This is a genomic window from Paenibacillus sp. FSL R5-0623 (genome assembly GCF_037974265.1).
Classification (GTDB): domain Bacteria; phylum Bacillota; class Bacilli; order Paenibacillales; family Paenibacillaceae; genus Paenibacillus.
Map to the genome: position 1 here is coordinate 6,055,506 of NZ_CP150233.1, position 57,671 is coordinate 6,113,176.

General features: G+C 50.7%; 22 protein-coding genes, 13 tRNA genes and 4 rRNA genes (2 of these 39 cut by a window edge). 4 read left to right on the forward strand and 35 right to left on the reverse strand.

Annotated elements, in window-relative coordinates; translation table 11 throughout:
- From MKY92_RS26590 to MKY92_RS26610, 5 genes are all read right to left on the reverse strand, one after another.
- Positions 1-9,655: the 5' portion of a non-ribosomal peptide synthase/polyketide synthase gene (locus MKY92_RS26590; protein WP_339298223.1), read on the reverse strand. The gene continues 9,332 nt to the left of window position 1, outside the view; the window shows 9,655 of its 18,987 coding nt (coding positions 1-9,655); its start codon is at positions 9,653-9,655; its stop codon lies beyond the left edge, outside the window.
- An 82-nt stretch (positions 9,656-9,737) separates the two neighbouring features.
- On the reverse strand, positions 9,738-11,471 hold the full coding sequence (locus MKY92_RS26595) for an ABC transporter ATP-binding protein (protein WP_339298224.1): 1,734 nt from the start codon (positions 11,469-11,471) through the stop codon (positions 9,738-9,740).
- Complete coding sequence (locus MKY92_RS26600) at positions 11,468-13,294, reverse strand: ABC transporter ATP-binding protein (protein WP_339298225.1); 1,827 nt, start codon at positions 13,292-13,294, stop codon at positions 11,468-11,470. The genes MKY92_RS26595 and MKY92_RS26600 overlap by 4 nt, the downstream gene beginning before the upstream one ends.
- Positions 13,284-16,592, reverse strand: a complete 3,309-nt coding sequence (locus MKY92_RS26605; RefSeq protein WP_339298226.1) for an amino acid adenylation domain-containing protein — start codon at positions 16,590-16,592, stop codon at positions 13,284-13,286. The genes MKY92_RS26600 and MKY92_RS26605 overlap by 11 nt, the downstream gene beginning before the upstream one ends.
- Positions 16,593-16,758: 166 nt before the next feature.
- Positions 16,759-31,818, reverse strand: coding sequence for an amino acid adenylation domain-containing protein (locus MKY92_RS26610; protein ID WP_339298227.1), 15,060 nt, complete (start codon positions 31,816-31,818; stop codon positions 16,759-16,761).
- A gap of 100 nt (positions 31,819-31,918) precedes the next feature.
- Here MKY92_RS26610 and MKY92_RS26615 point away from each other — a divergent pair, with 100 nt between their 5' ends.
- On the forward strand, positions 31,919-32,146 hold the full coding sequence (locus MKY92_RS26615; RefSeq protein WP_339298228.1) for a hypothetical protein: 228 nt from the start codon (positions 31,919-31,921) through the stop codon (positions 32,144-32,146).
- A 347-nt stretch (positions 32,147-32,493) separates the two neighbouring features.
- Here the strand turns inward: MKY92_RS26615 and ectB are convergent, their stop codons facing one another.
- From ectB to ppc, 9 genes are all read right to left on the reverse strand, one after another.
- Positions 32,494-33,777 carry a diaminobutyrate--2-oxoglutarate transaminase gene (ectB, locus tag MKY92_RS26620; RefSeq protein ID WP_076217242.1) on the reverse strand — a complete coding sequence of 428 codons (1,284 nt, stop codon included), beginning with the start codon at positions 33,775-33,777 and terminating at the stop codon, positions 32,494-32,496.
- A gap of 1,302 nt (positions 33,778-35,079) precedes the next feature.
- A complete protein-coding gene (glmS, locus tag MKY92_RS26625) occupies positions 35,080-36,912 on the reverse strand; it encodes a glutamine--fructose-6-phosphate transaminase (isomerizing) (RefSeq protein ID WP_076217241.1) in 1,833 nt (610 codons plus the stop codon).
- Positions 36,913-37,157: 245 nt separating this feature from the next.
- Entirely contained in the window at positions 37,158-37,313 is a 156-nt protein-coding gene (locus tag MKY92_RS26630) for a hypothetical protein (protein WP_339298229.1), read from the reverse strand.
- 348 nt (positions 37,314-37,661) lie between these two features.
- The gene (gene glmM / locus MKY92_RS26635) at positions 37,662-39,002 is read right to left on the reverse strand and encodes a phosphoglucosamine mutase (protein WP_017692121.1); all 1,341 of its coding nucleotides are present in this window, start codon (positions 39,000-39,002) and stop codon (positions 37,662-37,664) included.
- A 72-nt stretch (positions 39,003-39,074) separates the two neighbouring features.
- Positions 39,075-40,568, reverse strand: coding sequence for a CdaR family protein (locus MKY92_RS26640; protein WP_339298230.1), 1,494 nt, complete (start codon positions 40,566-40,568; stop codon positions 39,075-39,077).
- Positions 40,561-41,397: a diadenylate cyclase CdaA gene (cdaA, locus tag MKY92_RS26645; RefSeq protein ID WP_047841664.1), complete on the reverse strand. Its 837-nt coding sequence runs from the start codon at positions 41,395-41,397 to the stop codon at positions 40,561-40,563. The genes MKY92_RS26640 and cdaA overlap by 8 nt, the downstream gene beginning before the upstream one ends.
- Positions 41,398-41,711: 314 nt before the next feature.
- Positions 41,712-42,326 (reverse strand): zf-HC2 domain-containing protein, encoded by a 615-nt coding sequence (locus MKY92_RS26650; RefSeq protein ID WP_339298231.1) that lies wholly within the window; start codon positions 42,324-42,326, stop codon positions 41,712-41,714.
- Positions 42,327-42,462: 136 nt separating this feature from the next.
- Complete coding sequence (sigW, locus tag MKY92_RS26655; protein WP_017692117.1) at positions 42,463-43,029, reverse strand: RNA polymerase sigma factor SigW; 567 nt, start codon at positions 43,027-43,029, stop codon at positions 42,463-42,465.
- 274 nt (positions 43,030-43,303) lie between these two features.
- The gene (gene ppc, locus MKY92_RS26660; protein ID WP_339298232.1) at positions 43,304-46,096 is read right to left on the reverse strand and encodes a phosphoenolpyruvate carboxylase; all 2,793 of its coding nucleotides are present in this window, start codon (positions 46,094-46,096) and stop codon (positions 43,304-43,306) included.
- 578 nt (positions 46,097-46,674) lie between these two features.
- On the opposite strand from ppc, the gene MKY92_RS26665 reads away from it, so the two are divergent.
- On the forward strand, positions 46,675-47,028 hold the full coding sequence (locus tag MKY92_RS26665; protein WP_339298233.1) for a WGxxGxxG family protein: 354 nt from the start codon (positions 46,675-46,677) through the stop codon (positions 47,026-47,028).
- Between the two features lie 225 nt (positions 47,029-47,253).
- On the opposite strand, the gene MKY92_RS26670 is transcribed toward MKY92_RS26665, so the two are convergent.
- From MKY92_RS26670 to MKY92_RS26760, 19 genes are all read right to left on the reverse strand, one after another.
- Positions 47,254-47,324: transfer RNA gene (locus MKY92_RS26670), tRNA-Gly, on the reverse strand.
- A 13-nt stretch (positions 47,325-47,337) separates the two neighbouring features.
- A tRNA-Pro gene (locus MKY92_RS26675) sits at positions 47,338-47,411 on the reverse strand.
- A gap of 15 nt (positions 47,412-47,426) precedes the next feature.
- Positions 47,427-47,503 (reverse strand) — tRNA-Arg (locus tag MKY92_RS26680).
- 7 nt (positions 47,504-47,510) lie between these two features.
- A tRNA-Gly gene (locus MKY92_RS26685) sits at positions 47,511-47,585 on the reverse strand.
- An 11-nt stretch (positions 47,586-47,596) separates the two neighbouring features.
- Positions 47,597-47,677: transfer RNA gene (locus MKY92_RS26690), tRNA-Leu, on the reverse strand.
- 6 nt (positions 47,678-47,683) lie between these two features.
- A tRNA-Lys gene (locus MKY92_RS26695) sits at positions 47,684-47,759 on the reverse strand.
- Between the two features lie 9 nt (positions 47,760-47,768).
- Positions 47,769-47,843 (reverse strand) — tRNA-Gln (locus MKY92_RS26700).
- Positions 47,844-47,852: 9 nt separating this feature from the next.
- Positions 47,853-47,928: transfer RNA gene (locus MKY92_RS26705), tRNA-Val, on the reverse strand.
- Positions 47,929-47,935: 7 nt separating this feature from the next.
- Positions 47,936-48,007, reverse strand: a tRNA-Glu gene (locus MKY92_RS26710).
- A gap of 10 nt (positions 48,008-48,017) precedes the next feature.
- A tRNA-Thr gene (locus MKY92_RS26715) sits at positions 48,018-48,090 on the reverse strand.
- A 3-nt stretch (positions 48,091-48,093) separates the two neighbouring features.
- A tRNA-Asn gene (locus MKY92_RS26720) sits at positions 48,094-48,169 on the reverse strand.
- A gap of 84 nt (positions 48,170-48,253) precedes the next feature.
- Positions 48,254-48,370: ribosomal RNA gene (rrf, locus tag MKY92_RS26725) — 5S ribosomal RNA — on the reverse strand.
- Between the two features lie 73 nt (positions 48,371-48,443).
- Positions 48,444-51,371, reverse strand: a 23S ribosomal RNA gene (locus tag MKY92_RS26730).
- 209 nt (positions 51,372-51,580) lie between these two features.
- A tRNA-Ala gene (locus MKY92_RS26735) sits at positions 51,581-51,656 on the reverse strand.
- Between the two features lie 22 nt (positions 51,657-51,678).
- A tRNA-Ile gene (locus MKY92_RS26740) sits at positions 51,679-51,755 on the reverse strand.
- 36 nt (positions 51,756-51,791) lie between these two features.
- Positions 51,792-51,908: ribosomal RNA gene (rrf, locus tag MKY92_RS26745) — 5S ribosomal RNA — on the reverse strand.
- Between the two features lie 118 nt (positions 51,909-52,026).
- Positions 52,027-53,579: ribosomal RNA gene (locus MKY92_RS26750) — 16S ribosomal RNA — on the reverse strand.
- Together the 16S, 23S and 5S rRNA genes with 13 tRNA genes alongside form the textbook arrangement of a ribosomal RNA operon.
- A gap of 481 nt (positions 53,580-54,060) precedes the next feature.
- Positions 54,061-54,291, reverse strand: a complete 231-nt coding sequence (locus tag MKY92_RS26755; RefSeq protein WP_339298234.1) for a hypothetical protein — start codon at positions 54,289-54,291, stop codon at positions 54,061-54,063.
- Between the two features lie 153 nt (positions 54,292-54,444).
- A complete protein-coding gene (locus tag MKY92_RS26760) occupies positions 54,445-55,062 on the reverse strand; it encodes a stage II sporulation protein M (RefSeq protein ID WP_339298235.1) in 618 nt (205 codons plus the stop codon).
- 123 nt (positions 55,063-55,185) lie between these two features.
- On the opposite strand from MKY92_RS26760, the gene pdaB reads away from it, so the two are divergent.
- Positions 55,186-55,962: a polysaccharide deacetylase family sporulation protein PdaB gene (pdaB, locus tag MKY92_RS26765; RefSeq protein ID WP_339298236.1), complete on the forward strand. Its 777-nt coding sequence runs from the start codon at positions 55,186-55,188 to the stop codon at positions 55,960-55,962.
- 99 nt (positions 55,963-56,061) lie between these two features.
- Here the strand turns inward: pdaB and MKY92_RS26770 are convergent, their stop codons facing one another.
- Positions 56,062-56,694 (reverse strand): KinB-signaling pathway activation protein, encoded by a 633-nt coding sequence (locus MKY92_RS26770; RefSeq protein ID WP_339298237.1) that lies wholly within the window; start codon positions 56,692-56,694, stop codon positions 56,062-56,064.
- Between the two features lie 125 nt (positions 56,695-56,819).
- Between MKY92_RS26770 and gerD the strand changes: the two genes are divergently transcribed.
- Entirely contained in the window at positions 56,820-57,575 is a 756-nt protein-coding gene (gene gerD, locus MKY92_RS26775) for a spore germination lipoprotein GerD (RefSeq protein WP_339298238.1), read from the forward strand.
- 86 nt (positions 57,576-57,661) lie between these two features.
- Here gerD and MKY92_RS26780 read toward each other — a convergent pair whose 3' ends face one another.
- Positions 57,662-57,671, reverse strand: partial view of an Mrp/NBP35 family ATP-binding protein gene (locus MKY92_RS26780; protein WP_339298239.1) — the final stretch only. Its footprint extends 1,091 nt past the window's final position; the window shows 10 of its 1,101 coding nt (coding positions 1,092-1,101); its start codon lies off the right edge, out of view; the stop codon is at positions 57,662-57,664.

The window sequence follows — 57,671 nt, forward strand, 5'->3', positions numbered from 1 at the left end:
TTCTCTCCGCTGTTTGCAACCGCAAACTAAGGGCGGAAATCGTCGGGTAATGGAACAAATCTTTCATGACCAGCTTGTACCCCGTTTGCAAAAGACGAGAAGATACCTGCAAAGCCTTGATTGAATCGCCACCGAGCGCAAAGAAATTGTCCATCGTGCCGACCTGATCCACGCCTAACACTGACTGCCAGACCAACGCGAGTGCTTTCTCGGCAGGAGTACGCGGCGCCGTGTATGCAGCCTCGGCACGAATGCTTCCTTCCGGCACAGGTAACGCTTTACGGTCGATCTTGCCGTTAGGTGTAAGCGGCAGTTGATCCAAGCGCATGATGCGCGAAGGCACCATATGAGAAGGCAGTACGGCGTCCAGATGGGCCACAAGCCCTTCCAGATCGAAGCTGGAATCCATCACGATATACCCGCACAAATATTTCTGCCCCCGCTCGTCCGTCCGGTCGATGACAAGCGCTTGACGCACCTCGGCAATATTTTTCATGGCCGCTTCAATCTCACCAAGCTCGATCCGATAACCGCGAATTTTCACCTGATTGTCGATTCGGCCGATGAAATCTACGTTGCCGTCAGTCATCCAGCGTGCCAGATCACCCGTCCGGTACAACCGCTCCCCAGCGGTGAATGGGCTATCTACGAATTTCTCCGCCGTTAAATCCGGGCGGTTCAAGTAACCGCGGGCAACACCCGCTCCGCCGATAACCAGCTCACCCAACACCCCGATCGGCACCGGCTTCAGATTTGCATCCACGATGTAGAACTTGGCGTTCAGCCACGCTTTCCCGATTGGCACGCTGCCAGTCTTCGGCAGCTTCTCCAGCGGCTCATCATAGAAGCTGGAGTCAATCGCCGCTTCTGTTACGCCATAGCTGTTAATAATACGGAACTGCGAGCCAAAGCGCTCCTGCAAGGTGCGGTAATCCGCTACGCTGCAAGCGTCCGAGCTTGTGATTAGCAGCTGCATCGAGCTGAGGTCCAGACCCTCGGCATACACATGCTCCATGAACGGCACAACCAGCGCAGGAGTTGATTCGAACACCGTCACGGCGTAATCACGAATCCAGCCATAGAGGCGGGTTGGATCAATCCGGTCTTCCTTTGGCACGATGACTATAGTTCCACCGTTGTACAGCGTCCGTGCAATGTCACCGACGAACACATCAAACGAGAAACTCGCAAGTTGCAGCAGCCGGATCGGGAACTGATCCAGACGGTAGTCCCGCCGGTAGCCCGCCGCCGTGTTCACCAAGCTGCGGTGTTCCACTGCCACGCCCTTCGGACGGCCCGTCGTACCGGAGGTGTAGATGACGTATGCCAGATCGCCCGGCTTGTTCACATTTGCCGGATTGGATGCGAGATTCGCCGCTTGTGTGCTCTGCTCAGCTTCTGCCGTGGCAGATGTTTCGGCAGAAGCCGTTGCCACTTGCGCCAAAGCCTCCGCCTCTGCGTCCGCTTCGCCCAAAGCTTGTACGCCTACAGCCGTTTCCACCGTGCCTAGGCTGTAGGCCGAGGCGTCATCAAGTGCAATCACCGTTTGCAGCGTTAAAGCTCCGTCGCTGCGCCAAGCTTCCACCTGCTCCAACAGGCAGGTCTGCGTAAGCAATACCGATGCCCCGCTGTCCGCGAGCATATATTCGATCCGCTCCGCTGGATAATCGGGGTCAAGCGGTACATAAGCGCCGCCAGCTTTCCATACGGCGAGTACCCCGATCAACAGCTCGGCCGAACGGCCGGCCAGAATGCCGACCACCTGTTCCGGCTTCACCCCGCGTGCCCGCAGTACATACGCCAGACGATTTGCTTTGGCGTTCAGCTCCGCGTATGTCAGCTTGCTGTCTTCATATACAACCGCCAGCGCTCCCGGAGTGCGTTCCGCCTGCTCTTCGAACAGCTCGTGGAACGTTCTCTCTCTCCACGACTCATCCGGTTCCAGACCTGTACCCTCTGCGGCGTATTGCTTCACAAGAGCCAAAGACGACACGTCAAACCCGACCAGTAAATTATCCTTTTCGCTGTCCGTCAATATATCCAAATCCGAAATCCGCGCATCCGGCTGAGCCAGGATCGACGCCAAAAGCTGCTCGTAATGACCCGCCAGCCGTACCATTGTTTCCTGTCTAAACAACGAGGTAGCGTACTCGATCTTGCAAACCAACTCGTTACCCTCTTCCACGATATCCAAGCTAAGATCAAACTTCGCCGTCTTTTCCTCGATGTCAAACAGTGACCATTGCAAACCTTCAAGAGTTAAATCCAGGCTTTCGTGCTTTTGCAAAGAAAACATGGTGTCAAACAGCGGATTCCGGCTTAAATCCCGGCTCACCTGAAGAGCTTCTACCAGCTCCTCAAACGGATAGTCCTGGTGCTCGTAGGCTCCAAGCGTCCTTTCCTTCACTTCCTGCAGGTAATCCATGAACGTCCGCTCTGCCGTCGGACCCAAGCGAAGGGCCAGCGTATTGACAAACATGCCGATTATCGGCTGCACATCGGCGTGAGAACGAGCGGCAATCGGAGTACCAACTACTATATCTTCCTGTCCCGCGTATTTATGAAGTAATACGGAGTACGCAGCCAGCAGAAGCATGTACAACGTGGCCCCCGAATCGCTGGCAAGCTGTTTGAGAGCTTCGCATTTCTCCGAATCTAGCGTAAACGTGAGCGTTTGACCGTCAAACTGCTGAACGGCTGGACGGGAGTAGTCGAGAGGCAGCTCAAGAACCGGAAGCTCGGAGCTGAATACCCCGTGCCAGTATTCCTCCTGTCGTTTGATGCGTTGACGCTGTTCCTCGGATTGCTGCCAAACGGCGTAATCCTTGTATTGAATCCGCAGCTCCGGCAATTCTTCACCATTGTATAGGCGCACGAATTCGCGCAGCAGCACATCCATGGAAAGGCCGTCGGAAGCAATATGATGCATATCCAGCGCGAGCAGGAATTTTTCTTTCTCCAATTCGATCAGCAGGGCGCGCAGTAAAGGCGGCTGGGTCAAGTCAAAAGGCTGAATGAAGCCTTCAAGAATGGCTGCAACCTGATCTTCGCTTGCTTGAATCTTCTCGACCTTGAAAGCGACGAGCGGGTGAATACGCTGAACTGGCTCCCCATTCATGATTTCAAAACCGGTGCGCAACATATCGTGCCGGGCCATCAAAGTAGTCAGTACATCTTCTATTTTGGCCTCGTTCAAAGCCCCTTCCAATTGCAAGGCACTTGGGAGATTATAATTCAGCTCCAAGCTATCCAGCTGGTGCAGGACGTATAGCCTTTTTTGTGCAGAGGAAACCGGATAGTATGCTTTCTCTTCCGCTTTTGGAATCGAGCTATGCTCTGATTCATTCAAGCTGGCAATAGCCCCGGCTATTGACTCTACCGTCATATAGCGGAACACATCGCGCAGCGGAAGTTCAACGTTCATTTCCTTCCGAATCTTGCTGACAAGGTTTGTCGCCCGCAAGGAATGCCCTCCCAGTTCGAAGAAATTGTCCATGACTCCAATGCCGGAGTAACCCAGCACTTCCTCCCAGATCTTCACAAGCCGGGACTCCGTAAGGTTACGCGGCGCTACGTATTCAACGCCCGTTTGCAAACCGCCTTGCGGCTCCGGCAATGCTTTGCGGTCCACTTTGCCGTTGGACGTCAGCGGCATATGTTCCAGCTGCACGAAGTACGACGGGATCATGTATCCCGGCATTCCCTGGGCCAGCAAGTTCCTCATTTCGCTGACCGCCAGCGTCCGGTCCGCCACAAAGTAGGCAACAAGCGCCTTCTCGCCCCCGCTGTCCTGACAGGCGAGCACCACCGCTTCTTCCACACCCTCCACGTTCAGAAGCTGCGTCTCAATTTCGTCCAGCTCGATCCGGTACCCGCGGATTTTGACCTGATGGTCGATCCGACCCAGATATTCAATGTTGCCGTCCGGCAGCCAAGCTGCCAAGTCTCCCGAACGGTACAGTTTCTCCCCATCTGCAAACGGAGAATCAATGAACTTTTCCGCCGTCAAATCCGGGCGATTCAGGTATCCTCTTGCCAATCCTTCCCCGGCTACGTACATTTCGCCTGCTACGCCGATCGGAACAGGACGACGATTTTCATCCAGAACGTACACGCTCAGCGTTGGGATCGGCTTGCCGATATTACTTTTCGCCGCCTCCATCTCCATCCATGTGATTTCCTTATACGTCACGTGAACCGTCGTTTCGGTAATACCGTACATATTGACCAGCCTTGTCTCCGGGTACTTCGTCTTAAAACCCTTGAGCAACAGCGGGCTGAGCGCTTCGCCGCCGAAGATGATGTTGTGAATCTGCAGATCGTACGGATGGTCCGCTAAAACCTCACGCAGCAGTTGGTAGAAATATGTTGGCGTCTGGTTCAAAATCGTGACCCGTTCGCGGCTCAGCAGTGCCAGGAACTCAGCCGGATTTTTCGCCGTAAGCGGCGGTACGATAACCAGCTTGCCTCCGTACAGCAACGCTCCGTACATCTCCCAGACGGAGAAGTCGAAGCAGAACGAGTGGAACAACGTCCACGTGTCAGACGGCCCAAAGTCGAACAGGTTCTTGTCGTTGAACAAAAGGCGCACGACGTTTTTATGCTCGATCAACGTGCCTTTGGGTTTGCCGGTCGTTCCCGATGTGTAGATGACATAAGCCAAGTTACCCGGCCCGGAAATCGGCTCCAGATTCGAAGCGTCCAGCTCACCAGCTGATTCCGCCCCTTTGTCGCCCCAAACGAAATCGTTCAATTCAAGGCGCGTTCCTACGAAGTCGGTCTTCTCATGCAAGTGCTTTTGAATCAGCAATAACGGTGCGCCCGAATCCTCAATCATGAAGCGGATGCGTTCCTCCGGGTAGTCGGGATCAACAGGCACGTAGGCTCCGCCCGCTTTGAGAATCGCCAGAATGCCGACGACCATATCAAGCGAACGTTCGGCCAGAATCGCTACCAGCTGGTCCGCTTCGACTCCCGTCTCCCGAAGCTTGCGCGCAAGCCGGTTGGACCGCTCGTTCAGTTCGCGGTAGGACAACTGCCGCTCATTCATGACAGCGGCCACGTTATCCGGGTATAGCTTCGCCTGCTCTTCGAACAAGCCATGAATCGTCTGCTGCCGCGGGTAGTCTGCCTCCGAATCATTAAAACCGTGCACCAGTTCACGGATTTCCTGCTCCGTTAGCATTTCCAGCGAAGCAATATCCCCTTCCGGTGCTGTTGCAATAGTTTCGAGTAGCTTGTCGTAATGTCTGGCGAACCGCTCCGCGGTCTCCTGTTTATACAAAGCAGTAGCGTACTCTAACCGGCATTCGAGCTGACCATCCAGCTCCGAAATGTCCAGAAGCAGCTCGAACTTGGACGTTCGGTTTTCCAACGGATAAAACGATTGCTCCAGCCCCTCGATGACAATTTGCTCATTCTCCGTATTTTGCAGGGAGAAGAACGTATCAAAGAGCGGATTCCGGCCGGTCGCACGCGGAATGTGAAGACTTTCCACCAAATCTTCAAACAAATAATTTTGGTGTTCAAAAGCACCGAGTGTGATTTCCTTCATTTCTTCCAGGTACTTAAGGTACGGCTTGGAACGCTCCGGATGGCTGCGGATGGCAAGTGTGTTGATAAACATACCTACGATTGGCTGTACTTCTTCCTGCGTTCTTCCTGCAATCGGCGTTCCCACGATCAGATCTTCCTGACCCGAATATTTATGCATAAGAATCGAGTAAGCAGACAACAGCACCATGTACAGGGTCGTGCCCGTCCGTGCGGCCAGTTCTTTCAGCTTCTCCGTCCGTTCTTTCCCAATATCAAACTTCACGGTCCGGCCGTCAAAACTTTGCACCGCAGGCCGCGGAAAGTCCGTCGGCAGTTCCAATACAGGCAGCTCGCCCGACAGCTGTTCCAGCCAGTACTCCTTCTGTGGCTGGATCAACTGCCCGTAGGCTTCGGAATGCTGCCAAACGGCATAATCTTTGTATTGAATACTCAACGGAGCCAGCTCCTCACCCCGATACAGGCGGCTGAACTCGTCGAAAAGCAGCGCTGTCGAGATGCCATCCGAGACGATATGGTGCATATCGAACAGCAGAATGTGGCGATCCTCGCCGACTTCGATCAGGCCGATGCGCAGAAGTGGCGGCTTGGTCAGATCAAACGGGTGATAGTATGCTTCCACCACTTGGTCCACTTCTCGCTCGCTCACCTGGAAATAATCTACAGAAAACTCCACCTTGTCATAGATGCGCTGCACAAGCTCGCCTTGAACCTGCTCGATCCCGGTACGTAGCGTCTCATGGCGCTGAATCAGCGCCCGGAACGCGTACTCTACGCGCGTGCGGTCCAGCTTGCCTTCGAGAAGAAGCGCCGCTGACATATTGTAGCTACGCTCGGCCGCGTCAAGCTGGCGCAGGACATACAGACGCTTTTGCTCGGATGAAACCGGATAGTACTCGGCCTCTGCCGCCTTTGTAATCTCATACGTCTCCTGCTGCTTTAAACCGCTAATTCTTTGAGCAAGTTGTTCGATCGTGGTGTAGCGGAAAACGTCCCGCAGCGGAACCTCGACTTGCAGCTCTTTTCGAATCTTGGAAACCAGCGCGGAGGCTCGCAAGGAATGACCACCAAGGTCAAAGAAATCGTCATGGACTCCAACTCGCGCAATACCCAGCACCTGCTGCCAAATAAGTGCAAGTCTTGTTTCCAGCGTTGTACGAGGAGCCACATACTCACGGCCCACTTCTACCTCTCCGGTCGGTTCAGGCAGCGCTTTACGGTCAACTTTTCCATTCGGTGTGAGCGGAAGCTGATCAAGAGACACCAGCCGTGCCGGAACCATATGCGCAGGCAGCTCTTGTTTCAATTGGGACAACAGATCGCTCAGCTGCACGGAAGCATCCCCCGCCACGTAACCGCACAAATACTTTTGCCCCTGCTCATCCGTACGGTCAGTCACCACAGCCTGCTTGACACCCGGGAAACGCAACAGGGCCGATTCAATTTCGCCGAGTTCGATCCGGAACCCGCGAATTTTCACCTGATAGTCGATTCGGCCGATGAAGTCAACGTTACCGTCTTCCAGCCAGCGGGCCAAATCTCCTGTCCGATACAGACGTTCGCCAGGCACAAACGGGCTGTCTGCAAACTTCTCGGTGGTTAGGTCCGGACGGTTCCAATACCCGCGCGCCACCCCGGCGCCGCCGATGACAAGTTCACCCGGAATCCCTACAGGAACCGGCTTTAACCCGGCATCGACAATGTAAAACCGGGCGTTCAACCAGGCTTTGCCAATCGGCACATGACCCAACGATGGCAGCTTGTCCAGCGGCTCATCGTAAAAGCTGCTGTCAATGGCCGCTTCGGTAACGCCGTAGCTGTTGATGATGCGGAATTGTCCGCCGAATCTTTCCTGCAGCAATCGATAATCGGTGACACTGCAAGCATCCGAGCTGGTAATCAGCAACTGCATGGAGCTGACGTCCAGTCCTTCTTCATAAATATGCTGCATGAACGGCAGGATGAGTGCAGGTGTCGATTCAAATACCGTAATGTTTTGCTCCCGAATCCAGCCGTATAAACGGTTCGGATCAATCCGGTCATCCTTTGGCACAATTACCATTGTTCCTCCGTTATACAGCGTCCGCGCGATGTCTCCAACGAACACGTCAAACGAAAAGCTGGCCAGTTGCAGCAACCGCACCGGGAACTGATCCAACCGGTACTCGCGGCGGTACGCATCCGCCGTATTCATGAGACTACCATGCTCGATCATGACGCCTTTTGGGCGTCCCGTCGTACCCGAGGTGTAAATCACATAAGCCAAGTCTTGCGGGGCATTGTCAGCAGATTCATATTCCACAGCTGAGGTATCCCCGTTATACATCTGTTCATCATCCATGGCATAGACAGCTTGAAGCTTCAGTCGGTCATCGGCCAACCAACCTCCGGCCCCCTCCAACAGATGACGCTGCGTAAGCAGCACCGATGCTTCGCTATCGCTGAGCATGTACTCAATCCGTTCCGCCGGATAATCGGGGTCCAGCGGTACATAAGCTCCGCCGGCTTTCCATACGGCGAGCACACCGACCAGCAATTCCACCGAGCGCTCCGCCCAGATCCCCGTAATCGTCTCCCTTCCCACGCCCTGTTCACGAAGGAGCGAAGCCAGCCGCTCAGCGCGTTTGTTCAGTTCGCCGTAGGTCAGCTTTTTGTCCATGTAAACAACTGCCGGGTGATCCGGAATGTCTCGGGCAAACTTTTCAACATACCGATGAAACGCTATTCCCTCGCTCAGTGCTGCCACCGGCGGGTTAAACACGCCCAGAATACGGTGTCTCTCCTCATCGCTCAGTAGAGAAATCTCGCGTACCCGCAGTTCGGGAGTCTCAAGAAACTGGTCCAAAACAGTTACATACTGTTCCATAATGCGATCAATCTCGGCCATCTCGAACAGGCCGGTACGATAGGAAGCATGGAGAATGACATGGCCTTCATTCAGCATATGGTCGAAGCGAAGCAGTAGATCATCCATCTCGTGCCTGGCAAAGTGAGCCTCCAGACGTACCTTGATTTCTTCGTACTCCACGATTTTCAAAGGCAGATATTCCAGAGACGTGCGGAACAACTCCGAAAGATCGTTGCGACCGTGTTGTTCACGTAAATCCTGGATCAATTGGTTATAAGGATATTTCTGATGCCGCAGATCCGCCGTATTTTCCTTGGAAACCGTTTGGATCAAGGAGAGCACGGACCCATCTGGATTCAGACTAATCCGCGTAGCCACGGTGCTGACGAACATACCGATCGTTTCTTTTTCCTTCTTGCTGGTGCGATTGGCAAATACCGTGCCGACCGGCACATCGGTGCTGTCGGTCAGCTTATACAATAAGGCGTACATGGCGGACAAAAATAACGTATATAAACTGACCTGATATTGTTCGCTAAAAGCCAGAATGCGGTCATACCGGGAACCATCCAACGTGATGGAACGTTTATTCGATTCGCTGCCAATCGAGAATGGCGGAACCGATTTAATGCCGCTCGTTTCAGGCAGAGTATTGTACTTGGTCAGCCAATATTCCTTGCCTTTTTGATAACGCTGCGATTGTTCATATTCATGCTCAGTTGAAATATAATCCAGATAGGAAGGGGCCTGGTAACTGCTGAGGATGCCTTTGCGCAGTTCCAGGTATTTTTCCATCACCGCATGCAGCAAAGCAGTGACGGACAAGCCATCGGCAATGATATGATTTATAGTCAAATTAAGCCATACTTGGCCGTTCGCAAAATGGATCATCGTAAATTGATAGAGGTGTTCGTCGAACACACTGGCTGGTTTTTCGGTTACTTCTTTCACCCAGGCATAGAATTGTTCGGTTGTACCTATTTCGAGGTGGCTTATCTGGGCTTGGACATTCTCCGTCTCTTCGAACCACTGCGTTGGATTTTGCAAATCCCCGCTAATGCGGATTCGGAAAGCGTCATAGGTTTTGACAATCTCTGCGGCCGCTTGCTCCAGCAGCTTGGTGTCGATCTCGCCTGTAATCTGGTAGGTCGCGGAAAGCATCGTGATGGATGTGCCCGGATTCATAATTTCCATGAACCATATCCGGCGCTGGGCTTGCGTTAATCCATATTGCTTGTTCGTATTCTCTCTCACATCGACACACTCCCGTATTAGAGATTGTTTGTAGATAGGCTTTGTATCTAGATATCAGCAGGAAGACACTCGTTGTAATGGTCTAGCCATACAGCCGCGCGTAATACCCTCCGAGCGCCAGCAGGTCCTGATGGCGGCCCCGTTCGACGACCGTTCCTTGGTTCATGACCGTAATCAAATCCGCATGTTCCACCGTGCTGAGACGATGCGCAATCAGAATGGTGGTGCGCCCCTTCATCAATACGTTCAGAGCTTGCTGTACCCAATGCTGGGATTCGTTATCCAATGCAGAAGTCGCTTCGTCCAGCAGCAGAATCGGGGCGTTTTTGAGAATCGCCCGGGCGATCGCAATTCGCTGCCTTTGTCCGCCTGACAACGATGCTCCTCTCTCCCCCACCGGCGTTTTATACTGTTCAGGAAGTTCCTGAATGAAATGGTGAGCGTATGCCGCTTTGGCCGCTTCAACCACTTCTTCATCCGTTGCATCCGGGTTTCCATAGCGGATGTTTTCCTCAATCGTGCCGGTAAACAAAAACGGCTCCTGCGGAACGTACGCAATCTGCCTGCGGATTTCGTCCAGTGTGTAATGGCCAAACGGTTTGCCTTGGAGCAGGATATCTCCGCTGTCCACAGGATAAAAACCGAGCAGCAGCTTGATCAACGTACTTTTGCCGCTGCCGCTGGCTCCCACGATCGCAGCGACCTGACCAGGAAACACCTGCATGGACATGTCGACAAGTACCTTTTTATCCGCCTGATAGGAAAATTCCACATCGCGAAACTCCACCGCAGCCTCCGATATAAGCTCGCTGTGAGAAGATCCCAGACGCTCCGGTTCCTCTTGCTCACTTAGTACCTCTTGAATCCGGTGAGCGCCCGCGAGCGAATTCTGGGTCATCGACAGAACCATCCCCAAGTTCAACAAGGCGTGTGTCAGATTCACTTGCAAAACTGCCAGAGCGGCGACGCTTCCCATTCCCATCAATCCGTAAGCATAAAGAAGACTGCCGATGACAATGATGCCGCAAAACGTGACGTAACTGATGAAATGGTTCACCGCAGCCTGCATACCGTTCTTTTTCGCCGTTTGCCGAAGCGTTTGCGTCATTTGTTCGTTCAACGCCTCGTACTGGCCGTAAATCGTGCGGATGTGAAACAGCTTCACAATTTGAATACCGCCCATAAAATCTTTGAATTTTTCGGTCATTTTACCAAGAGTTTGCAAGCCTTGTTCGGACAAGACACGAATATCCCGTGCAAATTTCAAACTGACCAGAGAGGACAGCAGCAGAATGACGAAAGAAACGCCGGCAAACCGCCAATCGATCACCACCATGGAGACAATCGAGCCGATGCAAAAGACAACTTGAAGCAACAAAACGAAGTAAACCTGCGAGAATGTAAACTCAACGGTCGTTACGTCGTTGTTCACCCGCGACAGCAAGTCCCCATGGTGCGTCTGCTCCAGGAATTTCGGCCGCACCCGGCACAGCTTGTCATAAAGACGTTTGCGGATATTCAGCACAGTCAGCTCGACACTGCGCTGGTATAAGTAAATGAACCAGGGAGAAATTATATTTTCCAGGAACAGGGCCGCGCCCAAAATAATAAAGGCTTCCACCATAAGGGACGTATCTCGGGACACGGCGAAATCAACCAAGTTATGTACGACCAAGCTGAAGGCGATCAGAAACAATGTCTGGGTGAGCGCCGTTACAGCAAGGCCAATCGCGTACTGGGTTTTGCGCTTGCGGTTCATAAACGTCAGCAAGTAGCCGAGTTCTTTCACTTGCGAGAGCCTTCCGCCCTTTTTCATGTGTATGACACCTCCCTGCGTTCGGCAGACTCGGTAAATTCCTGGTAGTACGACTGGGCGTACAGTCCCTTCCTCTCGAGCAATTGTTCATGAGTGCCTTTTTCGACAATATTTCCTTCTTCCATAACCCAGATTTCATCGGCGTTTTGCACCGTAGAAAGCCGGTGGGCAATAACCATGGTCGTTCTCTGCTTCATCAATACGTCCAGCGCTTCCTGAACCGCGCTTTCCGACTCCGGATCAAGAGCCGATGTGGGCTCATCCAGCAACAGAACGGGAGCATCTTTCAGAAAAGCCCGGGCCATTGCAATGCGCTGGCGTTGCCCACCGGACAAAAATCCGCCGCGCTCTCCGACATACGTCTGGTAGCCGCCCTCAAGCTCCATAATGAAAGAATGGGCCTGAGCGGCTTTGGCGGCTTCGATAATGTCGTCCATCGACGCTTCTTCCCACCCATAGCCGATATTTTCGGCGATCGTACCGCTAAACAAATATGAATCTTGGGTTACCACGGAAAAATGCGACCGAAGCTGCTCTGGATCAGCGCCGCGGATCAGGCTTCCGAACACACGGATCTCGCCCTGATCCTCCGGAAGCGGATAAAAGCCGCATACCAGCTTAAACACCGTACTCTTCCCTCCGCCACTCGCTCCAACAAGTGCAATCGTCTTGCCTTCCGGCACCGAGAAGTTAATATTCCGCAGAATCAGGGAATTCTCTTCATACCCGAAGGTTACGTTCTGAAACTGGATGGGGGCGGCGCTCGCTTTTGGAAGCAAACGGCCATTTTCCGTTTCAGTCGGTTGCTCGACGATTTCGGAGACCCTTCTCAGAGCACCGCTCATTTCGAACGTGCGCGTGATGAGCTCAGGAATATGCTCCAGCGGCTCCAGACACAGATTAAGCAAGTACAGGAAGGCGATCAGTTCTCCCGCGCCTAGCTGCCCGTTGTAGATCAAATAGCTTCCGTAACTGACGGCGAAAATGATCGGGCTGATCATCAGCGTAGAAAGCAGCGGATTGACCCAGGCTTCCCGCTTTTTCACGGCCAGCTTTTTTTGAGCCGTCAATTGCAGCAGCACTTGGTAGGATCGAGATAACATACCAGATAGCAGATAGCTTTTTACAATAGGTATCCCTCCAAGCGTATCCTGGAGGTTGACGTTCATTCGGCCCATGTTCGCCTGGGCTTCCTCCGTCAACTGTTCCAACTGCTTGCCGATCCATTGGGAAACCAGCAGTGCTACGGGAAATAACAGCAGGCTGTACAGCATCAGCTCCCATTGGAGATACATCAAATAAGCGAAACAGCCGATAAATAATAGCGGATGATAAAACCACTGGGCGAGGTCCCGAATCATAAATTGCTGAATGAGCTGCAGATCGTTGTTGATCCGCGACAACACGTCGCCGGAGTGCTGTTTTTCCAAATAGGGGACCGGGAGTTTGCCGATATGACGCATGACATGGTTGCGGATATCCTGCACCGCAGAGGCACTGCTTCGCTCCACACCAAAGCTCATGAAAAACTTCGCCGGCACACCGATCAAGATGACCGCAAAGACCGTGTACACGATCTGCAGAACGACGGGCCCCGCCCCATTCTCGGCCTGTGTGGTCAGCTGCTCGACCAAACGTCCCGTCCATATCTCAATAACCGCGGCGGCTATTGCAGATAAGATACCGACGATCATCCAGCCTTTGTGGCGGCTCACATAGGACATCAGCCAGCGGAACGCTTTCCAGGTATCATAAGCGGTTCGGCGCTTGGAAGGCTCCGCTGTGCGTTGTTCTTGAACAGACGTCTGCCGATCAGCTCCCATGCAGGACCCCGACCTCTGCTTCGATCTGCCGCTTGATCTGCACTAAGATGTCACGGATGACAACGGCCGTTTCGTCCACGCGTGCGAGTTCCAGTAATTCCTCGTGTGCACCCTCCAGCCGGTAATCGGCGTAAGCTTGCATCGTTGCCCTCTCCCAGGACGGCAACTGGTGCTCTAGGCGGAATGCTTCGCTGTCCTTCGCAATCAGTTCGTAAATCCGGGCAGTTATCGTGCCTGAATTAATAAGCTGCGCTTCGTACGTCAAGGTGGCTTTGATCTTCCGATGAACACGCTCCCGCACGAGCGGATTGCTCATTAATTCCTTCTCTTCTTCGTCGAAATCCGCAAGCATTTCTTCAAGCTCTTTCTCAGACGTTTCATAAGGCGTGAGTGTGTCCTTAATCCACGAGTCCACCATGAGCACGTCCGTTACGACATACCCTCTTCTTTCCATCGTTTTGGCTACCTCGAACGTCAGGTTGCCTCCGAAGCAGTAACCGAGCAGCACGTAAGGTCCTTCCGGCTGGATGCGAATAATCTCATCCACATAATGGTTCAGCATGGCCTCGTAATCGATGGCATCGTCGATAAAATCAATGCCGTAAAGCACGAACCGGCCGTCTAGCCTGCTTGCAAGCTCTCGGTAACCGATGCCGAAGCCACTGCCTGGAGGGAAGCAGAACACGTTCAGATCCCCTGTTTTATTCAGCTTAATGAAGGAGTCTCCCCCTTTATCCAGACCCAGATCCTCCTCTTCAAAAGCCATGGCTTCAACGGTTACACTATGGAATTGGCGATTCAGCGGTATCTCGATGCCTGTTTCATCGTAAACGGCTTGAACGAGCCTCATCAGACTTAATGAATTGCCGCCCAGCTCAAAAAAGTTATCCTTTACGCCGACCTGAGGAATGCCAAGTGTATCCTGCCAGACACGGGCGATCTTCATCTCGAGCAGCGTTCTCGGCGCAACATATTCCGCTCCTCTGGCAGCAGCTTCCTCCGGCACTGGCAGCGCTTTGCGGTCGATTTTTCCGTTCGCGGTCAGCGGCATCTGCCAAAGCTGCACAAGATGGGCAGGAATCATATACCCCGGAAGCTGCTTGCCGAGCTGCTCCTTGAGTTCATTCGCCGCCAGCTTTGTTTCCGCGACGTAATAAGCAACAAGTTGCTTATGGCCGTTCGCGTCGTCCCGGGCGAGTACCACCGCTTCTTCCACGCCCCGGACGTTCAGAAGCTGCGTCTCAATTTCGTCCAGCTCGATCCGGTACCCGCGGACTTTGACCTGGTGGTCGATTCGGCCGAGGTATTCAATGTTGCCGTCCGGTAGCCAGGTCGCCAAGTCGCCCGAACGGTACAGTTTCTCCCCCTCCGCAAACGGGGAATCAACAAACTTCTCCGCCGTCAGATCCGGACGGTTCAGGTATCCTCTCGCGAGCCCTTCCCCAGCCACATACATTTCGCCCGCTACGCCGATCGGCACTGGGCGGCGGTTTCCATCCAGGACATACACCTTCAGTGTTGGGATTGGCTTGCCAATATTGCTCTTCGCCGCCTCCATTTCGACCCACGTAATTTCCTTATACGTCACGTGAACCGTCGTTTCGGTAATGCCGTACATATTGATTAACTTTGTCTCCGGGTACTTCGTCTTGAAGCCCTTGAGCAAAAGCGGACTGAGCGCTTCGCCGCCGAAAATGACGTTGCGAATCCGCAGATCGTATGGATGATCCGCCAAGACCTTACGCAGCAGCTGATAGAAGTACGTTGGCGTCTGGTTCAAAATCGTGACCTGTTCGCGGCCCAGCAGCGCCAGGAAATCGGCCGGATTTTTCGCCGTGAGCGGCGATACGATGACCAGCTTGCCTCCATACAACAGAGCTCCGTACATTTCCCAGACGGAGAAATCGAAGCAGAACGAGTGGAACAGCGTCCACGTGTCGAACCGCCCGAAGTCGAACAAGTTCTTGTCGTTGAACAGGAGACGCACAACGTTTTTATGCTCGATCAACGTGCCTTTGGGTTTGCCGGTCGTTCCCGACGTGTATATAACATATGCCAGGTTCTCCGGCCCGGAAACTGACTCCAGATTCGAAGCGTCCAGCGAACCTTCCGAGTCAGCCCCGCTGTCGCCCCAAACAAAATCATCTATTTCAAGGCGCATTCCTGCGAAGTCGGTCTTCTCATGCAAATGCTTTTGAATCAGCAATAACGGTGCACCCGAATCCTCGATCATGAAGCGGATGCGCTCCTCTGGATAGTCGGGATCGACAGGCACGTAGGCTCCACCCGCTTTGAGAATCGCCAGTATGCCGACAACCATATCGAGCGAGCGTTCGGCCAGAATCGCTACCAGCTGGTCCGCTTCAACTCCCGTGTCCCTAAGCTTGCGCGCAAGCCGGTTGGAGCGCTCGTTCAGCTCGCGGTAGGTCAGCTGACGTTCGTTCATGACAACGGCCACGTTGTCCGGGTATAGCTCCGCCTGTTTTTCAAACAAATCGTGAATCGTTTTCCCCCGCTCGAACCCGGTTTCGGTGTCATTAAATCGATTCAGCAACGTCTCCCTCTCGTCCGGGGAAAGCACATCGGCTTGTCCAAGCTCCAGATCCGGCTGAAATACAAGCACGGACAGAAGCCGAACAAGATGGTCGGCCGCCTGTTCCACAAATGCCCGTTCGTATCGATTCCGGTCAAAGCTTATTTCCAGCTGAATAGAGTCGTTTTGGTGGTCGAATCGAAAAACCGTATCTGCCGCCACTCGGTTACCCAGCGGTTCAGGATGAATCGGGACGAAGGATGTAACGGTGTTGACGACCGGAAGACCCTCCCCTGTATAGTCCAGATGGAGCGGCTCAACCATTTTCCGAAAAGGCAGATGCTGATGCTCTAGCGCCTCGCCGATGGAGGTTTTGATGCCCCCGAGCAGCGTTTTCAGTGTAGTCTGGCTGCTTACGGACGTTTTGATCACCAGGATGTCATGCGGCGGCTGAGTCACGTCTGGGTCCCCGCTATAAGAAGGCATGCCGACCAGTACTTGATCCTGCCCGGTATATTTGAACAGCAGACTTTTTACTCCTGCCAAAACAATCATGTACAAAGCCAGATCCGAACCATTAGCGAGGCGAATAATTCTCTCCGAGAGCTCACTCGGCAGGGTACGGTGAAGCAAAACCGGCTCTGCCGCAGCTTCGCCGCACGCAGATAATTTGGAGGATTGACTGTAGGGAAGGAAGCTCAGACTGTCATCGTCGTCAAACTTACTGCTCCAGTACCGTTCTTCCTTTTCAAATAATGATTTCATTCGTACCTCCCCTAAAAATGAAGTGACCGCATGCCCCGGCGCAGGTCCGAAAAAACCTGCTTTCGGCCTGCGCGTTAACGGGCTTGATTTACGGAGTTGCAAGTTGTTCGCCGTCTTCCTTGGGATGTGCATCACTTTTGCTTGACGGCGGAGCGCGCTTGTAATATTAGAACGCGAATTCGATCGTATCCACGGCACTCTTTGCGCCTGCCGCCGGTTTATGACATTCAATCCGACTTAGCTCATATTGTGGATTTTCCACAATTTGAGACAGTACCCGCAGGTAATCCTCGGTTAAGGTGCGGATCATCGTTTCTTTGAACAGCTTGGTCGCGTAGAAAAAGCCCCCGCTCAGCGACCCTTCGTTTTCATACATAAACAGTGTCAGATCAAACTTCGCTTCTTCCAAATGGTCAAGCTCGTAATTCTTCAGGCTGACCCCTTCCAGTTCGGCGTCTCGTTCTTCGATATTTTGCAAGTCGAAAACGGCATCAAACAGTGGGAAGCGGCCCGGCTCGCGCTTCACATTCAAACGCTCCACGAGCTCCTCGAATGGATAATCCTGATTCTCAAAAGCTCCCAAAGCCGTTTCCTTCACTTCATCAAGGTAGGACAGGAACGTTTTTTCGCCTGACGGACGATTGCGGAGCGCCAGTGTATTAACAAACATGCCGATGACCGACTCCAAATCGGCGTTAGTTCTTCCCGCCACCGGGGTGCCTACGATTAAGTCTTCCTGCCCGCTGTACTTGGACAGCAACACGGTATATGCGGCAAGCAGTACCATGTACAGCGTGCTTTCACGCTCGGCCGCCAATTCACGCAGCCGCGCAGAGAGAGAAGCATCGACATCGAACTCCAGATGCGCGCCTTCGTAGTTGCGAACTGTAGAACGTTCGTAGTCCATCGGCAGATCCCCCGTCGGCAGATCGCCTTCAAAGGTTTGCAGCCAGTACGCTTCCTGTCGCCCGATCCGCTCTCGGTGAACCTCTGACTGCTGCCAAACGGCATAATCCTTATATTGAATGCGTAGTGGCAGCAGTTCTTCCCCGGCGTATAAACTCGAAAACTCATCCATCACAATCGCCATCGATATGCCGTCCGACACAATATGGTGCATATCGAAAAGGAGAATATACCGGTTCGGCTCCAGTTCGACGACTCCGGCGCGCAGCAGCGGTGGCTTGCCGAGATCAAACGGACGTACGAAGTTGCGGACGATCTGCTCAACTTGAGCCGTATCCTCTGTATCCGCTTGATGATGCTCGATAGCAAAATCGACCTGCGTATAAATCCGCTGGACCGCTTCGCCCTTCACCATTTCAAAACCGGTGCGCAGCGATTCATGCCGTGTTATCAGTTTCCGCAACGAGGCTTCCAACCGGTCTAAATCAAACTTACCTTCCACCTGCACCAGTTCCGGCATGTTGTAAAGCTGATCCGCTCCATCCAGCGTGTGCTGAATAAACAGCCGTTTCTGCGCGGAGGACAGAGGGTAGCACTCTCTCTCTTCCGCTTGAGGAATGGCCTCATGCTCCCGCCGTTCCATCCGGGCAATCGCATCGGCCATCGACGCAATCGTGGAGTGACGGAATACGTCGCGCAGCGGCAGATTGACGTTTAATTCCTTAAATACCTTGCCCGCTAATGTCGTCGCTCGCAGGGAGTGCCCACCGATGTCGAAGAAGTTATCGTAAACGCCAATCTCCTTCGTAAGCCCCAGCACCTCCTGCCAAATTACCGCCAGCTTTGTTTCCAGCTCATTGCGCGGTGCGACGTACTCCGTTCCACTTCCAGCTTCCCCTTCCGGCACCGGCAGTGCCTTCCGGTCAAGCTTTCCGTTCGGCGTCAGAGGCAGGCGCTGCAGCTCCACGAAGTACGACGGGATCATGTAACCTGGCAGCTCCAGTGCCAACGCACTGCGCAGATCGTTCACTAACAGCTTCGCACCAGTATCCGGCGTGTAATACGCACACAGCGCCTTCTGCCCGTTCGCATCACTTCGAACCAGCACCACCGCTTCGCGCACACCTTCCACCCGCAACAGCTGCGACTCAATCTCACCCGTCTCGATCCTGTAACCACGGATTTTCGCTTGATTGTCGATCCGGCCGATGAAATCTACGTTTCCGTCCTCCATCCACCGCGCCAAATCTCCCGTGCGATACAATCGCTCACCAGCTGTGAAAGGGCTGTCTACAAACTTCTCTTCCGTCAGCTCTGGACGGTTCAAGTACCCACGTGCTACCCCAACACTGCCGATAACCAGCTCGCCCAGCACCCCGACCGGTACGGGATTCAGATGTGCATCCACGATGTAAAACTTCGCATTTAACCACGCTTTGCCAATCGGCACATGACCTGTCTGCGGCAGTTTCTCCAAATCCTCGTCATAGAAACTGGAATCAATTGCTGCTTCCGTTACGCCGTAGGCGTTAATGATGCGAAACGACGGGCCGAACCGTTCCTGCAAGGTACGGTAATCTGCCACGCTGCAGCTGTCCGAGCTTGTGATCAGCAGCTCCATACCGCTTAACTCCAACCCCTGCTCATGCACGTATTCCATAAACGGTACGATCAGTGCCGGCGTTGATTCAAAGATCGTCACTTGCTCCCGCTCTATCCAGTAGTGCAGACGAGATGGATCGATCCGGTCGTCCTTCGGTACAATGACCATGCTGCCTCCGTTATACAACGTCCGCGCGATATCACCCACGAACACGTCAAACGAGAAGCTAGCGAGTTGCAACAGACGCACCGGGAACTGATCCAACCGGTATTCCCGTCGGTAACCCGCTGCCGTGTTCACCAGGCTGCGGTGCTCGATCATTACACCCTTGGGCTTGCCCGTTGTACCCGACGTATAGATTACATAGGCCAAATCCTCTGGACGAGCTTCATGGAAGCTGTCCATACCAACAACATCAACATCATTTGGATGACTCTCGCCACCACCGTTCACAGCACCCGTCAGCTCGCCGGAGACCAGACCTGAAACCATGCTGGAGCCTTGGCCGAAGTCCATTGGAGCATTCTCCCGGTCTTCGCTGTATGACATTTCGTCGTCGAGGTACAGCACCTTCGCCAGTGACAGTTCCTCTTCGCCGAGCCAGGCTTCGGCACGCTCTCGCAGCGGCGTTTGTGTCAACAGCACTTTCGCTCCGCTGTCTTCCAGCATGAACCGCACGCGGTCTGCCGGATAATCCGGGTCAAGCGGTATATACGCCCCGCCCGCTTTCCAGACGGCCAGCACGGCCACCAGCAAATCGACCGAACGCTCGGCGAGAATGCCGACGATTGACTCCCGGCCGATGCCACTTGTGCGCAGTGTAGCCGCCAAGCGGTTCGCTCGTTCGTTCAGCTCCACATACGTTAGTCGGTTATTTTCATACACGACGGCTTCCGCTTTCGGTGTACGTTCCGCCTGTTCCTCGAACAGGCGGTGGAACGCCGCCACAGGAGCCTCTTCCGGCTGCGCCGGGTTAAACGCGCAGACCATTTCTTCTTTTTCCGCTGCTGTCAGCAAGTCCAGCTCGGCAATCTTCGCATCTGGACGGTTCACAATTGTCACGAGCAACTGCTCGTAATGTTTTGCCAACCGTTCAATCGTCTCCCTTTTATAAAGAGCAGTCGCATATTCGAAGCTGTAATCCAATCCGCCGTTTTCCTCGCCCACATCCAAGCTGATATCAAACTTCGCAGTATCCAGTACGCTCGGATAAGGAATCAGGCGAAGCCCTTCCAGCTCAAATTGCTCATTCTCCGTATTTTGCATCGTAAACATCGTGTCGAAGAGTGGATTACGGCTTAAATCACGGGTGACTTGCACCTTGTCCACCAATTGTTCAAACGGATAGTTCTGATACTCAAACGCACGCAGAGTTGTTTCTTTGACTTCGTTTAGGTATGACAGGAATGTCTTCTCCGAAGCCGGATAACTGCGAATCGCCAACGTGTTTAGGAAAATCCCGATTAACGGCTGCACATCTCCATGATTCCTTCCGGCAATCGGCGTACCAACGATCACATCTTCCTGACCTGAATATTTGTGCAAAAGCATGTTATACGCCGCAAGTAGCACCATAAACAGCGTCGTGCCCGTTTCCGAAGCCAGCTGTTTCAGGCCGTCGGTTTTTGAAGCGTCGAAGAAAAACTCCATCGTTTGGCCCTCATAGCTCTGTACAGCAGGACGTGGATAGTCGGTCGGCATTTCCAGCACTGGAAGCTCGCCCTGGAACATGTCCAGCCAATACATCCCCTGATGCTGAAGCCGTTCCTGTTGCTCCTGCGAATGCTGCCAAACGGTGTAGTCTTTGTACTGAATGCGCAGCGGCTCCAATTGCTCTCCACCATACAAACGCACAAATTCTTCAACAAAGATTTCCATCGAAACGCCGTCAGAAATAATATGATGCATGTCGTACATCAGAATATGGCGTTCCGCAGCCAGTTCAACAAGGCCTACCCTCAACAGCGGTGGCTTAGCCAAGTCAAATGGACGGACGAAACCGTGAACCACCGCTTCGACCTCTTGCTCATCCGCTTGATAGAACTCCACCTCAAAATTCACATCCTGGTAAACCCGCTGTGATGCTTCGCCGTCCACCATTTCGAACCCGGTGCGCAGCATTTCATGCCGCGCCACGAGCTTACGGAACGTTTCTTCGAACCTTGTTCGGTCCAAAGCACCTTCCAGCAGCATCGCTTCCGGCATGTTGTAGCTAAGCTCCGCACCTTCCAGCTGATTCAGGATAAAGAGACGTTTTTGAGCAAAAGATTGCGGGTACACCTCTCGGTCATCCGCCACCGGAATGGCAACAAATGTCTGCTCATCCAGCCGGTAAATGACGGCCGCCATGCTCTCGATCGTGGAATGGCGGAACACGTCGCGCAGTGGCAGATCCACGTTTAACTCTTTATGAATCTTGCTAACCAACGTTGTCGCGCGCAGGGAGTGGCCACCGATGTCGAAGAAGTTATCGTGAACACCAATCTCCTTTGTAAGCCCAAGCACTTCCTGCCAAATGACCACCAGCTTCATTTCCAGCTCATTGCGTGGTGCGACATACTGTGTTCCGCTTCCCGCTTCTCCTTCCGGCGCTGGCAGCGCCTTTCGGTCAAGCTTCCCGTTCGGTGTCAGAGGCAGATGCTCCAGCTCCACGAAGTACGACGGGATCATGTAACCCGGTAGCTCCTGTGCCAGCGCGCTGCGCAGATCGTTCACCAACAGCCTCGCACCAGTATTCGGTGTGTAATACGCACACAGCATCTTCTGCCCGTTCGCATCATCACTTCGAACCAGCACCACCGCTTCGCGCACACCTTCCACCCGCAGCAGCTGCGACTCTATCTCACCCGTCTCGATCCGGTAACCCCGAATTTTCGCTTGGTTGTCGATTCGGCCGATGAAGTCCACGTTCCCGTCTTCCATCCACCGCGCCAAGTCTCCCGTGCGGTACAGCCGCTCGCCCGTGACAAATGGGCTGCCCACAAACTTCTCTTCAGTCAGCTCTGGACGGTTCAAGTACCCGCGCGCCACACCGACTCCGCCGATAACCAATTCGCCCAGCACCCCGACCGGTACGGGATTCAGATGTGCATCCACGATGTAAAACTTCGCATTTAACCATGCTTTTCCAATCGGCACATGGCCTGTCTGCGGCAGTTTCTCCAACTGCTCGTCATAGAAACTGGAGTCGATTGCCGCTTCCGTCACGCCGTAGGCGTTGATGATGCGGAACGACAGGCCGAACCGTTCCTGCAAGGTCCGGTAATCTGCCACACTGCAGCTGTCCGAGCTAGTGATCAACAGCTCCATACCGCTTAACTCCAACCCCTGCTCATGCACATGCTCCATGAACGGCACGATCAGTGCTGGTGTTGATTCAAAGATCGACACTTGCTCGCGTTCTATCCAGTAGTACAGACGAGACGGATCAATCCGGTCGTCCTTAGGCACAATGACCATGGTACCGCCGTTGTACAGCGTCCGCGCAATGTCACCCACGAACACGTCAAACGAGAAGCTTGCGAGCTGCAACAGCCTTACCGGGAACTGATCCAACCGGTATTCCCGTCGGTAACCCGCTGCCGTGTTCACCAGGCTGCGGTGCTCGATCATTACACCCTTTGGCTTACCCGTCGTACCTGACGTGTAGATTACATAGGCCAAATCCTCTGGACGAGCTTCATGGAAGCTGTCCATACCAACAACATCAACATCATTTGGATGACTCTCGCCACCACCGTTCACAGCACCCGTCAGCTTGCTGGAGACTTTACCGGAAACCATGCTGGAGCCAAGCGGTGCATTCTCCCAGTCTTCGCTGTATGACGTTTCGTCGTCGAGATACAGCACCTTCGCCAGTGCCAGTTCCTCTTCGCTGAGCCAGGCTTCAGCACGCTCTCGCAACGGCGTTTGTGTCAGCAGCACCTTCGTTCCGCTGTCTTCCAGCATGAACCGCACGCGGTCCGCCGGATAGTCCGGGTCGAGCGGTACATACGCCCCGCCCGCTTTCCAGACGGCCAGCACGGCCACCAGCAAATCGACCGAACGCTCGGCGAGAATGCCGACGATTGACTCCCGGCCGATGCCACTTGCGCGCAGCGTTACCGACAGGCGGTTCGCCCGCTCATTCAGCTCCGCATACGTCAGCCGATCGTTTTCGTACACGACTGCCTCCGCTTCCGGAGTGCTCTCCGCTTGTTCCTCGAACAGTCGGTGGAACGCCGCCACAGGAGCCACTTCCGACTGCGCCGGGTGGAACGCGCCGATAATTTGCTCTTTTTCCTCTGCCGTCAGCAAGTCCAGTTCGGCAATCTTCGCATCTGGATGGCTTACAATCGCCGCAAGCAAATGTCCAAAATGAATCGATAGCCGCCGGATCGTGCTTTCTTTATAAAGAGCCGTTGCGAATTCAAAGTTGCACTCCAATCCGCCATCTTCTTCCGTAACATCCACACTCAGGTCGAACTTGGCCATACCATATTCGCTAGGGTACGATGACAATTTCAGCCCTTCCAGCTCAAACTCTGACTCCTCCAGGTTTTGCAGGGAGAACATCGTGTCAAACAGCGGGTTGCGGCTCAAATCCCGGCTAACCTGCACTTTATCGACGAGTTCTTCGAAAGGATAATTCTGATGCTCGTAAGCGCCTAAGGTCGTTTCTTTCACTTCTTCCAAATACGACAGGAAGGTCTTCTCCGAAGCCGGATAATTGCGGATCGCCAGCGTGTTGACAAACATTCCGATCAAGGGCTGCATATCGCCGTGTGTTCTGCCCGCAATCGACGTGCCAACGATCAAATCATCCTGACCTGTGTATTTATGCAAAAGCACGGTATATGCGGCAAGCAACACCATATATAGCGTCGTTCCTCTTTGAGCGGCTAGCTGCTTCAAGCCTTCGTTCGTTGCCTCGTCCACAAAAGACGTCAGCGTATGTCCCTCATAGCTCTGTACAGCAGGACGCGGATAGTCCATTGGCATTTCAAGAACCGGCAGCTCGCCCCGGTAACGGTCCAGCCAGTAAGCTTCCTCGCGTTTCAATTGCACTTTTTGCTCGTCCGATTGCTGCCATACCGCATAGTCCTTGTACTGAATGCGCAAAGGTTCTAATGAATCGCCGCCGTACAAACGAACGAGTTCCTCAACGAACACGTCCATCGAAACCCCGTCGGAGATGATATGGTGCATGTCAAACATCAGTAAATAACGATCGGCTGCCAGCTCTACGAGCTCGGCACGCAGCAACGGTGGCTTCGCCAAGTCGAAAGGTCGGATAAAAGCCTGCACGACTGCAGATGCTTCTTCCTCGTTCCCATGTCGACACACAACGGCAAAATCAACGCTCTCATAAATACGCTGTACCGCTTCGCCTTGCACGATCTCAAATCCGGTTCGCAACGTTTCATGACGTTCGATCAGTCCGCGGAAAGCTTTCTCCAGCAGGCTATGGTCAATCGATCCTTCGAGCAGCAGCACACCCGGCATGTTATAGCTCTGATCGGCTCCTTCCAGCTGATTCAGGATAAACAGCCGCTTCTGAGCTGAGGAAAGTGGATAATACGCTCTTTCATCTGCCAGCGGAATCGACGAGAACAACTGCTCTTCAATCCGGGAGAGGGCGAGAGCCATCTCTTCGATCGTTGAGTAGCGAAATACGTCGCGCAGAGGCAACTCGACGTTCAACTCCTGATGCACCTTGCTCACCAGTGTCGTTGCCCGCAGGGAATGGCCGCCCAAGTCAAAGAAGTTATCCTGAACCCCGATGTGTTCCAATCCGAGCACGCTTTTCCATATTTCAGCCAAGCTGGCTTCCAACGGAGTTCGAGGCGGAGTATGTCCTTCGCCCGGCAACAAGCTCTCCTCAGGTGCCGGGAGGGAGCGGCGGTCGACCTTACCGTTCGTCGTCAGCGGAAGCCGTTCCAACTGGATCAGGTACGCCGGGATCATATAGGCAGGAAGTTCCTGGGAAAGGACGCTCTTCAGCTCGGCCGCCGGAAGCTCACGGTCCGCTTCATAATAGGCGCAAAGCTGCTTCTCGCGCGAGGCGTTTTCCCGCGCAAATACCGTCGTTTTCCGAATTCCCTCCACTTTCTGAAGCTGTGCTTCGATCTCGCCCAGCTCAATACGGAAGCCGCGGACTTTCACTTGATCATCCGTCCGCCCCACGTATTCAATCGTGCCGTCCGGTAGCCATTTTGCCAAATCCCCTGTACGGTACATGCGCTCTCCCGGCACAAACGGATGGTCCACAAATTTCTCCGCCGTTAGCTCCGGCCGGTTATTGTAGCCCTGTACCAAGCCTTCTCCGCCGACGCAAAGCTCCCCGGCCACGCCGATCGGCAGAAGTTTATTCTGGCTGTCGACGATATACACCGTCGTATTGCTGATCGGCCGTCCGATGGGTACGGTAACCGCGGACTCATTCACAAAGTCGACTGGAAGATACGTGGTATAAACCGTGCTTTCTGATGGGCCGTACAGGTGGTTAAGCCTGCCCGGTCCGATATGAGCGAGCGCTTTACGCACATGGCCGACCGACACGCGCTCTCCTCCGAACAAAATCGCCCGGACATCACGCAGGCAGTCGACGTTCACATCTACAAGGACGTTGAAGAAAGCCGTCGTAATTAGCATGACCGAGATTCGCTCGCGCTGGATGAGATCCGCCAGCTGGCCGATTTCCAGCAAAGTCTCGTGGGGAACCAGCACCAGCCGTGCCCCGTTGGTCAAAGCACCGAAAATATCAAAAATCGCTCCGTCAAACGAATAGCTCGAAAGCTGGAGGACATGATCCCGCTCAGTGATGTCGATATAATTCGTATTTCGCACGATCCGTACAATATTGCGGTGCGAAACAAGGTTTCCTTTTGGCTTGCCCGTCGTGCCTGACGTATAGATGATGCAAGCCAGATCTGTCGCTTCGTTGCCCGAATTTAGATTTGTGCGGTCCTCGTGATAGAAGGACTCGTCATCCAGTAAAATCACGGAGTCCGAACCCGCCAGGCGCTCGCGTAATCGGCTTTGCGTCAGCATGACCTGCGCACCTGAATCCTCGATCAAGAAACGGATACGCTCCTCGGGATATTCCGGGTCAATCGGTACGTAAGCCGAACCGGCTTTGTGTGCCGCCAGCATACCCACCACCATTTCGATGGAACGCTCAGCCATAATGGCGACCAGGCGGCCTTTGGAAATCCCGTGGCTACGCAAGGTACGAGCAAGGCGGTTAACGCGTTCGTTCAGCTCGCAATAGGTCAGCTCTTGCCCATTCAAGGAGATGGCAGCTGCATTCGGGATGCGCTCCGCCTGCTCTTCGAACAATTGAATGAGCGTTTTCCCGCGCGGAAATTCCGTTGTGGTGTCGTTAAAACGTCCGAGAAGGTCAGCTTTTTCCGCCTCCGTCACAAGTTCCAGCTCGCCCACGGTAATCTCCGGGTTATCCGTCACCTGCTCCAGCAAATGAACGAGATGCCCCTTGAGCCGCTCAATGCTATCTTTATCAAACACTTCGGCGTTAAAGTCGAACCGAATTTCGATCTCGTCTCCCGGCACCACGGTGACGTTAAAGTTATAGTTTGTCTGCTCCTCCATCTGAACATCAGCAATCGTCAGGTCGCCGTGCTGCTGGTCTCCCGCCTGCTCCATCTGCTCGTCCACCGGATAGTTCTCAAAAGCGATGATATGGTTGATCAGGTTCTGCTTTTGTATGCTGCGGGCCTGAATTTCATACAGCGGATAGTAATCATAACGCCCGGACTCCAATGCCCGCTCTTGAAGCTTCGCCATCAGGTCGGCGAACACGGTGTCCGCTTCACTCGTGACCCGGACCGGCACCGTATTAATGAACAGCCCGATCATGGACTCAATGCCCGGAATTTCCGCCGGTCTTCCTGCCACGACGCTACCGAATACGGCATCGTTTGTTCCGTTATATTTTTGCAGCATCACGCCCCAAATAGCTTGCAGCAGTGTATTGACCGTAACCAGGCGCTGTTTCGCCACCCGGTCCATCCGCTCGCTCAAGTCCTTGCCCAGCTCGGCGGTGACGTGATCAGCCGTAAATCTGCCGTTGGGCGCCACTTCCTTTTGTCCCGGGAGTACGGTTTGCCCTTCATAACCTGCCAGGAATGCCATCCAATAGCTTGATGCCGCCTGATCGTCCTGTTTCTCCAACCATTCGATATAGGCGCCATAATCCGATCGCTTATCTCCCGCTGACTGCTCGCCGGATACCAAGGCCGAGTATGCCTCAAACAGCTCCTGTGTCAGCTGAGTCAGGCACCAGCCGTCCATCAAAATATGTTGGAAACTCCACAGTACATGATAGCTTTGCTCTTCGGTGCGCAGGATCGTGAACCGAACGAGCGCGTCATGTTCCATATCGAAGCCGCGAAGCTTGTCCTCCTCGGCCTTTTTATCCAAGTAAGCTTGTTTCTCGTCCATCTGCATATGAAGCAGCTCTTCATATTCAAAACCGACCGGTTTGTTGCGGTATATGATTTGCAGCGGCTCGCCCGCCGGTCCTTTCACAAAATTCGCCCGCAGCACCAGATGACGTTTCGCAAGTTCCATCCAACTCCTCTCAAAAAGCTGGACGTCGAGCGCTCCCCGCATCGTAAACCGCGTCTGCTCAAAATAAGCTGCCGTTTGCCGGTCAAGCGCGCTGTGGAACCACATCCCCTTCTGCATCGGCGTAAGTGAGTAAATATTTTCGATTTCCCCGAGATGCCCCGAGCGCTGGGAGATTTGCTCCAATTCTGCAATGGTCAAGCCTTTAAATTGCACGTCGCTCGGCGTCAATTCAGTGTTTTCTTTGCCTGCACAGTGGATAATGAGGTCTTGGAGACTTTGCTCAAGCCGCTGAGCGAGGGCTTCCATCGTTTCCTTGTGATACTGCTTCCGGCTGTAGCTGAGATCGAGCGATAAAGCGCCGTCCAGCACCATACCGTTGATATCCAGCACAAAGCTGCGGGCCTGCCGGTCGCTAGCCGGGCTGCCGCTGGAATAAGAAGATATGCCGATCTCGTCCTGGTCGACATCATCGTCGAACTGGCCGAGGTAGTTAAAATTAATTTCCGGCTCTGCGCCCCAAACCAATCCATCCTCCGATTTCGAGAGGTAGCGGCATATGCCGTACCCTAGCCCCTTGTTCGGAATACGGCGTAAGTTTTCCTTGACCTTTTTAATCTGATATGACAAATCTCGGTCGGTTTCCGGTTCAAGGACGACCGGAAACTTGGTCGTAAACCAGCCAACTGTACGCGTTATGTCGATATCCGTTCCGATCGATTCACGTCCGTGTCCTTCGAGATTGATCCGCACCCGTTCATGCCCCGTCCATTTGCGTAAGGCTATTCCGAGCGCCGTTACCAAAATATCATTCATTTCGGTGTTGTAGGCACGGTGAACCCGCTTCAGTAGCAGCTCCGTTTCTTCGGGAGTCAAACGGACAAACAGCGATTCGCTGTCATGCTGCGTCGTAACGTCCGCCTCCATATCCTTCGGCACGGCCAGAACCTCCATTTGTTCCACGGCCTGCCAATAGGCCCGTTCCTTTGCCATCTCCGGACTTTGCGCGTAAGCAGCCAGCTGCTCGGACCAAGTGCGGTACGCATCTGTTTTCGCCGGGAAACGAATTCCCTCGCTTTTTCTAATCTGCTCGTAACCTAGAGCGAAATCCTCCATCAAAATGCGCCAAGACACGCCGTCTACCACGGCATGATGAACCGCGAGCAGCAAATGATCTCCGTCCTCGCACTGGAACAGTGCCGCCTTCATGAGGGGCCCGTTCTCCAAATCAATGCCTGCTTGAATGTCCGTTGCCTTCGCTTCCACAGCCTGCGTGGGATTCTCCGCATCCTTAAAGTCGAACACGTCCAGCGTGAACAGCCCACCATCCTGAATCGCTCGGGTTAACGCACCAAACCCTTGTTCCGTCTTGCAGAACACCATGCGCAAGGCGTCATGATGCTCGGCCAGCTTTTGCAGCACCTGATACACTATCTCTTCGTTGAAGCGTTCCTTCCGGTACAGCATCACCGACTGGTTGAAATGATGTGGGTCCGCAAAGGAACTCTCGAAAAACCAATGCTGAATCGGCGTCAATGCCGTTTCACCCGTTATTTCGCCTTGATCGATGGTACGTCTGATCGGTTTCACATGCAGGCTGAGCTGTGAAATCGTCGGATATTTGAACAAATCCCGGATTTCCAGTTTGTACCCGGCTTGATGAAGCCTCGAAGATACTTGAATGGACTTGATCGAGTCTCCGCCCAGCTCAAAGAAATGATCCGTTACCCCAACACGATCGGCGTTCAATACCGCCTGCCACACATCAGCAAGCGTTTGCTCAGCTTCATTGCGGGGAGCTACGTACGCGCCGCCAGTCAGTGCGTTTCCTTCCGGGGCAGGTAAAGCCTTACGATCGATTTTGTCGTTCGGCGTGAGCGGCATCCGCGGAAGCTGAACAAAATGCGCCGGAATCATGTAATTCGGCAATTTTTGCGCCAGCGCGCTTCTCAGCTCGCCGAGCGTAAGAGGGAGGCTCGCGACCAGGTAAGCGCACAGTTCTTGCCCGCTTTTGCCTTCCCGCGCGATTACAATCGTCTCCTGCACGGCGTCGATCTTCAGAAGTTGCTCTTCAATCTCACCGACCTCGATTCGGAATCCACGGATTTTCACCTGATGGTCGATCCGGCCCAAGTACTCCATATTTCCGTCCGGCAGCCAGCGGGCGAGATCTCCTGTCCGGTAAAGGCGTTCTCCCGGCGCAAACGGATGTTCCACAAACTTCTCTGCCGTCAGCTCCGGTTGGTTCAGGTAACCTCTCGCAAGCCCCACGCCGGCCACGCATAGCTCGCCGTCCACTCCCGGAGGCACAAGTTGCAGGTGGGCATCCAAAATAAAAATCTGATGATTAGCCAGCGGGCGTCCGATCGGAATGACTCTGCACTCCGGCTGCTGCTCATCCGCATCCCAAAGCGTCGTAACAATCGAAGCTTCAGTTGGGCCGTAAGCATTGAAATAGTGAACCTTCGCTTTCCACTGCTGCACGAATTCGACCGATACGGCCGAACCTCCCGTTACAAGCTTTGTTAAGCTGGGAAGACGATCCGGGTTCAAATGAGCGCTGTACGTCGGAGGCAAAATCGCCGCTGTAATCGCATGCTCGTTCATATAACTCTCGAACAGACGAGTGTCGAGAATTGTTTCGGCCGTCGGGATGTACAAAGCCGCGCCAAAATAGAGTGCTTTGAATACTTCCCAGCAGGATGCGTCGAAGGACAAGCTCGCAAATTGTACGATCCGGTCATGCTCCGTGATGCCCAGCCTGTCTGCGAACATCAGCTTCAAGCTGACCAAACCACGATGCTCCAGCATGACCCCTTTGGGGTTGCCCGTTGTACCTGACGTATAAATGACATAAGCAAGATCGTTTGGACCGCTGACAGCCTCCAGGTTCGAGCCATCGTCGCTATAGGCTTGCTCGTCATCAAGCACCAATACGGTCCCTTGAAACGGGACTTGCTGTAACAGCTCTCTTTGAGTCAGCAGCAGCTGCGCGTTCGAGTTCTCCAGAATGTAGCGGATACGTTCTTCCGGGTACTCCGGGTCGATCGGCACGTAGGCACCGCCAGCTTTCAGAACCGCCAGAATGCCAATGACCGTCTCCAGTGATCTCCTGACCATCAAGCCTACTAACTGATTGGGCAGCACACCGACCGATCGTAGCGTACGCGCCAGCTGGTTTGCCCGTTCGTTCAACTCTGCGTATGAAAGCCGCTGCCCCTCAAAGACAACCGCAGTCGCCTCGGGCACACGCTTCGCTTGCTCCTCCACAAGCTGATGAATCGTCCGATCACGAGGATAGTCCTTCTCTGTATCGTTGAAGTTTTGCAGTAATTGAAATTTTTCGTCCTCCGACAGCATGTCAGCTCGCACGATGTCCAGTTCCAGCTCATAAAGCCCCACGGACAGCAGGCGATTCAGGTGGCCGACGACCCGACTCATGAACTCGGAGTCATATAAGTGCTCGTTATATGACAGCGCTAGCTGTATCGTCCCGCCGGTTAAACTGAATTCAAAGGAACAGTCCGTGACCACGTTTTGCCCAATTTCGTCCAGATGCAACTCCTTAAGGGATACTAGCGTATGAACGAAGGGTATCCCTTCAGCATATTGCAGATCCAGCTTCTCCGTCATTTTCAAGAACGGAATATGTTGATGCTGAATGGCTTCCGGCAAAGAAGTCCTCAGTTTGCTCAGAAGCGTCTTAAAAGTTGCCCCCACCGAAAGCGAGTTTTTCAAAATGACCGTATGATTAATGGATCGACGCGTCTCCCCCTTTTTCGGCACAACCGGCATGCCGACCAGAATGTCTGAAGCTCCTGTATATTTATGCAAGAGTGCCTGAACACCGGCGAGCAAAATCATAAAAGTAGCCAGCGGAGCACCCTTACTCATTTGAAGGACGCGCTGCGCCGCTTCCTCCGAAAGCCAACCGCCAACGGTTTTCACATTGGGCACCAGGGAGTTTGGAGCTTTGCTGTAAGGCAACCGCGTCAAGGTATAATCGTCACTACCGAATTTTTCGTTCCAAAACAACGTTTCTTTTTCAAAAGCCATCTGGATCGTTCCCCTCTCTTCATCGGTAAAAGCAATCCGGCGGAGCATATGCCGAAGCAACGCTCCAGCCTCGCTCCTCTCCTTTTCAAACATCTGACAACAACATCAATGGCTTGCGCAATGTCACCGCTTCATTTGCCCAGTTGATCGCATGCGGCAATCCTCTGCCTAGCAGCTGTCCCGCTCGCCTCCCATGCGTAAAGGACAACAACAAGCATCGTTCTACGCAAGAGATGCGGTTACTTCGGACTCCTCTGCTTCAAGAAGATTGCTGCCGACGAGTCACCCGAAGACGGGATTTGGTTTAACATGGGATTCAGAATTGGATTTGGGGATAGACGACAAGGAATGTTCTTCCTGTCGATGTAAGGCTTGCCGCAGGGTTGCAGCCGTCCAGCAGGAAGGCGACCGTACCTCCTGATTTGGCACCCGAGCTGCCTTTGACGAAGCCTATGTTTAAGGGGTATTGATACACTCTATGTACGATTTGCTTATTCCCCCACAGCCCTGGTGTGGATAAGTAAAGATTCGGCTGCGGGGTAGTGAGCTTTTCCTGACGATTAAATTTAACGAGGGTACTGCATGAGACTCAAGGAATGCTCCGCATGGCACGAACGGTACTGCCCTTGGATTGCCGGAGAATTCCATGCTGATTGACGTTACCGCAGGTAGCATGAGGAGAAAGCGCTACCTTAACATCAAGTCGGCACGCCCTCCGGAAGGCACTTTCATGCCTCTTGCCGGGGGCGGCCATCGGCTTGGCCAAGCTTAGGTCGTTACTAACAAATCCTTGGTCTCCTGAGAGATCACCTGCTGCATACTTGACTTGATAATGGCGCAGCCGGCGGTCAGATGCTCCATCGAGACGGTAAGCGGAGGCATGATCTTCAGCACACAATCTCCTCTGCCGGCTCTTTCAATGATGAGCCCGTTTTCGAAGCTGATATCCGTCACCCGCTTCGCCCCGGCTTCATCCATGAACCCCGAGACGTCAATGCCCCAGATCAGGCCGAGTCCGCGGATGGCGATGGACGGATGCAGAGGCTTGATTTCTTGATCAAGGAACGAGCGCACATACTCTTCCTTCTGCTTCACCTGAGCTTCCAGTTCGGTTCTGTCCCGGAACTCGAGAGCAGCCTTCGCGGCCACAAAAGCCAGCTGGTTGCCGCGGAAGGTGCCGTTGTGCTCGCCTGGCGTCCAGATATCCAGTTCGGGCTTCAGCAGCAGGAGGGACATTGGCAGGCCGTACCCGCTGATCGACTTCGACAGGGTAATGAGATCCGGCTCGATCCCTGCACGTTCGAAGGAGAAGAATTCGCCTGTCCGACCGCATCCTACTTGAATCTCGTCTGTAATGAGCAGAATATCGTGCCTGCGGCAAAGCTGCTGCAGCTCGCGTAGCCACTGCGCGTCGACAACGTGAATTCCTCCTTCGGCTTGTACCGTTTCAAGTAGGATCGCGGCCGGCTTGTCGATTCCGGAGTGCGAATCAGTCAGGATATTCTCGATATAGCCGAGCGTATCCATTTCTGCGAAAGCCCCGCTCGGGTGCGGCATGAACGTAACTCCGTCCAGAGGGAGCCCCGCCCCTTCTCTCATGGACTTGGAGCTTGTCGCCGACAAACTGCCGAGCGACATGCCGTGGAAGCCACCCATGAATGCGAATATTCCACTTCTCTTCTTCGCCTTGCGTGCGAGCTTCAGGGCCGCTTCCACCGCATTCGTCCCTGTTGGACCGCAGAATTGAAGCTTGTAATTCAGCTTCTTCGGCTCCAGGATCCGCTCTGAGAAGCTCTGGATGAATTCACGTTTGGCCATTGTATACATATCCAGACCGTGCATAATCCGGTCAGAGGTCAAGTAATCGAGAACCCGGTCTTTAATATAATCGTTGTTATGGCCGTAATTGAGTGCCCCGGCACCTGCAAAGAAATCAATATATGCTCTTCCGTCCTCAGAATATAAAAGGTCTCCCTTGGCCCGGTCGAATACCACCGGAAAGCTTCTGCAGTAAGATCTTACGTTGGATTCCAGCTTTTCAAAAATGCTCACTCACTTCATCCTCCATCGGAATTGGGATAAGGTTGGCTCCATCTTTCTGAACCTTCCTTTCTGAACCTTCTGACGTCATGGAGCAACATATTCTAGGCTGTCATTTTCCACAATTGTTGGTCCCCGCATGCCGGCTTGTTGGTTAGCCAGTAGACTGGTCTCTCGCACACAGCTTGGATGGGTATAAAAAACCCTACAATTCCAGTTATTAGAATAATAGGGAATAAGACCTAGGTTGAATTATATCAAAATTTACAAGAATGTATAGTGAAATTTTTGTTAAATATAGTCATTATAATGTTAAATTTGGTTCACCAAACATAATGTGTTAACATTTTTCGTTAAAAAGAGTGAATAGCGAAGAAACGTTGGGAATGGTTTTACAACAATCGAGGAATTCGACGCGTGTTGACATTCAGCCATGAAACAGGATAATTTGGTATATAATACCTTTTAATATTCTTTGCCGGTGTTCCGAATCCTTGCACTTTGCATTAACTTAACATGATTACCTGACCAATTTCTGAAAGCCTGGCTGAAGCTGGCCGCAGCATCCACACGGATGGCAGCCGACATCGTTTTGTATCACGCCTTCTTCTCTACACCTCCGTTAGAATAAAGGGTAAATATATTCTGCTCCTCCTCATCAAACCATACGCGAGATTTTCCCTCATACGCTTTTCTATGTCCTTCACTCATTTACATATAGATTACAATGGCGTTCTGAATCCAAGTTGAACAGACATGATTTCACTTCGCGTAATAAGCTTCTTCATCCAGCAAATTTTTGCTTCTTGGCATACCATTTTGTGAGTCACTGAAAGATGTTCCAGTCCCATTTGGCATCTTCCTTTATTGTTCAAATGATCCCGTATGCCCGATCCACATCCTTCTTGGAGATATATTTGCACTTACGAGTTGCGAATGTTAATGACTCTCTTTAAGAAGTTGATGACATTCGTGCATAAAGAATATTTCAAATGTAAAAATTACAAAAAAGTACTCTTCCTAAGGTAATCTATACTCTGGTGGATTTTCGTTCAATGAATAACCGCTATTTACAATGTACAAACACAAATAAGGTGGTTCTAATATTCAGAACCACCCTCCTGAAACATCAAAAAAGTCCTGATGACTTAGAGTCATCAGGATCATATTTTGTTTATACTTTATTAATTTACTGAATCTATTGATCAACCCATTATCCATGTCATTGGACAACAGTTCGTGTAGTTCTATACTTTTGTAAATGGTTCTACACTTATTTATCATTGGATAATAAACTAATTTGTACAGAATACCTTACTCAACCGTTACACTTTTCGCCAGGTTACGTGGTTTATCCACATCATGGCCCAGTGCCAGGGAAGCATAGTATGCCAGCAATTGCAGCGCAACTACAGACAAAGCAGGGCTAAGCAGTGGCAGCGTCTTAGGAATTGCAAACGCTTGGTCTACGGATTTCAGCAATGGTGCTACGTGCTCTTCATACGTAATTGCCAATACATCTGCGCCACGTGCTTTTACTTCCTTAATGTTGCTCACTGTTTTCTCAAGTACGTTCTCTTGCGTTGCCAAGGCAATAACAGGGATGCCGTCTTCGATCAATGCGAGCGTACCGTGTTTCAACTCACCCGCAGCATACGCCTCGGAGTGAATATAAGAGATCTCTTTCAGTTTCAACGATCCTTCTTGAGCTACTGCATAGTCAAGACCACGGCCAATGAAGAAGAGATGTTCATGTTTGGAGATTTGCTCTGCATATCCTTTGATTGCCTCCGCTTGCTCCAACATGGATTCCACTTGCTCTGGCAATGCTTGCATCGCTGCCAGCGTGTGCGCAATCTCTTCTGCAGATTGAGTACCACGAACTTGTGCAAGATACAGACCAAGCAAGTTAAACGCGATCAACTGCGAAGTATACGCTTTGGTAGAAGCTACTGCAATTTCAGGACCTGCCAATGTTGCGATAACATCATCTGCATCACGTGCAATGGAGCTACCCACTACGTTTGTGATTGCCAGTACATGTGCACCATTGGATTGTGCTTCACGCAATGCAGCAAGCGTATCGGCAGTTTCACCGGATTGGCTCACTACAATTACAAGTGTATCTTTGTGCACGATTGGGGAACGGTAACGGTACTCGGAAGCCACATCTGTTTCAACCGGAATACGTACCAATTGCTCAATCACTGTACGTCCAACCAGACCTGCATGGTACGCTGTACCACATGCAATGATTTGCACGTTACGGATATTTTTAATTTGTTCTTCAGTCATTTTCAACTCAGGAAGTTGAACTTTTTTGCCTTCATTATCGATGCGACCCAGCATAGTATCACGATATGCTTTTGGTTGCTCATGAATTTCTTTCAGCATGAAGTGCTCAAATCCGCCTTTTTCTGCGGTTACAGCATCCCAATCGACACGAATCATTTCCCGAGAAATAAAGTTACCTTCAATCGTCATCAATTCGACAGCATCATGTGTCAATACAGCCATTTCACCATCATTCAGAATGTACACGTTACGTGTATGTTCCAGAATTGCCGGGATGTCGGAACCAATGAAGTTCTCGCCTTCACCAATACCAATAATCAATGGGCTTGCTTGACGCACAGCTACGAGTTTCTCAGGCTCATGCTCTGTCAATACACCCAGTGCAAATGCGCCACGCAACAACGTGATCACTTTTTGTACTGTTTTGACGATATCACCATTGTATTCACGTGCGATCAGATGAGAGATAACCTCAGTATCTGTCTCGGAAGTGAACGTGTGACCTTGAGCCATCAATTCATCCTTCAGATCCAGGTAGTTCTCAATAATACCGTTATGCACAACAGAGAACTTCTGGCTTCCATCCGTGTGTGGATGAGAGTTCTCATCCGATGGTTTACCATGAGTTGCCCAACGTGTGTGTCCGATTCCGGCATTACCTACCAGTGGTGCACCATCCAGCTTGGCTTCAAGGTTCGCAAGACGACCGAGAGCTTTCGTGATTTGCAGACCTTCCGGTGTGAATACCGCGATACCTGCAGAATCATAACCACGATACTCAAGTTTCTTCAATCCTTCGACCAATACCGATTGAGTGTTCTTATTACCAATATATCCAACAATACCGCACATAGTTTATTTCCTCCGTTTGTATATGAATACTGTGTCACGAAGAGAAACAGGCAGAGGCGGCATATCGGAAAAATGAGAGATTGCCTAGCGTTTCATGAATACTTGGTACTTATTCAATTATCAATGATCAGAGCGACCTCGTGTCGCCCCGCTGTCATCATAAGCTGTTATGAATGCAATCATGAATGTACATCATTTTCCCGTCCGCGTACTGTTTACGCTCTTCACGCACATTCATTTGAATTTTAGTTTAACTCTTGCACCTGCACCGGCGCGTTGTGTGGACAGTCACCCATCCATTTTCCGCAATCCGGTTTACGGCTCTGGTGCTTCACCGGGAGGTCCCCGCCGAACAATCCGAACACCTCCACCTCGTCAGCTTGATTGCCGTTGATCTCCATCAGCCTTCCTTCAACCTCGAAGAAATCCTGATCAACATCTTCCCGCGCAACTCCAAGCTCTGGCGCTTGTGTAACTGTAACCTTACGTTCCTCACTTTCTGTGTCTGAATGACGACTCCACTCATTATATGCACGTCAGGTCCATTTTGCAATGGAGCAAAGTACCTGTGACAATTTCAGCATATTTACCCACAATCCCGACCGGATAAACGGACCTATGGTCTCATCAGGCCGGGACGCAGGAATATTCATGCATAAGTCCTAAATCATGTTATATTAAGCCTCGTTCTACACAACAATTCCCTTAAGAAAACCGTATGCAGAAGGTATCTCTTACATCTTCCAGTACTATACCAGTTCTTTTTGCACTACATCTGCGATTTGAGACACAAATTGTTCAAGTTCGTCTTTATCTGGTCCTTCCGCCATAACACGGATCAGGGATTCAGTACCTGAAGCACGAACGAGTACACGTCCATTATCGCCGAGTTGTTGTTCTACTGTAGCAATAGCCTGCTCGATTGCAGCATTGCCCTCGTATTTGCTCTTATCTTCAACACGCACATTCACCAATACTTGTGGGTACTGGGTCATTAGCGCTTTTAGTTCACTCAGTTTTTTACCGGAAGCCTTGAGTGTATCCACGAGTTGAATCGCAGTCAGCATACCGTCTCCAGTTGTATTGTAATCCAGGAAAATAACATGGCCAGACTGCTCTCCGCCCAAGTTGTAACCGCCGCGACGCATTTCCTCCATCACATAACGGTCACCTACTGCCGTTTTAGCTGTTTTCAGTGCAAGTTTCTCCGTTGCTTTGTAGAATCCGATGTTACTCATAACGGTCGATACAACAGTACTGTCCTTCAACTTGCCTGCACGATTCATTGCATCACCGCAGATACACAGAATGAAGTCTCCATCCACCTCAGCGCCTGTCTCATCAATAGCAATCAGACGATCCGCATCCCCGTCAAAAGCAAGACCCAGATCCGCTTTATGTTTAAGCACTTCTTGTTTCAGGTTCTCTGGATGAGTTGAACCACATTGCTCATTGATATTCAGGCCGTTAGGCTCAGCGCCAATGGCAATGACTTCTGCACCAAGTTCACTGAACAATTTCGGTGCCAGCTCATAAGCTGCTCCGTTTGCACAGTCCAGAACAATTTTAAGTCCAGAGAACGATTCATTTACAGTTGTTTTCAGGAAATCAAGGTAACGATAACGGGATTCTTCATCTGTCGTTACAGTACCCAGACCGCCACCAACTGGCCGTGGCAATTGATCTGTCTCCGCATCCATCAGTTCTTCAATCCGGTTCTCTGTTTCATCAGACAGCTTGAAGCCATCTCCACCAAAGAACTTGATTCCGTTATCCTCAACCGGATTGTGGGAAGCGGAGATCATCACGCCCGCGTCAGCTTTCAACAAACGTGCAATATACGCCACTCCCGGAGTGGATACAACGCCCAGACGGATCACATCAGCGCCAATGGACAACAGGCCTGCAACCAGTGCGGATTCCAACATCAATCCCGAGATACGAGTATCCATGCCGATAACCACTTTTGGTCTTTCTACACCACCTGCAAGCACGTAACCACCACAACGTCCAATGCTGTAAGCCAGCTCTGCCGTTAACTCTTTATTGGCAACCCCTCTTACACCGTCTGTACCAAAATATTTCCCCATGATTTAACTCCTTCTATTCGCATCATATACGAGCACTATTATTATTTTTTGAGAATTTTAAAATTAGAACGTTTACGGATTTGAGCCACTTTTACTGCTACTACCACTGTTATTATTATTTAAATTACCTCGATTGGTTGTGCTCCCCTGTTGACTCTGATCCTGAGTATCCGTATTCGATTCCGTTTCTTCTTCATCAGGAACAGGCTCCGTTTCCCCGTTTTCGACCTCGGCTGGTGAAGGGTCAGGTGCTACCGTTCCCTCGTCAGTCGGATCTTCGCTAGGCGTAGTTGTGGTGTCTTCAGCCTTTTCGCTAATTTTGACCGTTGCACTCAGAGCATTAGATGATTCATCCAGTTTGGCATAACGGGGCAGGTCGGCTTCAAGCTTAATTTCATGCGTTCCGACCGCAAGTCCAGCAAGATCCCCCGTCAACGTGAGATCATCACTACTCAGACCCTCAAGCATACTTGCCGAGCCTGTAAGCGTAAGGTTCAGACCGCCACTTTTAGGCGTAATGAGTGTACCTTCGAGCCCATTCCCCGCACCGGTAAGTGTGATGGGGACGTTCGGAAAGACTTTGGTTGTCTCATCTGCCTCGTCAAATGGGGATATGCTTACTTTGATCTGAATCGAACTAGGCTCGATTTTCTCAAAACCGGAAGGCGGCGTCAAGTCCACGTTAACTGTCGATGTACCCGACTGATCAAACTGTGTTAGATCAAGGGTTACTTGGTCGTAGGCCTGTATACCCGCAAGCGCATCCTCTGATCCATAAACCGAGACTTCTTTCACGCTTGGCTCTACCGTGGAGAGGGCCAGGCCTTCCGGAAGCTGTCCCGAATATTTGATTCTTAAGGGTACAGATGTATAGGGCTGATTGACCGGAACCCGGACTTCAACCGTTTGAGGCGTTATAATCGCATTTTCAAGGACCTTGCCTTCAGCATCGTATGCCTGGAGTTTCACTTTTTTCTGTATGACATCTTCCTTCGCATCTTTCACGCTCACACTGCCCTGGATCTTCGCTACAGCCTCGAGTTGCCCTTCGGGCAGAGTTACCTTAACCGGCGTCGAAGGTTCAATTACGGGCGTTCCAGCGCTGTATCCGGCGGATGGTTCCCCTTCGGGTACAATATTCACATTGAAGGATTTGGTGCCCAATTTTTCTACATTCACCGTAACCATGGAAGGTTCCATACTGACCACTTCTACACCGGAAGGCAGATCAGGTACGAGTGGCAGTGTATTGGATCCATCTTTCACCTGACTCAGATCGACCAGTACCTTGTAATCATCATTCGTAAAAATCGATGTCAACATCGAGCGCTGTCCTTTGATCTCCAGCCGGACCTCATCCGTACTTAATGAAGTAAGCACATAGCTGTTGCTGTCTAATCCATAAGGTTGAACAGGCACCGTACGTTCCACAACCTTGTTGGTTGTCCCTGTTGTAATCGTAGGGGTGGTTGGTACCTCATCCAGATGAATCATGAACCAGAGCAGCAGGCTCACCGCAAGTGCAAGTATTTTGGCAAAGTTATTATTGTTAAACCACTTATCCATTGTTACGTCCTCCCTTCCGTTTCCAGAAGGTTGTCCAGCCATTCTTTTTCAGATTGGATGTAGGGCGCAACTCCTCATACAGTTTGGCAATCAGCGATTCTTCCTTAATGTCACGAACGACCTGTCCATTCATTGCAAGTGACACTTGTCCTGTCTCCTCGGAGACAACCAAACAGATCGCATCTGCAACTTCGGTAATCCCGATTGCTGCACGATGACGTGTTCCCAATTCCTTACTGATAAAAGGATTCTCTGATAATGGCAAATAACAAGCTGCCGCCGAAATCTGTTTTCCCTGTATAATAACGGCTCCATCATGGAGCGGTGTATTTGGAATAAAGATGTTAATCATCAGCTCCGAGCTGACCAGAGATTGCATCTTAATGCCCGATTCCGTGTAATCGTTCAGACCCGTTTCACGTTCAAACACGACCAAAGCGCCAATTTTACGCCGTGACAAATAATTAACAGACTTAATAATCTCACCAATTAACACGGTTAATTCTTCATCACTCGCTGCCGCTGAACGTCCAAACAGCTTACCGCGTCCCAATTGCTCCAGACCACGACGCAGTTCCGGCTGAAAGATAATGAACACCGCAACGACACCAAACGTAAACATCTGGTTCATTAACCACTTGAGCGTATATAGGTTTAGCCACGTACTTAATGCCCAGATCAGCACAAGGAACAGAATCCCTTTCAGGAGCTGAACCGCACGTGTCCCCCGCACAAGCAAAATCAGTTTGTACATAATATAGGTAACGATCAATATATCGATAACGTCCTTAATGGACTCTGTCCACGTTAAGTCAGCAAAATAATTCATAAGCCAGCCCCCGCTATCCCCATTGATGAGTAAACCCTGATCTCATATTAACCCATTAGGATTTTATATAATCCTTTGTCTCCGCATTTTTGCATCATTTGATTTGTGCAAAATGCTTATCTATATGTAGTAGTATGTTCTCTTTAGTATCTAGGTTATAACGTTAACGTTCAGGTTGCAAGTTACGGCAGTCTCAAACTGCACATAAACATCACATTTACCATGAATTACAAAGTTTGCGTATAAAAAAAGAGTACCCCATGCAATCTGGAGGTACCCTACTTGGTATATACCATTGAAGATTTTACCCTGTTCTAGCGATAAGCCACTTCATTTACCATATTGGTTATTTTGTACCAGAACCAGTCCAGCGCCTGATCAATACTTTTCACCTGACCTGAAATATGCGCCGTTGAAGCCTGAAACAGTTGTCCGTCGATAACCGTCAGATTGCCGTTCACATCACCATATACTTGTGCGGTTCCATTTTCTATCGTAAGATCGCCAGCAATTGACTTACCTTCAGGAACAATAACCGTGTTACCCTGAATCACGATCTGGTCCAAATTATTTCCCTTAACAACCATCTCGTTATTCTGATTCCAGAAATTCAAGGCGCTAAAGAGCATCACGACCAAAAAGAAGGCTGCCGCCGTCAGCGCGGGATGTCCTTTGACCCATTTGAGCCATGCTTGCTGTCTCTTGGGCTGGGGCAGAGCATTCATAATTCGATTGGTCAGCTCATCAGAGGCAGACGGTGAATAGTGTTTCATGGCAAAGAGTAACATTTCCGTCTGTTCCAACTCTTTAAAGCGCATGCGACAATCCGGACAGATCACAAGGTGACTTTTCAGTTCAACCTTCTGGGCCGGGGACAACGACTCATCCAAACATTCATGCATTAAAGAGACGGCCGATTTGCAATCCATATGAGAGCCAATCCTTTCTTAAATCACTTAGTCCATGTGCCATTAAAAAGCACGCATAAGACTTGCATACATTACATACGCATCCGTTTCGGATATGTTTCAAATAATTTCGCCCATATTTAAAAGCGTTTAACATTTATAACTTGTACTCCAATTTTTTACGTAGAAAATCACGGCCCCGATGAACGCGTGTCTTGATCGTTGTTACGGGCATACCTGTCACGTCACTGATTTCCTGTAGCGACAAGTCCTGTAAATATCTCAGAATCATAACGGACTTATACTTGGCTGGCAAACTGTCAATGGCCTCACGAATGAGTGTCTGCGTTTCTGACAGGAGTGCTTCACTCTCCGGTGTACGATCATCACTCGGGAGCATCGCATAACCATCAGATCCTTCCTGATCATTCAGTTCAGCATCCAAAGAGTATGAAGGTTTCTTTCTGCGCAGTCGGTCAATACACAGATTCGTTGCGATCCGGTAGATCCAGGTTGAGAACTTCTGGTTCGGATCGTACTTCTCCATATTACGAAACACACGCAAAAACGTCTCCTGCACAACGTCTTCAGCTTCATGACGATTGTTCAGCATCCGGTATGCCAAATGAAATAGCTTGTCCTTATATAGTTCAACGATTTCTGCGAAGGCTCTCTGGTCGCCCTTGAGCACCAGTTTCACAAGCCTGTTCTCCAAATTGTCCACCCTTATTCCCCCAGACATGCTGATGGGTCTTCCGTCTTCTGATACCCGTCCACACTTGTAATTCACCAATCAAATCGTAAATCAACTTTGGTCAAAAATCAAGACTGTATGACAAATATCCGCCAAAAACAGTAAAAACGGGAACTCCCGCAGGAGTCCCGTTTCATCTCTCACTCTGTAGAGCAGAGAATGGAGCTTTTATTCAACAAAGTAATAGGTACTTTGTTACATATGATTATTCAAATGAAGCAGTTCAATTGAAGCAGTTCAATCATCAACCTGTGTTACGCAGTCCTGCAGCGATGCCGTTAATTGTCAGCAACACTTCTCTGAGCAGTTCCGTATCATCCTCACCACGTTCACGCATATCTCTGAGCTCGCTCAGAAGTTGAACTTGCATGTAGGACAACGGATCTACATAAGGGTTACGAAGACGAATGGATTCTTGAATAACCGGTACATCATCCAAAATTTCAGCTTCTCCGGTAATTTTCAGAATCAGCTCTTTTGTGAGCTTGAATTCGGCTTCAATCTGACCGTATATGCGATCACGGGCTTCCTTGTTCGAAGTCATTGCTGAATATTCTTTGGCAATCACCAGATCTGCCTTGGCTACGGCCATCTGTACCGTATCAATTAATGTACGGAAGAATGGGAAGCTTGCATACATTTCTTTCAGGACAACCAGATTTTCCTCTTTACCCTGATAGTAACTTTGCAATCCTGTTCCTGCCGCATACCATGCCGGAAGCAGATAACGACTTTGAGTCCATGCAAATACCCAAGGAATTGCTCTCAGATCTTCGAACTTGTCGCTACCTTTCCGCTTGGACGGACGTGAACCAATATTCAGTTCACCCACCTCTGGAAGCGGTGTGGATTCCTTGAAGAAGGTAAAGAAGTCCGGATCACGGAAAATCAGATCCTGATATTTAGTCAGAGATACTTCCGAAATCTCTTTGATGATGCTGTCCCAATGACGTTCGGATGCTGATTCTTGCGGCTCAAGACCATTCAGTGCTGCTGTGATTAGAGCCGAAGTTGCCTGTTCCAAACTGCGGTATGCAATCCCCTGTAGAGAATAACGGGAAGAAATAACCTCTCCCTGCTCCGTAATCTTGATGCCCCCACCAATGGTATGCGGTGGTTGAGCAAGAATACTGCGGTTAAGCGGCATGCCGCCACGTCCAAGAGCCCCACCACGTCCATGGAAGAACTTCAGCTTAACGCCGTGTTCATTCCCTACAGCCGTAATAGCATTCATCGCTACACGCAGTTCCCAGTTGGCAGTAACCACGCCGCCATCCTTGTTACTGTCTGAATAACCAAGCATGATTTCATGCAGTTCATTCCGTCCTTTTACGCTTGCGCGGTATACAGGAAGGTTGAACAGCTTCTGCATAATGTCCGAAGCCGCATGTAGATCATCAATCGTTTCAAACAGTGGTACCGCTTGAAGTGTAGATACAACGTCACCGTTGTGACCTTTGGTGAATAAGCCCACTTCCTTGGCAAATACCATAACCTCCAGCAAGTCACTTGCGCCCTGCGTCATACTGATCAGGTAACTTGTGATACAGCCGGACCCAAATTCGTTCTGGGCACGCTTAATGGTACGGAAGACATCCAGACACTCTTTGGTTCCCTCCGTGTATTGGTGATAAGGAGAAGTAAGAGGACGCGGATCATCCAGCAAACGAGCAAGCAGATCGATTTTACCGTCTTCAGATAGACGCGCATAATCCTCTACAATGTTCATTTTCGCCAAAATCTCCGACATCGCATTTTCATGTTCCTGACTGTGCTGACGCACATCCAATGCTGCGGTATGGAAACCAAACAACTCGACTTGACGAATCATTTTGCGAATAGTTGTATCCGCTACGTAATCGGCAAAATGATGGCGCAGACTTCGATCAATAATCATCAGATCATCAATCAAATCCTGAGCGCTATGATAACGGTCAGCCTGACCTAATTTGTTCTCGTCCAGTACATTGTTCAGTTTGGCAATCATATAAGCCAATTTGATGCGGTATGGCTCTTTTTCATTTCGCCAGATGTCCACTTTTTTCAATGTAACAGAATTACGGTCCTGCTCAATCGACTGCACCAGCTCATCCGATACGTGAATGATGTTCGTGCTGAAGCTGAGATGGCCCATAAGTTCAATCATAATCCGTTGGTATTCACGCAAAGCGAGCTTGCGTTGCATCAACAGTGTCTGCCATGTTACATCTGAAGTTACCGAAGGATTTCCATCCCGGTCTCCACCGATCCAGGAACCGAACCGCAAATACGTCGGCACATGCCAGTCATGGTCAGGATAAAATTTGTTCAGGCAGCGTTCCAGCTCCTGATATACATCCGGAAGTACGTGGAACAACGTTTCATGAAAGTAATACATTCCGTTCCGTACTTCATCAAGTACAGTCGGTTTACGGTCACGAAGCTCATCAGTCTGCCATAGTGTAATGACTTCGTTCAGCAACTTCTCCCGCAACTGTTCACGTTCACGCAACGTCAGCGTAGGATTATCAAGTGACATGACGTCTTCGGATATCCGCTTGTGGATGTCCAGAATAACCCGGCGCATGGCTTCGGTTGGGTGAGCTGTCATAACGAGTTCCAGTGACAAATCATCAAGAATCTCTTCCACCTCTGTATGAGACAGTCCACGTTCCTTAAGATCCTGTACTGCTTTCTCAATCGATCCTGGCTGCACAGCGTCCCCTGCAGAACGTTCATAATCCCGTTTACGCCGGATCCGATGGTTTTGTTCAGCAATATTAACTAATTGAAAATAAATAGCGAAAGCCCGAATAACCTGGTGACGATTGTCCGAGTCTAATTCCTGGATCATCGTTTTGAACTCTGCATAGAGTTCTGGCAGAAATTCTGCACGCAACGATTTGCTCGTTTCCCGAATCTTCTCAACGATATCTAGAAGCTCCGTGCCGCCTTGATGGACAAGAACTTCTCCGAGTATATTGCCCAGGAACCGCACGTCTCGCCGAAGCAGGTTGTTGGATTGGCTTTTGCTGGCGGTTACCATAGTTTCAGTCATGCTTATCCTCCCATCTGATCGTTCCATTCGTACACGTAAATTTGACACCTTCATAACATCATACAATAAAATGGTACGAAAATCTTTATTTTTCTACTAGAAAAAATGGGGATTATCCCCGATTTACAGCACAAAAACACGCTTTTTTATTCATTTCCTTGTTCTGCTTCAATTAATGGTCATATGCTGTCGCATGAAACCTTTTTCACGTACTTTAGATAAATCAAATGTCTCATACCTATGCTTAAAAATTTATAAATATACAGTTACTTTAGATATGATCCATCGTACCTGATCGTAAGGTTAAACCGTATAATTTTATTATTTGAGAACAGATGATATACAAAGAAACATGACCGGCAAAGCAAGCTTTTGTATACTTTACCACAGTGATGTAATAAATTAAAGATAAAATTAAAAATTCCTTCCCACTAGAGGTCTGCTTATTAGGGGACTTTCTTATGTATGTTCCTAAGCTACTGTAATTGTAGGGATATCTTAACAGACCATTTCTACATAATGTTCTTAGCTTTTTGGGCAGATTAATCTATAGCTCTTACTAAAAAGGAGGAACTTAAATGATGAAGAAGGGTACAACAATTATTGCTTCCGTGCTTCTGGTGGCCGCGATGGCAGGCCCTGCTGCTGCTGATGGTCAAATGTCCAAAGGTGTGGATACCAACACCAACGGTTCACGTGTTCGCTCTTATCAGGACACCAACTACATGGACCGCACAAACACTAATTCCAACATGAATATGAATATGGATGGAAACTACCGCAACAATGGTGACTATCGTACCAACAATGTTCGGGCGAACGCCACTACAAACGACCGTGACAACGGTATGGATTGGGGCTGGCTTGGTTTGTTGGGACTGCTTGGATTAGCTGGCATGCGTAAAAGAGTGACGGACCACAATGAACGTTAAAGTGTGCGCTCTTCACTATACAATATAGCTGCTACGTCTTAGAGGCAGCTCATCCACAGAGATAAACAGAAGAGCCAAGACCTCCCTATTTGGATAGTAAAGGGGTCTTGGCTCTTTTTTTAATAAACCTGTACTTGTACCTTACATAAAATAACTGCTAATTCTTACGTTAACAAAAGTAAAAAAGCCTCTGCATCTGCAAAGGCTCTTTCGTTATATCCTATAAGCGGGTGATGGGAATCGAACCCACGCTATTAGCTTGGAAGGCTAAAGTTCTACCATTGAACTACACCCGCATAAACAAAAAAATCGGGATGACACGATTTGAACATGCGACCCCCTGGTCCCAAACCAGGTGCTCTACCAAGCTGAGCTACATCCCGATACTAAAAAAATAATGGCGCGCCCTGAGAGATTCGAACTCCCGGCCTTTTGATTCGTAGTCAAACGCTCTATCCAGCTGAGCTAAGGGCGCAAAATATTGGAGCGGAAGACGGGAATCGAACCCGCGACCCTCGCCTTGGCAAGGCGATGCTCTACCGCTGAGCCACTTCCGCAAAATAAAGGATGCGCGTGGAGGGACTTGAACCCCCACGTCAAAGACGCTAGATCCTAAGTCTAGTGCGTCTGCCAATTCCGCCACACGCGCATATGATGGTGAGTCATGAAGGGCTCGAACCTTCGACACCCTGATTAAAAGTCAGGTGCTCTACCAACTGAGCTAATGACTCATACTAAAATGGCTGGGGATATAGGATTTGAACCTATGCATGACGGAGTCAAAGTCCGTTGCCTTACCGCTTGGCTAATCCCCAATAAAAATATGGTGGAGGCTGAGGGGATCGAACCCCCGACCCTCTGCTTGTAAGGCAGATGCTCTCCCAGCTGAGCTAAGCCTCCAACTATATGACCCGTAGGGGATTCGAACCCCTGTTACCTCCGTGAAAGGGAGGTGTCTTAACCCCTTGACCAACGGGCCCCATTTCCAAAGCTCTCAACCGGGATCGAACCGGTGACCTCATCCTTACCATGGATGCACTCTACCTACTGAGCTATGAGAGCAAATGGCTCCCCGAACAGGGCTCGAACCTGTGACAACTCGATTAACAGTCGAGTGCTCTACCAACTGAGCTATCAGGGAATAATATGCATTTGCAGGGCAAATGCAATTCATCGTACAACGTCCACATGCAGAGCCTGTTTTCTATGTATGATGAAAGAGTTCGCTTGGCGGCGTCCTACTCTCCCAGGACCCTGCGGTCCAAGTACCATCGGCGCTAGAGGGCTTAACGGTCGTGTTCGGGATGGGTACGTGTGGAACCCCTCCGCCATCGCCACCAAACGCGTAGCTTACATTTCAGAGTTGTTCTCTGAAAACTAGATTCGAAACGAAACATGCGATTTAGAACTTGCTATTGGATAAGCCCTCGACCGATTAGTACTGGTCAGCTCCATGCATTGCTGCACTTCCACCCCCAGCCTATCTACCTCGTCGTCTTCAAGGGGTCTTACATACTGGGAAATCTCATCTTGAGGGGGGCTTCACGCTTAGATGCTTTCAGCGTTTATCCCGTCCGTACATAGCTACCCAGCGGTGCTCCTGGCGGAACAACTGGTACACCAGCGGTACGTCCATCCCGGTCCTCTCGTACTAAGGACAGCTCCTCTCAAATTTCCTACGCCCACGACAGATAGGGACCGAACTGTCTCACGACGTTCTGAACCCAGCTCGCGTACCGCTTTAATGGGCGAACAGCCCAACCCTTGGGACCTACTTCAGCCCCAGGATGCGATGAGCCGACATCGAGGTGCCAAACCTCCCCGTCGATGTGGACTCTTGGGGGAGATAAGCCTGTTATCCCCAGGGTAGCTTTTATCCGTTGAGCGATGGCCCTTCCATGCGGTACCACCGGATCACTAAGCCCGACTTTCGTCCCTGCTCGACTTGTAGGTCTCGCAGTCAAGCTCCCTTATGCCTTTGCACTCTTCGAATGATTTCCAACCATTCTGAGGGAACCTTTGGGCGCCTCCGTTACTCTTTAGGAGGCGACCGCCCCAGTCAAACTGCCCACCTGACACTGTCCCCGCACCGGATTACGGTACCAGGTTAGAACCTAGATACGATCAGGGTGGTATCCCAACGTTGCCTCCACACAAGCTGGCGCTCATGCTTCAAAGGCTCCCACCTATCCTGTACAGATCGTACCCAAATTCAATATCAAGCTGCAGTAAAGCTCCATGGGGTCTTTCCGTCTTGTCGCGGGTAACCTGCATCTTCACAGGTATTAAAATTTCACCGGATCTCTCGTTGAGACAGCGCCCAAGTCGTTACGCCATTCGTGCGGGTCAGAATTTACCTGACAAGGAATTTCGCTACCTTAGGACCGTTATAGTTACGGCCGCCGTTTACTGGGGCTTCGGTTCACAGCTTCGGGATTACTCCCTAACCACTCCCCTTAACCTTCCAGCACCGGGCAGGCGTCAGCCCGTATACTTCGCCTTACGGCTTCGCACAGACCTGTGTTTTTGCTAAACAGTCGCTTGGGCCTTTTCACTGCGGCCCCCTCGTGCTATTCACACTACCGGGGCACCCCTTCTCCCGAAGTTACGGGGTCATTTTGCCGAGTTCCTTAACGAGAGTTCTTCCGCGCGCCTTAGAATACTCTTCTCGCCTACCTGTGTCGGTTTGCGGTACGGGCACCATCACCTGGCTAGAGGCTTTTCTTGGCAGTGTGAGATCATGACCTTCGCTACTATAATTTTCGCTCCCCATCACAGCTCAGCCTTACAATGTGCGGATTTGCCTACACATCAGCCTTACTGCTTAGACGGACATCCATCAGTCCGCGTCACTACCCTACTGCGTCCCCCCATTGCTCATAACGGCTTACGGTGGTACAGGAATTTCGACCTGTTGTCCTTCGACTACGCCTTTCGGCCTCGCCTTAGGTCCCGACTTACCCTGAGCGGACGAGCCTTCCTCAGGAACCCTTAGGCTTTCGGCGGATCAGATTCTCACTGATCTTTTCGTTACTCATACCGGCATTCTCACTTGTATAATGTCCAGCGCTCCTTACGGTACACCTTCAACCCTTATACAACGCTCCCCTACCCCTGATGCAAAGCATCAAGCCATAGCTTCGGTGGTGTGTTTAGCCCCGTTACATTTTCGGCGCAGAGTCACTCGACCAGTGAGCTATTACGCACTCTTTCAATGGTGGCTGCTTCTAAGCCAACATCCTGGTTGTCTGTGCAACTCCACATCCTTTCCCACTTAACACACACTTGGGGACCTTAGCTGATGGTCTGGGCTGTTTCCCTTTTGACAATGGATCTTAGCACTCACTGTCTGACTCCCGGAAGTAAGTCTATGGCATTCGGAGTTTGACTGAGCTTGGTAACCCTTGCGGGCCCCGCACCCAATCAGTGCTCTACCTCCACGACTCTGTTTTCCGAGGCTAGCCCTAAAGCTATTTCGGGGAGAACCAGCTATCTCCGAGTTCGATTGGAATTTCTCCGCTACCCCCACCTCATCCCCGCATTTTTCAACATGCGTGGGTTCGGGCCTCCAGTGCGTGTTACCGCACCTTCACCCTGGACAGGGGTAGATCACCCGGTTTCGGGTCTACGTCCACGTACTACATCGCCCTATTCAGACTCGCTTTCGCTGCGGCTCCGGCTCTTCACCTTAACCTTGCACGGGAACGTAACTCGCCGGTTCATTCTACAAAAGGCACGCCATCACCCCTAAAACGGGCTCTGACTTTTTGTAAGCACACGGTTTCAGGTTCTATTTCACTCCCCTTCCGGGGTGCTTTTCACCTTTCCCTCACGGTACTGCTTCACTATCGGTCGCTAGGAAGTATTTAGCCTTGGCAGATGGTCCTGCCGGATTCATACGGGGTTTCACGTGCCCCGCACTACTCGGGATCCGTCTCGGAGGGAACAGACTTTCAACTACAGGGCTTTTACCTTCTTTGGCGGGCCTTTCCAGACCTCTTCGCTTAACCGGTTCCTTTGTAACTCCATGTGAGACGTCCCACAACCCCAAAGAGCAAGCTCTCTGGTTTGGGCTTCTCCGCGTTCGCTCGCCGCTACTGACGGAATCACTATTGTTTTCTCTTCCTCAGGGTACTTAGATGTTTCAGTTCCCCTGGTATGCCTCTACATAACCTATGTATTCAGTTATGAGTAACTGGAAATTACCCCAGCTGGGTTTCCCCATTCGGACACCCCCGGATCAAAGCTTGCTTACAGCTCCCCGAGGCAGTTTCGTTGTTCGCCACGTCCTTCATCGGCTCCTAGCGCCTAGGCATCCTCCGTGTGCTCTTAGTAGCTTAACCATTTTGTTCCGGTTTCGGTCGCTCGCTTCCCTTGTTTTGCTTGCGCAAAGCCAAAAGTCGCTCTCACCCGATACCATCACAAAAGCAATTTAACTACCTTTATACACTTGACTTGTTTGCACAAGTTCAGCTAAAAAGGAATGTTCTAATTCGCGTTTGTTTCGTTTCGATATCTAGTTTTCAAAGAACAAGCTTATAAAACATTTTTTTGGTGGAGCCAAGCGGGATCGAACCGCTGACCTCCTGCTTGCAAGGCAGGCGCTCTCCCAGCTGAGCTATGGCCCCATATAAAGTTTAAAGGTATAGATGGTGGGCCCTGGTGGACTCGAACCACCGGCCTCACCCTTATCAGAGGTGCGCTCTAACCAACTGAGCTAAGGGCCCACATTACATATACTATTTGAACCCAAAATGGGTTACGCTTGGCGGCGTTCTACTCTCCCAGGACCCTGCGGTCCAAGTACCATTGACGCTGAAGGGCTTAACGGTCGTGTTCGGGATGGGAACGTGTGGAACCCCTTCGCTATCGCCACCAAACGTTTGAGAGTTTGAGCTCTCAAAACTGAGCAACGAGTGAGTAACTAGCCGACCTGGCTAGATTTTGCAGCTAAGCTGCATATTTGAATGTTTCCACTCGGGAAACGATTCTCCATAGAAAGGAGGTGATCCAGCCGCACCTTCCGATACGGCTACCTTGTTACGACTTCACCCCAATCATCTATCCCACCTTCGGCGGCTGGCTCCTTGCGGTTACCCCACCGACTTCGGGTGTTATAAACTCTCGTGGTGTGACGGGCGGTGTGTACAAGACCCGGGAACGTATTCACCGCGGCATGCTGATCCGCGATTACTAGCAATTCCGACTTCATGCAGGCGAGTTGCAGCCTGCAATCCGAACTGAGACCGGCTTTGTTGGGATTGGCTCCATCTCGCGATTTCGCAGCCCGTTGTACCGGCCATTGTAGTACGTGTGTAGCCCAGGTCATAAGGGGCATGATGATTTGACGTCATCCCCACCTTCCTCCGGTTTGTCACCGGCAGTCTATCTAGAGTGCCCACCCGAAGTGCTGGCAACTAAATATAAGGGTTGCGCTCGTTGCGGGACTTAACCCAACATCTCACGACACGAGCTGACGACAACCATGCACCACCTGTCTCCTCTGTCCCGAAGGAAAGGTACATCTCTGTACCGGTCAGAGGGATGTCAAGACCTGGTAAGGTTCTTCGCGTTGCTTCGAATTAAACCACATACTCCACTGCTTGTGCGGGTCCCCGTCAATTCCTTTGAGTTTCAGTCTTGCGACCGTACTCCCCAGGCGGAGTGCTTAATGTGTTAACTTCGGCACCAAGGGTATCGAAACCCCTAACACCTAGCACTCATCGTTTACGGCGTGGACTACCAGGGTATCTAATCCTGTTTGCTCCCCACGCTTTCGCGCCTCAGCGTCAGTTACAGCCCAGAGAGTCGCCTTCGCCACTGGTGTTCCTCCACATATCTACGCATTTCACCGCTACACGTGGAATTCCACTCTCCTCTTCTGCACTCAAGTCACCCAGTTTCCAGTGCGATCCGGGGTTGAGCCCCGGGATTAAACACCAGACTTAAATGACCGCCTGCGCGCGCTTTACGCCCAATAATTCCGGACAACGCTTGCCCCCTACGTATTACCGCGGCTGCTGGCACGTAGTTAGCCGGGGCTTTCTTCTCAGGTACCGTCACCTTGAGAGCAGTTACTCTCCCAAGCGTTCTTCCCTGGCAACAGAGCTTTACGATCCGAAAACCTTCATCACTCACGCGGCATTGCTCCGTCAGGCTTTCGCCCATTGCGGAAGATTCCCTACTGCTGCCTCCCGTAGGAGTCTGGGCCGTGTCTCAGTCCCAGTGTGGCCGATCACCCTCTCAGGTCGGCTACGCATCGTCGCCTTGGTGAGCCGTTACCTCACCAACTAGCTAATGCGCCGCAGGCCCATCCCCAAGTGACAGATTGCTCCGTCTTTCCAGTTTCCTTCAGGCGAAGAAAACAATTATTCGGTATTAGCTACCGTTTCCGGTAGTTGTCCCAAACTTGAGGGCAGGTTGCCTACGTGTTACTCACCCGTCCGCCGCTAACCATCAGAGAAGCAAGCTTCTCTTCAAGTCCGCTCGACTTGCATGTATTAGGCATGCCGCCAGCGTTCGTCCTGAGCCAGGATCAAACTCTCCAATAAAGTATTGAAAAGAGCGATAAGCTCATTTTGAATCTGACGAGATTAAAAATCTCATTTGTGCTCCAGTCGATTCAAGCCAAGGCTTGTCTCAAACTTTCGCGTCCATTCTGCAAGCAGAATGTTACTCACTCGTTGTTCAGTTTTCAAAGATCAAACATTCAATTTAGTGCTCATTTTCATGTTGTCGTCGTTTCAGCGGCGACTTTTATAATATATCATGTTGAAGTTCTCTTTGCAAGCATTATTTTTTCAATTCTTTTCAATCGCTTTATTTTTATGCTTGTTTCGGTGAACCGCTCCTAAAAAAGGAACGAAAATTAATTTACCATATGAAATTAGAAAGGTCAACCCTTTTTCGACAAAAAAGTATGCCCCCCCCCCCACAATTTCGCATTTTCATGGTTTAGAGGTACAGCACCCGCTATTGAAAGCCGCACCTCACTTCCACTACTGTAAATCGAATATATGACCAGCTTCAGCATTACGGCTTCGACTTTTTCAGTTTTCCACCTCTTGCATACTTGGACAACTCTTTTGGCGGGGCAAAGCGTGCATACATGCGGAACACGGTCTTATATCGGCTCGCGATAGCATATTTGATCTCTTGGTCAAGACGAGTATCACTCAGATCGAACAGCATTTCATCTAATTCTTTACGTAGCACATAGTCTAATTCCTTGCATTCCTTATCGTTAAACAACATACCCAGCATTAGAGTTCTCCTTTTTGTGCATAGCCTCTTTATCACACTTACAGAAGTTTCATGCAACACCCGTGCATTCGCTTTTTGTGGTTGCTGCTGGAACCCGTTTTATTGTTATGGTCAACTTTCTGGAAATTTATGAATGCCAACCATCACAAAATTTTATCCTCTCACCAGAGTATACGTAAGTGTGCTTTCGATGATCGCTGCAACAAGAAGCAAGATGACAACCCAGAAGGATGCCGTTAACGTCCTATTCATGAATGCTCTCCACCGGTTACCCATCATATTTCGCTTGTCACTTCCAAGTTGTGCAAGGCTTTGGATAACCAGACCACCAAACTTCAGTCCGAAGGCGCAAGCAATAATAATGACCGGAATCTCAATAATGCCATGCGGAAGTAAACCTTTAACCACAATATCATAGAAGCTTGCTCCATAATTCATCGTGGTGTGCACCACAAATCCAAGGACCATCCCATTGATCAGCAGGAAGATGACAGGCAGAATTCCGAAGAATATACCGGCATAGATGACAAGTACACTTTTGATGGCATTATTGAAGAAGATAAACAGGAAGAAGTTCCATTGCACATTGCCCCCCTGCTCCAGCCGTTCACTGACTTCACGTAATCCTCCGATTTGGTTCAACAACAGTTCTTCCAGTGGTCCTGTACTCACCCACCCTGCCCCTATTCCCAAAGCAAACAAAACTACGGACCAGATTAATGCACTGCGGATGGAACCAAGATCTCTAAGAAATGTATTGAATTTTAACATAATAACCTCCTGTAGAATCTAAAATGATGGACAAACAAGGTTCGTGTTACGAATAACTGGGGAGTACGAGCATACATTGGAGAGTAAACAAGCATTTCTTATGGGAGAGGGGCGCTTATTGAAATGAACTCGTTCTATGTATTTAGCGGCAAAAAGATTAAACGGTACCTGATTGTCTTCGTTGCTGCCATCTTTGCGATCGGTATTATTTATCTGGAGCGTGGCAATGTCTCCGTATTCTCGGAGGAAGCACCATCGGCCGTGTACAGCGTTCCAACCGATAAGAAGGTAATTGCACTTACCTTTGACATCAGCTGGGGAGATAAACGGACAGAGCCGATTCTGAAAGTTCTTCAGGAGAATAAAGTTCAGAAGGCAACCTTTTTCCTTTCGTCCCCCTGGAGCAAGACACACCCCGAAATTGTTACTGCCATCAAAGAGGCAGGATATGAAATTGGCAGCCATGGCCACAGACATGAGAACTACAGCAGCCTGACCGAGGAAGAAATTCGCAAAGAAATTTCGACAGCTCATAGCATTTTAACCGATTTAACGGGAAAAGAACCGAAATTAATACGTCTGCCCAACGGGGACTTTGACAAGCGAGTGCTTCAGGTAGCCAATAGTCTGAATTATCAGGTTGTGCAGTGGGATACCGACTCGTTGGATTGGAAAAATCCTGGTGTACAGACCATTGTTGATCGTGTAGTAAGCAAAGCACATCCAGGGGACATCGTACTGCTACATGCTAGCGATTCCTCTAAACAAACTCATGAAGCACTCCCTGTCATTATCGACAAATTAAAAAATCAGGGCTATGAATTCGTAACCGTGTCTGAGTTGCTTAACCATTCCAGTGTGGAAGGTAAGGAAGTTCGCGATCAAGCTAGCGGTCAATAATTGGTAGATTGCTTGGGCTACAGCTCGAATACGAGTGTAAAAGTTGAAAAGAGCTAACCAGGTTAGCTCTTTTTGGTATGTTTTTATGCAAAATAAATTTTATGCTCGGCTTTCTTTGAACTGTTCTGCCTCTCCACTTACACTCCGGTTCGTAGATACATCCACCAGCCTGTGCAATATCAGCATTTGGTATGCATTACATAAGAGCAAGGGAACCACAATAAATATGGTTGCAGCATTCACATCAATACGTAATACGCCGATCGTCTCCACTATGGTGACGGCAATCATGAAAAATAGTGTTGGTACAAGCGCGGAGATATGAGTGAGCTTTACTTTAACGTAAGCGGTAACAATAGCGGCTGCCAAAATAATGATACCTAACACAATATCCGATATGCGCTCCCGGTCTCCCCCAACAAACAGGCGTAAAAACATCACGTCAAGCAGGGCCAACACCGTTAGTACAATCTGCACGATCTGCCAACCGCGCTTTGGAAATACACCTTTACCCATATAATTCAATATCAGATATGCAAAGAAACCCATTTGTGAATAAACGCTGATCATAACCCCTGATCCAAATAGGATCAAAAGATACAGAAGAAAATCATTCAATCCATTTGTTTTCTCCCCGTTCACCAGCATCATAATCAATCCTGTACCCAATGCTCCCGCGGCCCCAATAAGCAAGGCTGTCCAAAACAGGAAAAACCATCTACGTAAATTCAAAAGTTTTCCACCCCCGAGTGTTTATTTTACCAACCTTCTCAGCAAAAAACCATCATTGCTCAACATATTTCCCCCTTTCCCATCACATACTACATCCAGTATCTAATCAAGGAGGGATTGTACACATGAAACGGCCTTTGTGGCAGCTATGCTGTGTCGTACTGGGGCTATCCGTCATGCTTGCCGGCTGCGGTTCAGATCAGAGTTCTTCGCCTCCTCAGGGCAGTTATAAAGAGATGAAAACAATGGTTGTAGATATTTTGAAAAGTGACGAAGGCAAGAAAGCGGTGGAGGAAGCTCTTACCGGTCAAAGCTCATCCAGCGGTGAAGGCGGAGGTTCAGAAGAAGGTGGCGGCGGATCGGGTGGTGGTTCGGGAACCATTGGTATGAAAATGTTAATGCCTGTGCAATCTTCGGAACAAATACGTATTGCAGTAAAAGACACCATCACAGCTCCCGAGTACCAGAAAGAATTCGAGAAGATCATGACAGATCCACAGTTTGCCGGGGAATTCGCCAAAGTGATTAACGCTCAAAGCAAACAACTTCATATGCAGTTGATTAAAGATCCCACATATCAAAAATCTGTTGGAGACATCATGAAGTCACCTGAAGTATCCAAGATGTTCATGGATATGACCAAGACTCCGGATTATCGTAAACAGACGATGACTGTCATGCAGGAAGTGATGCAAAACCCGTTGTTCCGCATGGAAGTACTCACTTTACTCAAGAAGGTAGTACAGGAAGAATTGCAACCCAAAGTGGAAAGTGGCGGAAAACAGGGGCAAGAGCAAGGTGGACAAGAAGGGCAAGGGCAAGAGGGTAGTGATGGCGGAGATGGTGGAAGTGGAGATTCTGGCAGCGGTGGAGGTTCATAAACAGTAGATGTTGGTATATTACAGAAACTGAAAAGCCTGCATCCGAATGGACGCAGGCTTTATTTGTATTTATAACACTCATACCATTAGAATTTG

What these genes read in the sequence shown, in the direction of transcription:
- MKY92_RS26615 (WP_339298228.1), top strand. Translation starts at nt 31,919, where the DNA reads ATGCGTAAAGGACAACAACAAGCATCGTTCTACGCAAGAGATGCGGTT.
- MKY92_RS26595 (WP_339298224.1), bottom strand. Translation starts at nt 11,471, where the DNA reads ATGAAAAAGGGCGGAAGGCTCTCGCAAGTGAAAGAACTCGGCTACTTG.
- ppc (WP_339298232.1), bottom strand. Translation starts at nt 46,096, where the DNA reads ATGACTGAAACTATGGTAACCGCCAGCAAAAGCCAATCCAACAACCTG.
- MKY92_RS26650 (WP_339298231.1), bottom strand. Translation starts at nt 42,326, where the DNA reads ATGGATTGCAAATCGGCCGTCTCTTTAATGCATGAATGTTTGGATGAG.
- glmM (WP_017692121.1), bottom strand. Translation starts at nt 39,002, where the DNA reads ATGGGGAAATATTTTGGTACAGACGGTGTAAGAGGGGTTGCCAATAAA.
- MKY92_RS26665 (WP_339298233.1), top strand. Translation starts at nt 46,675, where the DNA reads ATGATGAAGAAGGGTACAACAATTATTGCTTCCGTGCTTCTGGTGGCC.
- pdaB (WP_339298236.1), top strand. Translation starts at nt 55,186, where the DNA reads ATGAACTCGTTCTATGTATTTAGCGGCAAAAAGATTAAACGGTACCTG.
- MKY92_RS26760 (WP_339298235.1), bottom strand. Translation starts at nt 55,062, where the DNA reads ATGTTAAAATTCAATACATTTCTTAGAGATCTTGGTTCCATCCGCAGT.
- MKY92_RS26610 (WP_339298227.1), bottom strand. Translation starts at nt 31,818, where the DNA reads ATGTTTGAAAAGGAGAGGAGCGAGGCTGGAGCGTTGCTTCGGCATATG.
- MKY92_RS26755 (WP_339298234.1), bottom strand. Translation starts at nt 54,291, where the DNA reads ATGCTGGGTATGTTGTTTAACGATAAGGAATGCAAGGAATTAGACTAT.
- MKY92_RS26630 (WP_339298229.1), bottom strand. Translation starts at nt 37,313, where the DNA reads ATGGAGATCAACGGCAATCAAGCTGACGAGGTGGAGGTGTTCGGATTG.
- gerD (WP_339298238.1), top strand. Translation starts at nt 56,820, where the DNA reads ATGAAACGGCCTTTGTGGCAGCTATGCTGTGTCGTACTGGGGCTATCC.
- cdaA (WP_047841664.1), bottom strand. Translation starts at nt 41,397, where the DNA reads ATGAATTATTTTGCTGACTTAACGTGGACAGAGTCCATTAAGGACGTT.
- MKY92_RS26640 (WP_339298230.1), bottom strand. Translation starts at nt 40,568, where the DNA reads ATGGATAAGTGGTTTAACAATAATAACTTTGCCAAAATACTTGCACTT.
- MKY92_RS26600 (WP_339298225.1), bottom strand. Translation starts at nt 13,294, where the DNA reads ATGGGAGCTGATCGGCAGACGTCTGTTCAAGAACAACGCACAGCGGAG.
- MKY92_RS26605 (WP_339298226.1), bottom strand. Translation starts at nt 16,592, where the DNA reads ATGAAATCATTATTTGAAAAGGAAGAACGGTACTGGAGCAGTAAGTTT.
- glmS (WP_076217241.1), bottom strand. Translation starts at nt 36,912, where the DNA reads ATGTGCGGTATTGTTGGATATATTGGTAATAAGAACACTCAATCGGTA.